This is a genomic window from Natrialba sp. PRR66, assembly GCF_034808065.1.
Lineage (GTDB): Archaea > Halobacteriota > Halobacteria > Halobacteriales > Natrialbaceae > Natrialba > Natrialba aegyptia.
The window spans coordinates 173,014-230,478 of sequence record NZ_JAXHGN010000004.1 but is presented as its reverse complement, the minus strand read 5'-3'; the positions used below and the strand labels follow the sequence as shown (position 1 = coordinate 230,478).

Genomic DNA, 57,465 nt, shown 5'->3' with positions numbered 1-57,465 from the left:
TGCCATACGATAAATGAACTCAGCAAAACACCCGATACAGGCGGTCCAACGCACGCTCGATATTGTCGACGTGCTCAAAGAGAAGCGAGAGGCCCGCGTGACCGACATCGCCGACGAACTAGATTTCTCGAAGGGGACGATCCACTGCCACCTTGCGACGCTCGAGCAGAACGGCTACGTCGTTAAGAACGGTCAGCAGTACTCGCTCGGCCTCCAGTTCATCGACCTCGCTCACCACGCGACGGACCGCGTCGACATCTACGACATCACGCGTGCCGAAGTCGACAAACTCGCGGCCGAGTCCGGTGAGATGGCGCTGTTCACCGTCGAGGAGCACGGAGAGGGCATCTGTCTCTACAAGGCCGAGGGCGAGGACGCCGTGCAGACGGAGCTGTACGTTGGCTACCGGAACAAGCTGTACCATACCGCTGTTGGAAAGGTGCTGCTGGCGTTCATGCCGGAGGAACGCCGGGAGGAGATCATCCGAGAAACCAACTTCGAGCAGATCACGCCGAACACGATCACGGACCCGGGTGAACTCCGAGCGCAACTGACCGAGATTCGCGAGCGCGGCATCGCGTACAATCACGAGGAGACGATCCAAGGGCTCGTCGGGCTCGGGGCGCCGATTCGCGACCAAGATGGAACGCTCTACGGCGCCGTCTCGCTCATCGGTCCGGTGAGCCGGATGGAGGACGAACGGCTCACCGAGGAGTTGCCGAAGCTGATCCGCCGGGCAGTGAACATCGTCGAGGTGAACATCACCTCGCTGTAGTCCGATCGACCGCTCAACGGCCCCTCGATCACTCGAGGTACGAAACCGGCGTCGTGTGGAGCGATGTGAACCCCTCCGCGAACGGGACGCCGGCCCGCTGGCCGAGCGTCCGCGTTCTGGCGCGCACGTTCTCGACGAAATCATCGAACTCGCCGTCTATTCCACCGTGTTCGTCCAGCCACGCGGCCTGGGACTCGTGAGCCTTGACTGCTCGCATCTTCTGTTCGACGTGTTCGGAGACGTCCACGAACGTGTCCGGATCGAACGACGATGTCGGCTTGCCGAAGCAGTAGACGTTCGACGGATCGCATGGCTCCGAGTTGGTTTCGACGAGCGGCAGCGATGCCATGTAGTACGCGTCCGTCACCAGCCGCGACGTGACGCGGTGGTCCGGATGCATGTCGTCCCGGAAGTGCGTCAGGATCAGCTCGGGATCGTGTTCGCGAATCGTCTCGACGATTTCCAGTCGGTTCTCCATCGAGTAGGTCACCCGACCGTCGAGGAACTCGAGGAACTCGACTGACGCGCCGAGTTCGGAGCCCGACTGTCGCGCTTCTTCTTCCCGGACGGCGGCGATTTCTTCCTCGGTGCCGTCCGCCGTTCCGAGCTCTCCGCGTGTCATGTGAACGATCGTCACATCGTCGCCCCGGTCGGCATGTTTTGCGAGCGTTCCACCGCAGAAAATGTCGGCGTCGTCCGGATGTGCAACTATTGCTAAGACGGACATGGCAAAGGCGAGCCATCGCAGTAGGAAAATACTTTCGGCCGATTCTACTCGTGAGAGAACGATTTAATACTGTAAAACGATCGCGGAGTCCGAGTGGCTACCGAATGACTCCTCGAGAACGTTTCTCGGTCGATTACACCCGTACTCATGTAATAGGCCTTCGCCAGCTTGGCCCAGAAAGCCCGAATGAGAGCGTCTATAGCAGTCGTTAGAATTTTCAACTCGAATATTGTTGCTAAACACAGTGGATCATCTCGACGAGATCTCCGTCAAAGAATTGCAAGATACCCTCGACAACGTGGAAGGAAAGAAGCCAACACAACGACTCTTAGCGGCAATAGAGTCCTCGATCGTGCGCTCGCCGCTGGCTCAGACCGTTCAGACACCATTACAACCACAATCGGCCGAATCGAGCGCTCACTGGTCAAGTGACTATGAGGAGGTGCTGAACTAGACAGTGCCGTAAGCGAGTCTTGTACTGAGCCCGTTATCCGATATTCGTTACTTCCGAATTATTGGATGGGGCTATCGAAAGCAGTCGTTTACAACCATACTGTTGTAATCTAAGGCCACAACTTCGCCGTGGTCACCCACATCGGTGGCGCGACTCTCGTTCACTGAAGGTGATCCTCGATGGATACTACGAGATAATTCGCTATTTCGGAATTATCTCACGGATCATCTGTTATACTGTCTGTTCGTGGCTCTGTACCATGGTGATCGATACCCCAGAACACAGCTTGTCGTTATGATTTTTCGCCAGCGATAGCAGAAATTCGGCACAGGCGAAAGTCGTCTTTCTCCGGATGGTGCCGGACTATCACCGCTCCGACCGGAGCGCCTTTCGAAGTCTGTTTGCAGAACTGATGACTAGCCCAGGAATATCCTGCTGGAACCGCTTGCCGGACATCGTATCAGTGGGACTCCTCACGCTGATCGCACCCACCGGGCTGCCGGTCTTGCCTTCCACCGCTGCGGCGATTCCTCGAACATCTTCTCGCCACTCCTCACGATTGAAAGCGATTCCTCGAGACTGGATGTCCTGTAGTTCCTCATCGAGGGCCGCCCGACTTGTTAGGGTATTCTCCGTGTATTCTTGCAGTCCGTGGTCGTCAATGATCGAGTCGACGTCCTCCGGAGCCATCACTGCAAGGAGCGCTTTCCCGGGAGCAGTACAGTGCAATGGAAGTGTCTCGCCCGGGTCGCCAACAGATCGGTCCGACTTCTTTCCCATCGCGGTGTACAGGCAAATTCCACGTTGACGCTCGACCACGACTAAACTCGCCACCAGCCCTGACGCTGTCGCCAACTGCTGAACCTCCGAAACACCCGGCTGATAGAGTGGATATCGGTTTCGCGCGACACTGCCGATTTCAAGGAACCGGAGGCTGACCTGATAGGCCCAGTTGTCGCGAACGACGAAGCCCAACTGTTCGAGCGTCTCCAAGTGACTGTGAATGGTACTTTTCGAGTGCGGCAGGTGATCGTCGAGTTCGGTAATTGTCGCGCTCTCCAGTTCGAGAAGCGCCTCGATTACACGTGCGCTGGTGGCGGTCGCCTTGACCGGTGTATCTTCTCTGTCAGCCATACTGGGGACCTGTATGTGAAGCAGTAAAGAAGTATTCCCTCATTCCGAAAAACCCACAGGAGCGTTCACCACTCGGCGATACTTCCGTCGTCGTGGTACCAGATCGGATTCTGCCAGTCGACCTGCGCATCGGCCTGTTCTCGGACGAATGATTCGTCGATCTCGATACCGAGTCCTGGTTCGTCCGGCGCGTCGACGTAACCGCTCTGGAAGCCGAAGATATCCGGATCTATGAGGTATGCGAGAAGATCGTTCTGCTCCGGATTGTGGATATCGAGGTTCTGGCTCTGGACGAACGCGTTCGAAGTGGTGGCGTCGATGTGAAGACATGAGGCGAAGGCGATCGGGCCGAGCGCGCAGTGGAGTGCAACGGCCACGTCGACGGCTTCGGCGGCGCCGGCAATCTTCTTGACCTCGGTGATACCGCCGGCGTGCGACGGGTCCGGCTGAACGATGTCGACCAGACCGTTCGCGAGCGTCTGCTGGAATTCCCAGCGCGAGTACAGGCGTTCACCGGATGCGAGCGGTGTCTTCGTGTGGGACTCGATCCGCGGAAGCGCGTCGAAGTGTTCCGGGAGGACTGGCTCCTCGTAGAACATCGGATCGTACGGGTCGAGTTTTGATGCCACCCACTTGGCCATCCCGCTCGTTATCCGTCCCCGGAAGTCCACGGCGATATCGATGTCGTCCCCAACTTCGTCGCGGACGGCGGCGAGACGCTCTCTGATCCTTTCGACGACTCCGGGAGAGTCGATGCGCCGAACTTGCGAGTTCGCTGCCATCTTGAGCGCGGTGTATCCGTCGTCGACGGCCGCTGCAGCGGCTTCCCGTATCTCTTCGGGCGTGTCACCGCCGATCCACTGGTAGGTAAGAATCCGGTCTCGTGCTCTGCCGCCCAGGAGGTCGTACACGGGTGCGCCGTAGTGTTTCCCCTTGATATCCCAGAGCGCCTGATCGATGCCGGCCATCGAACTCATCAGGATCGGCCCCCCTCTGAAGTGGCGACCACGGTACATCGCCTGCCAGTGGCGCTCGATTTCGAGCGGATCTTTTCCGATGAGATAGTTATCTAGGATCTCCTCGACCGCCGCGATTGTCGTCTTCGCGTGCCCCTCGACGATTGGTTCTCCCCAGCCGGTCAGCCCCTCGTCAGTCTCGAGTTTGAGAAACACCCATCTCGGGGGCACCTCGAACAGTTCGTAGTTTGTTACTTCCATGAACTACGGTACCCACCCTACGTTAATGGTAGTTGTCCTATGGCGCGAGAGCGATTTATAAAAGGACGATCAGTCTGTAGTCTCAGTCTGATTGCGGAGGTGCCGCGGCGCTCTCAAGTTGGTCCATCGCATCCTCGCGGGTATCCCAGACCTCGAACATCGCCTCGTAGGAGTCGCGGAAGTACTCGTACCACTCGTCGTACTGCGAGGCGCACTCCGGCCGGGGTTCGTACGTCCGGTCGATCGTCGTCGTCTCCTCGGCAGCCGAAGCGATGTCGTCGTACACTCCGGTGGCGACGCCGGCCAGGAACGCCACGCCTTTCGCACCGAACTCATCCCCAGCGGGGACCGAGATCGGCGTGTCGAGGCAGTCGGCAAACATTTGACACCAGAAGTCCGAACGTGCGCCGCCGCCGCTAATCATGATTCGGGAGGATTCACCGGACATGTGTTCGTAGCAGTCTCGCATCGCCAGTGTGACACCTTCGTACACGGCGCGGAGCATATGCTCCTTGGAATGTTCGGGCGACAATCCGAGGAACTGTGCACGAGCGGATGTCTTCAGGAATGGACTCCGCTCACCCGATGTACTGAGATAGGGATGATACAGGGCCCCCTCCGATCCGATCGGCAACTCTTCGAGGTCGGGGACGACCTCTGTGAAGTCTTTGTCGTCGGCGAACTCCTCGAATGCCCAGTCGAGATTTGGCGTCCCGGCCATCGACGCCATCGCCCGGACATAGAAGTCGTCTTCGACGGCGAAGAGGAATCCCGTTCCCTCTGTCTCTTCGGGCGGTTCATCGAGTACCATCTGGTTGAGAGACGTCGTTCCGACGACCGACGAACTGTCGCCCGTTCGCGCAGCGCCGCTGCCGATGCTCGACGCCACGATGTCGATCGCCCCCGAGACGACCGGCGTTCCGATCGGCAGTCCTGTCGCGTCGGAGCCCTCCGTGGTCACGTCGCCGATGATCTCCGACGCTGGCTCGAGACGCGGCAGTAACTCGTCGATGCCGTCGACGTCGACGAGTTCGGGAACGACATCCGAGTACTCGCCCGTCTCGATGTCGATAAACGGGAGCGACGCGTCGCTCAGATCGGTCGTTCGCTCCCCTGTGAGCCGATACTTGAGCCAGTCCTTCGAGCAAAACACGGTGTCGGCGCGCTTGATGGACTCCGGTTCTTCATCGGCGAGCCACTGGAGGATCGGTAGCGACGCCCCCGGGAACAGATCGCTGCCGCAGATGTTCGAGATGAGCGGGGCTACGCCAGTCTCCTCCCACTCGTTGACGTACTTCGCCGCGCGGCTGTCGTTCCAGAGGATCGCATCGCGAACCGGATCGCCCGCTTCATCGATCAGCCAGCAGCCGTCGCCCTGTCCAGTCACACCGACGCCGACGATGTTGTCAGGCTCATCGAGCGAGTCTACGACCTCCCGGATCGTCTCGGCCGTCATCGCCCACGTCTGTTCCATATCCTGTTCGATTTTTCCGGCCTCTGGTTGTTTTAGAGCGTTGTCTCTCGCGGCCCGGTGGAGTTCGTTGCCGTCGAGGTCGAATGCGACCGATTTGATGCGAGTGGTACCTGCGTCTATGCCTATGAGTACGCGACCCATACACATCCCGTTTGGATTATTAATAATAAAGGTTTCCGTACTACGAGAGCTCAGACGCAGTACTATATAATATCTATATACAAACTGACAAAAATACTTATTATCATTGATTGCCGATGTCGTAGTGCTGAGAGAAGTTCGCGGTAGTAGAGCGTCGCTCGGAGATTCCGCGGCGTTCAGCCACGGGCTTCGCAGTCGCAGCAACCGACCATGGGACCAGACTTGACCACGAACGAACGGCCGGCACCGGACCGGTGCGCCAGCGCACAACGACGGGATGATCGACGTGATCATGGAGGGGTAATCCGCCGGTCGGCAGACGACCGTCCAACTGCTGGCGGGTCCCTCTGTGCGCTACCGATTACGAAACATGAAGGCACTCGTCACGGCGAACTTCGACGACGCAAACCTGAACAGACTGCGAGACGAACTCGGTATGGAAGTCGACTACCGGCCGATCGAGGAGCGTTCCAAGCGGTTGTCGTCGTCCGAGCTTGAGGACCTCCTGGAAGGCGTCGACGTGTTCGTCGTCGGTTACGAGGGCGTCTCCGCCGAGTTGATGAACGCGGCCGAGGATCTCCAGCTGATCGCTTGCGCCCGGGGCGGGCCGGACGCCAACGTGGATATCGCCGCCGCGACCGAGCACGGGATTCCAGTCCTGTACGCGCCCGGGCGTAACGCGGTCAGCGTCGCCGACTTCACGTTCGGCCTGATCCTCGCCGTCGTGCGAAACATCGCGCGAAGCCACCACCTGCTCCATACGGGAACGTACACCGGCGAACCGGTCGCGGATGCGGCAGACAGCGGCGAACGCGACGACGTAACGTGGGGCATCGCGAACGGATCGCCGTACGTCGAACTCTCGGGGCCGGAGCTACAGGGAAAGACCCTGGGAATCGTCGGCCTGGGCGCAATCGGTCGGAACGTTGCTCAGCGCGCCGATGGATTCGGGATGGAACTGCTCGCCTTCGACCCCTTCGTCGACGCCGAAGAGATGACCGAGCACGGTATCGAGAAGTCCGACCTGGACGACCTCTGCGAGCGGTCGGACATCGTGACGGTACACTGCCCTATGACAGACGCGACTCGCGGCCTCATCGGCGAGGCAGAGTTCGACCTGCTGTCACACGACGCGTACTTCGTCAACACTGCTCGCGGCGCGATCGTCGATCAGGACGCGCTAATCGAGGCGCTCCGGAGCGACGAACTCGCGGGCGCCGCACTCGACGTGTACGATCAAGAGCCGCTTCCCGATGACCACCCGCTGCTGGAGTTACCCAACGTCGTCACGACGCCGCACCTAGCGGGCGCCGCAGATGAGGTCGTGGACCGTCACTCCGCGATACTCACCCACGATATCGCAGCCGTGCTAGCTGGACGGGAACCCGACCACGTCGCCAACGAGGCGGCGCTCGCTGGGCCGACTGCCGACAACGATGGCTGAATCGCCTACAGACACCGACGTGGACGCGGAGACAGTCCACGAACCCAAGCACACGATGGCACAAGAACTCGAACTCACAGAAGAACGAACCGCAGTCGCAGAGATCGGACAGAAGATGCTCGAACAGGGACTCACCAAAGGAACCGGCGGTAACATCAGCGCCCAGTCGGGCGAGTACGTTGCGATCAGCCCCTCCGGGACGCCGTACGACGAGATCACGGCAGAAGACGTTCCTATCGTCGATCTTCACGGCGAGCGCGTCACCGGCGAACTCGATCCCTCTAGTGAATTCCGGATGCACACCGACGTGTTGCGCAAGCGCGACGACGTCGGTGGTGTGGTCCACACTCACTCGCCGTACGCCAGCACGTTCGCCAGTCTCGGCGAGGCGATTCCCGCGTCGCACTACCTGATCGCGTTCGTCGGCGATCAGGTCCCCATCGCTCCGTACGAAACGTACGGCACGGCCGAACTTGCCGAGGCGGCGCTCGATGCACTGGGCGAGAAGTACAACGCCTGTCTCCTCGAAAATCACGGCGTGCTCGCAGTCGGCGAGTCGGTTGAAGCGGCGTTCGAGGTCGCACTGATGACGGAGTACTGCGCTCGCATCCACTATCAGGCGATCAGCGTCGGCGAACCCAACATCCTCCCCGACGAGGAGATCGATACGCTCCTCGACCGGTTCGCAGACTACGGACAGGGTAACTGACCACAGACACATAGCTACAATTACGACCATGATTCCATCAATCACACTCGAGACGGCAAAGGAAGTAATCGACGCAGCGGAAGAGGCGGCGAAGGCAATCGATAACCCGATGGTGATCACCGTCGTCAATTCCGAGGGAAACCTCGTCGCACAGCGGCGGATGGACGACGCTTGGCTCGCTTCCGTGAACATATCCCGGAACAAGGCGTACACGTCTGCCGCGCTGGACATGCCCACTCACGAACTCGAGGAGGCTACGAAACCCGGTGAGTCGCTCTGGGGACTTCAGACAACTGACGACAATCAACTCGTTGTTTTCGGTGGCGGGTATCCCCTCATCCGCGACGGCAAGGTCATTGGCGCCATCGGCGTCAGCGGCGGCGCCGTCGAACAGGACAGAACGGTCGCCGAAGCCAGCGTCGAGGCCTTCGAAGAGTCACACTGACATCGCGACCGCCAGCGAGAGCTTTTTCTCCGTTAGAGTGTACTGTACATTTAATTACCATCAGTTATATTTATGTTCGATGGGATCTATGATCAGATCGAAGTTAGAGATGATCAATCATCGAAGACACCGTATCGAGCGAGGCGAGTCGACGAGTCAGGTATCCCGTGTTCGTCCCAGTGCGGACGGCCGGAGCATTGGCAAACGAGGTGCGAGCCAGCATGGTTGACGTCGCGGCGATCTGGTCGATCGAGTACTTGCTACTGGCGCTGGCGGGCGGCGCGTTCGGGGCGGCGATTGGTGGGCTCCCCGCATTCATCTTCACCGGTTTCATGGTGATCGCCGGGGAGGCGGCGAATCTGGCCGGCAAAGCAGCAGCCGGCAGCGACGCCGCGGCAATTATGATCACCGACGCAATCGCGTTCGGTCCCGTGTTCGGTCCTCACATCAGCTTCGCGGCCGGCGCGGCCGCGTCGGCGTACGCCGCCAGGCGGGGGTACATGGATACCGACTTCGACTACCATCAGGCGAAAAACATCAACTACGCGTTCGGCACGAAGCCAGATGTCCTCGCGGTCGGCGCACTGTTCGGAGCCGCCGGCTACGTGATGGTCGAGCTGATGGTCGCGTTCGCGATGCCGTTCGATCAGGTCGCAATGGGCGTCGTTCTGTCGGCCGTGCTCCACCGTGTCGCGTTCGGTTACGACGTCGTCGGTACGCCTAGCTCAGGGTGGCTCGACATGAAGCCGTTCGAGCAGGAAGAACTCCAGTCGCCGGACGCCGTCGCTGCCGACGGAGGCGTTATCGGCCAGCGGTACGCCGTCGAACCGTGGCTCCCACAGCAGTACAAGTGGCTCAACGTGGCGGTGCTCGGAGTTGTTGTAGGGATTCTGGGCGCGTATGTCGGCTACGTGAGCGAGAGTCCGTACCTCGCCTTCGGGATCAGTGCTGCCTCACTGATCTTCCTGAGTATTGGTCACGAGAACTTCCCGGTCACGCACCACATTGCGCTCCCATCGAGTACCGCCGTCTTTGCTCTCGCCGGATCGGCTTCCGTCGCGACGGTGTCGTTGTCCGGCGTCGTCGCCGTCGGAGCGATCTTCGGCCTGATCAGTGCGCTCTTCGGCGAAGTGTTCCAGCGGGTCTTCTACGCGCACGGCGACACCCATCTGGACCCGCCCGCCGCAGCCATCGTCTTTGGCACCTTCCTGATCTCGGTGTGTGCTGCTCTCGGTATCCTACCAGGGAGCGGATGGGTCCCCGCGCTATGACTGAGAGACTATAGTCACCGCCGTCCCATCTTCTGGACGGATGTTCGCCAACCTACCAAACACAACCATTATAACGTTTCCACACAAGATATTCTTCGTACTTGTATGCCCCATTCCATCGTCGTCATCGGCGGCGGAGCGACTGGTACGGGAACCGCCCGTGACCTCGCCATGAGAGGGTTCAACGTGACGCTCGTCGAACGTGGGAATCTCACCGAGGGGACCACGGGCCGAACGCACGGCCACCTCCACAGCGGTGCTCGCTATGCCGTCAGTGACCAAGAGAGCGCCGTCGACTGCATGCAGGAAAATCGGATACTGCGCGATATCGCCGGCCACTGTATCGAGGACACCGGCGGGCTCTTCGTCCAGCTCGAGGGCGATCCCGACGAATACTTCGAGAAGAAACTCGAAGGGTGTGAAGAGTGTGGTATCCCGACAGAAGTGATCTCCGGGGAGGAAGCCCGTCGACGCGAACCGTATCTCTCCGCCGATGTGGAACGAGCAATCTGGGTTCCGGACGGTGCAATCGATCCGTTCCGCCTCTGTGTCGCGAACGCTGCCGACGCTGTCGACCACGGCGCAACCGTCGAAACACACGCAGAAGTCGTAGACGTGCTGGTCGACGATGGATCAGTTACCGGCGTCGAGATCGAGCGTCACGGACCGACCTATCTCGGCAAGGGGTCGGAAGGAGACATCGAGACGCTCCAGGCCGACTATGTGGTCAGTGCGACAGGCGCGTGGGCCGGGCAACTGGCGGAGATGGCCGGTATAGAACTGAAAATGTCCATCTCGAAGGGCGCGATGGTCGTCACGAACGTCCGACAACTCGACACGGTGATCAACCGTTGTCTCCCGAAAGGCGAGGGGGATACGATCATCCCTCACGAGACGACTGTCCTGCTCGGCGCCAACGACGACCCGGTAGACGATCCGGACAACTACCCCGAAGAGCAGTGGGAAGTCGACATGATGATCGACATCGCCGCGGAGATGGTCCCGGTCGTCGCCGATGCGCGTATGATTCGCGCGTACTGGGGTGTACGACCGCTGTACGACCCCAACCCCAGATCGACGACCGATCCCAGTGATGTCACCCGTAACTACTTCATCCTCGATCACGCCGAACGCGACAGCGTCGAGGGGTTCGCTTCCGTCGTCGGCGGGAAACTGACGACGTACCGGGAGATGTCCGAGTCCGTCGCTGACCACGTCTGCGAGGCGTTCGGTGTCGACGCTACCTGTCGAACGCACGAGAAGCCTCTCCCGGGGAGCACCGATCCATCCGCGCTCGACGATCGGATGGACGAATTCGACCTTCGATCACCGATCGCTCGCCGAAGCCGTCAGCGACTCGGCGACCGCGCTCCGGAAGTACTGGACATTGACGGGGCGAACCCGACGATCTGTGCGTGTGAGGGGGTCTCTAGAGCCGAAATCCAGGACGCAATCGACCGGGTCGGCGCTAACCTGAACGGCGTCAGGCTCCAGACTCGCGCATCGATGGGGAACTGTCAGGGCGGGTTCTGCACCCATCGGCTGGGAGCTGAGCTGTACCCCAACCACGAGAGGGGTGCTGCTCGAGACGAGATCGACCGGCTGTACCAGGAGCGCTGGAAAGGGCAGCGTCACACCCTTTGGGGCGAACAGCTCTCTCAAGCGATGCTGAACCACATGCTTCACGCGACCACGATGAACCACGACGCCGATCCCGCCGTTTTCGACGACGAGATCGATTACGGCGCGTACGACTCTGGTGTAACTGCGGAGGGAAGCCGTGGCGATTAAGAGCGATGTTCTCGTCGTCGGCGGAGGGCTCGCCGGTGTGACGAGTGCAGTCGCAGCTGCCCGCAACGGCGCTGATGTCCGCCTGATCTCCCACAAGAAAACGACGCTCAGGCAAGCGTCCGGACTCGTCGACGGGCTCGGATACGTTCCCGGACGGTCTCAGTCGACCGATCGGGAAGACTCTCCCTCCCAGAAGCGAAGGGACTTTCGAGCATTTCGGGACAACCGGAGTGAGTACCGTGGGCCGCTAATCACGCCGTTCGACGGAATCGACTCCCTCCCCGATGGCCATCCCTATTCGGTTCTCGGAGCAGACGCTCTCCGATCGGGGCTTTCGTTGTTCGATGATCTCGTCGACGGCGCGTACCTGGGCGGACACACGGAGAAGAACGCACTCGTTCCGACCTTCGGCGGGACGGTGAAGCCAACCGCGCGATATCCGCGCTCGGCGGCGGCAGGAATCGCGAGCGATAATCGGTCGATGCTTGTCGCCGGATTTCGGTCGTTCACCGACTTTGACGCTCGCATGGTCGCTGATAACCTTGACGCCGCTGGCGTCCCCTTCGGGGTAACCGGTGCCGAAATAGCGTTCGCTGATACGTTCCCTGCCGACGCCGAGGTGACTCGCTTCGCGAAGGCGCTTGATCACGACGAACGCATCGACGGGACGCCCGCCCGGCAGGCGCTGGCCGACGCCGTTTCCCCGCACGTCGGTGACGCCAAACGCGTCGGGTTCCCCGCCCTGCTCGGCGATGATAACGCCGACGAGGTCCGTGCCGAACTCGAGGAGCGACTGGGCGCAGCCGTGTTCGAGATTCCGACCGGCCCACCGAGCCTCCCCGGCCTGCGGCTGGAGGATCGGCTCTACGCAGCACTGGATGCCGAAGGGGTGAAGTATGAGACCGGGTGTCCGGTCGTGGGCTACGAAACCGCCGCGGGTACACCGTCCAGAGTCGAGACAGTACTGGTCGATCGGAGCGGTCAAGAGATTCCGTATTCGGCTTCGGCGTTCGTGCTCGCAACCGGCGGATTCGTCGGGAAAGGGCTCGACTCTGACCGCGATCGGGTCTTCGAACCGGTGTTCGACTGTCACGTCCCGCAACCACCGGATCGGTACGACTGGTTCGTCGACGACGCTTTTGGCGATCAGCCGTACGCCCGGTTCGGCGTCAATCCCGACGCAACGATGCGACCGCTCGACGCGGACGGTGACCCGGAGTTCACCAACCTGTATGCGGCCGGATCAGCGGTCGGCGGTGCGGATGTCGCCCGCGAGAAATCGGCCAGTGGCGTCTCGCTGGCCACCGGAGCTGTCGCCGGCCGAGCGGCCGCAGCAGCGATAGACGACTTGAATCTAGAACTAGGAACGACGGAAATTTGACTATGACTAACGAAACTACCGAGAACGACGACCCGACTGCGCAACCTCGCGCTACTGACGGCGGTTCCGCTGTCGAACCTGTCGACGACGCGTCCGCCGGAGAGAATTCTGAGATTGTGGAGGTGTTCCCGGAAGGAGATTTAGACCTTCGTGCCGGCGCGGACGACTGTTACAAGTGCACCACGTGCGATATCTCGTGCCCGGTTGCGGAAGTAGACGAGGAGTTCCCGGGGCCGAAGTTTCAGGGCCCCGAACAGTGGCGACTCAAGCGGAAAGAGGACATCGATATCGGTGACTCGATCACGTCTTGTTCGAACTGCATGAGGTGCGACTCGGCGTGTCCGTCGGATGTGCCGCTTTCGCAGATGCACAATGAGGCTCGGGGAGAGTACGTCGACGAGCAGATGTCCATGCTCTCGCGGGAGTACATCCGGAACCGAATCCTCTCGAACTATCGGACGTCGGCCCGGTTCGCGTCGAAAGTACCCCGCTTCGCTAACTTTATGATGAACTTCGGTCCCGTCCGCTGGGTGATGGAGAAGACGCTCGGCGTCACGAAAGAGCGGGAATTCCCTGAATTCGCGGAGCAGACATTCCGGGAATGGTGGCATGACCGCGGCGGAGCACAGGTTCAAAACGCCGACAAGCGAGTGGCATACTTCCACGGCTGTTACTCGAACTACAACACGCCCGAAGTGGCTAAAGCCATGGTGCGGGTGTTCGAGTACTTTGACTATGAGGTGCTGGTCCCGCCGCAACAGTGTTCGGGAACACCGATGTTCGCTAACGGAATGCTCATCGATGCCAGGAGACACGCCGTGACGAACGTCGCGGAACTTGCCGCGACGATCGACGACGGAGCGGATATCATCGCATCCTGCACGTCGTGTTCGCTGTCACTCCGGCAAGAGTATCCCGAACTATTCGATATCGACAGGATCGAAGATGTCGCCGGAAACACGTTCGAGGCCTTGGAGTACCTGCGGATCCACGAGGACCTCGAGGAAGCGCTCTCGGACGCCGAACTCGACGGGCAATCGTTCGCCTACCATGGACCGTGTCACGCCCGTAACCAGGGACTCCACAGGCAGGCGGTCGAGTTGTTCCGAGATGTCGACGATGTTCACGTCGAAGATGTCGGCGACTCCTGTTCCGGCATTTCGGGAACCTACGGGTGGAAGGCTGAGAAGTACAAGACGTCAATGAAGATCGGCGAGGAAATGTTCGATCACTTGGAACGTGCGGAGGGCGACACCGGGATGACCGAGTGTCCAACCTGCGCGATGCAGATGGAACACGGAACGGGATACGAGATTCGCCACCCCCTTCAGCTGATCGAAGACGCGCTTCTCGCGTAAGCGAACTGGAACCCCTTCTCGATCAGCCTAGCGGGCATTGGGTCGCTTCGATCTACAACTTCCCATCCGACGATCGGCTGCGTTGATAGCTAGTCTGGGCCGCTAGACCGTCGGAATTTGCGCGTGGAGGTTTGCCTTACTCCGAGGGGGACACGGAGCGGTTCGCCTTGTCGATTGTCGCGCCGGTTTCCGTCGCTGACCATCTGACTGCGTTGTCGATAACGTCCTGCACCGTCTGCTCCCGGTACACGGGGTACGTCTCGTGTCCGGGTCGGAAGTAGAAGATTCGCCCGTTACCTCTGTGATAACAGCAACCCGAGCGGAACACCTCGCCCCCCTCAAACCAGGAGACGAAGACCAATCGATCCGGTTCGGGAACCGCGAACGGTTCGCCGTACATCTCCGTCTCTGGGATGACGAACGATCCATCAATACCGTCGGCGATCGGGTGACCAGGGTCGACGGTCCAGACTCGCTCACGCTCGCCCGACTCGCGGTAATCGAGCGAACACGGAGTCCCCATGAGCCGTTTGAAGAGTTTCGAGTAGTGCGTCGAATGGAGCGGAACGAACCCCATCCCGTCATAGATGCGATCACAGACTCGCTTAACGATAGCATCGTCGACGTCCTCGTGAGCCCTGTGCTCCCACCAGACTAACACGTCCGTCTTGTCCAGCACCGACGGCGTTAGCCCGTGTTCCGGATCGTCGAGCGTTGCTACGCGGACCTCGTGTCCGCGTCGCTCGAGAGCTTCCGAGAGGACCGCGTGAATGCCGTCCGGGTATACCGCTTCGACATTGTCCTCCGTTTGCTCCTGTCTGAACTCGTTCCAGATGGTAACAGATACCATACGTTAGCTTTGTTAGACGCCAGTCTAAATGTATCGGTAGCTGATCGATGTGAACCCCCTCGTGGTCAAGCTCCAAGGCACTCGCCTTGTCTATCTGTAGAAGCATGTGTACTTTCACTGGTGTTCTTCGGGTTCTTCATCAGGAGTCTCTTCCTTCTATGGACAGGCCGGTCATACGGGCACTGCTAGATTGGTATTGAAGGGCTGCGTTGAATCACTAGGCGGCGTCGGGGAAGGTCAGTAAATCGAAGGAGTTGAAGCGGAAAATTTGGTTACCCATGACGCAAATCTCCTACTTCATCGAGCATTGTGTCTCGATTGCACAAAGAGTTACAGATTCGCCGACTATGCCCTCATTTTGCTATATTGTCTCCGGATTTACCTCGATACGTTCTATCGGATGACGACCGGTCTGCTGAAGAAAATGCCCAAATAACAGAGGAAATCGGTCTCGAAGCAGTTGACCTCCCTGCACCTTCCCCGCTGTGTAAGGCGTTTGACCGGATCGAATGAACGTCTGTCGCGTGCTGCGCCAGTCGACGTTCGCAAAAGTGGAGCTTTTGTGCAGCCCACAAAATCGCGAAGCGGTCTTGGGACGCAGTTATACAACCTCTCTGAACACGCTACGATCGACGCAACATTCTATGAACGAGATCGTGCGAGCCGCCACTGCTGCCACCGAACGAATTATCGCGTCCAGACGCTCAAAGTCACAACACTCGTCGATACAGCAACGCAAGCTGTGCTTGATCTTTACTGCTCGACAACGTGAGACGGCAGTGACGCGGATCTCTGTGAGCAGATCGCCTGCCGGAACGTGGGTAATCTGTGGTCATTAGCCGCTGGTATGGGCTGCGACAAGCAACAACTCCGCGAACAACTCCGTGAACTCGACATTCGCCCGCTAATCAAACATCGGATCTTCGCACCATACGACCACGCACACAACGCCCGTATTGATGATGATCGGTACGCTCAGCGGTCAATCGAACCCGTCAACTCAGCCGTCAAGCGCTCGCTCGGCTACGCCGTGCGAGCGCGGAGTTGGTATCGAGAGTTCCGTGAAATTGCGCTGATGTGTGTCGTCTACAACATCAAAGTGCTATCAAACAGTGAAATCCAACGCAGTATGGCGATTCAACAGAGCCGACTCAAAGAAATGGTTGCTGAGTACTGCTTGTAGTTGTCTCTAGCACTCCTCAACTGGATTTAGTTTGGTAAGTACGCCGGCAACGTCACGAGGGTCCTCACGCGCCGTTAGGTCTGTGACGGACGGTAACTGAAATATGGCGCTCTATCCAGGATTATAAGTTGATCATCTTCGAACTCTTTCCATAACAAGAAGATGATAAATTCCTCGTGGTGGCAGTAACGTGCTCATCAAATCGAGAGAAAAAGCAATTACCATCCTCGGTGATCGCGCCTAACAGACACGTCCAGTCACGTTGCTCGGATAATTTGACAAACAGCTGCACGCCACGGGGAAATCACCCGGTACGCGGCTCAAATTGGAAAGATTTCTTGGTATGATCGATACAGACTACTGTAGCGTCCATTTCTCGGCGTTTTTGTAAGTGTCTCACGGGATATTTCTTGCTTATTAGGAGTAGACTCGGCATCTATATGGGATATACCTTTAATATCTTAATTATACTTCTTGGAATAACTACTAGATACTCGATATTGAACACTCTAATCGTACGTCTCCTCAAGATACCGTTGGACGAGCGCCAGCGTCCACGCCGGTGCGTTAATCCGAACCTCTTTGGACGATTCCTAGATAGCGTCTTCGACCTTTTGTTACTATTTTTGATGGTTTCCAATACTTAACAGGATAGTTATTATTAGCAACGGCCTGCTCAATCAACTTGACACCGAGAATCGCTTGAGTCAGCTATAGATCGTGCGCCGTTAAACGTTGTACCACTCGGCGGGTTCAGTCCACGGGAGATCACTTTTGTAGATTATTGCTGCTAATAGCCGTTGTGTCGGCTTCTTTCCCTCGACATTGTCGAGAGCATCTTGCAATTCTTCGATAGAGATCTTGCCGAGATTATCTGCTGCAGTCAGCAACTTTTCTAAGTAGGAAGTTCTAACGGATACTATAGACAGTACACCGTTGAGCGTTTCGCCTATAACATTTGATAGTTTGGGAGCGGAAACCGTCTATGGAACGATGTCTTTTCCGAAATCAGATCAATGGCTGTTAGTTTAGTTCTGCAGCCGTAATCTGCGTGTATTTGTCCGTGATTTCTGCTGCGTCTTCGGGGAGTAGTGCGACGATGAGATACGGTGCGTACTCCGAAAAGTAGTCGATGAGGTCGGCGATACGCTCCGAGTCGATTGCCTCAAGGGAATCGAGTAGCATAAACGGTACTCGCTGATACACTTCATGCACTAGATAGCCAGCGAGTGCGACTATCAGGCCGATTACTTCGCGTTCGCTTTCGCTCAGATTCGCTACCGTATCCTCGTATACAGATCCCGTGTCTGACTCTCGGACAAGATGGAGGTCGAACGTCGCGTTCGACTCACGACTCCCGCTTTCCGGTTCTTTTCTCTCGATCCAGACTCGGGAGATGTTTCGGTAGTTAAGGATATCCAATACTTCTGCCATGTGCTCGTTGAACTTCGACACGGACTCGGATTCGAGGTCGGCTACTCGTCTGCGCTCGGAGTTGAGTTCCTGACGGAGTTCGTCGAGTTGCTCTTGCAGTGCCGATTTGTCCTGCAGCGATTCGATTTCCTCGATTTGGTCTTCGACGGACGCCAATTCCTGTTGAGTCTGGCCTTGTTCGTACTGTAATTCGCTCATTCGCTCGTACGTCTCCAACAGATCACTGTCGCGCAACTCCTCAGTATCCGCTACTTTGGTCTCGAGTTCGCGGATCGTTTCGCGTACCTCCTCGAGCTCTTCCTCAAGATTTTCCTTCCGCTTCTCTTTCGTCTCGAGTTTCCGTTCCACGTCGTCAAGTTTCCGATTGAGTTCGTCTCGTTCCTCGATCGCCGCTCGAATCTCTTCCTGTTCGTGCTCCAGTTCGGTGATCCGAGACTTGAGATCGGTTGATTCGTTTCGTTTCTCCGTAATTACGTTTCGGAGGTTCTCCAGTCGATCAGCTATTGCACCGCGTTTGGCCCGATTTCCGCAGGTCCAGCAGGTGACCTCTTGGTCCGCTTCGGGAGCGAGTTCCGCAGTCGGATCGTCGCTAGTTGATTCCTCGGGCAGATTTGAGATGCTGTCGGAAAGAATGTCTTCGTTGAATTCGACGATTGCAGATAGATCAGCGGCCGTATTTTCGAGCTCTCGTTTTCGGTTCCGGACCGATTGGAGTTCTTCTTGAACGGCCTCCAGATCTGTTTGAGAATACTCTGGGAGTTCGTCGCGCTCAGCGCGGAGCTCTTCGGGTTGTTCCCGGAGAGCCTCGATTTCGGCCGTCACGATATCGATCTGGTCTGTGAGTTCGCTTTGCTCTTTCCGCCGCTCGTCAAGCCGATCAACCAGATCCTCGGCTTCTTCCGCCATTTCAGCATCGGCTTCGTACTGAGCCACCTCCGACCGAAGCGTCTCGATCTCCTCCTCGAGCGACTCGAGTTCCGCAGTCAGCGTCTGTCGCTGTTCCTCGAGTGCCGGTAGCTTTTTCGAGCGCTGGTCGATGTGATCTATCGTCTCACTGATCTCGTCGCGCTCGCTTTTCAGTTGCTGGATCCGCTGTTCGATCTCGGTCGTATCCACTGGTCGCATGATGAGTTCGCGGAGGTCGTCACCGCGTTCGACCGCCAGTCGGGCCGGGTTGTTCTCGAGAAGAGAGATGAAGAGATCGATGAGTTCACTGTTATCCTCGTACGGTTCGCCCGTCACCTGGACGCCGGTTCCCGTGCGATTGTATTGGCGCGAGTACTCTCGGTCACCGATGGTGAGCGTCACGTAGCCTTCGTCTGCATCGCTTTTGAGTGTAGCGCTCGTTCCACCGAGAACGCCGCTGACCGCTCGAAGTAGACTCGTTCGATTGGTTGCGTTCCGTCCCGTGAGGAGATTGACCCCGTTCTGGAACTCGATAGCACACGAATCGATTCCGCCCATGTTTTCAGCCTCTAACTCGACTATTTCGTCGACAGATGTATCCTGTACGGGTCTATCCGAATGTGACATTACTTGTCTTATCGGCGCTCTTCCATTTATATCCATCGCATGAGTCGTAGTTACGAAAACACCTTTGGGCAGAAAGTGTATCTCCTTTGAGCAAGCAGTTCCAAAGAAATCGGCATTCAAACTGTGGACTCATCGTATGCATCTCTAGACCCACGGCCAACTGGTGACGCAGTTTCAGTGCATACCGTTAATCGTAGTCGTGTAACAGAAAAGAAACGAGATAGCGCACCGGAGAATACGGGAGACTACGGGGAACCTGATTCGGTTGTCTCATCAGTGGAGCAGGCACACGATTCGTGCTTGAGTAACTCTCCGAATCGGTACGTCGATCCACAATCGGGGCACGTTATCTGGATCGTGACAGAAACTTCATGGTCACGAATCGATATAATTTCTGCGCTGACGAGTCGAGAGATCGTCTGTTCGACGACTCGAGCGCACCGCGTTCGTGCCCATTCGATCGTATTTCGGGCCGTTTCGGCCGTGATCTTCGTTGTGTGAGAGGTATCAATATGGAGACAATCGTTGAGATGCGAACGAACGGTGGGATGCGTGACCCAGTCGGACTCGATCGCTTCGAGATCAATCCCGTTCTGTTCGAAGCGTTTGCGGACCCGCGCTTCGCGATCGGCGGGCGCTGTGTCGCTCGCCAGGGTATTGTATACCGCTGAGAGTGCATCATCGGCGCTGACAGCACCATATGCGACGTCTGTTAGATCGGTCTCTGCTTCAGCAAGCGCCGCCTCAAGGACTCGTTCGTTGATGTAATTTGCGAGTGTTCGAAGGCTCGCATCTTCTGTGTTACGTTGGCGCTGGAGTTCGCTGTTCAGCTCGTCGAGATTGTACCGTTCGATGTTGCGACCGATTTTGCACGAGCATTGGTGTCCGTGCTCGATAGCGTCACTCATCGTGGCCTCACCTCCGGATATCTTCCGTGATTGCTCGATTCCCGGCCAGACATTTTCATGCTAACCGTGGTGTATTACGGGGAAAACTGTTTCCCTTCAGACGGCTCATCTCTCATTCGCTTGCTACCTAGCTTTCCAAAAGTACTGTTGGAAACTCAGCCGCTGATAGCACACTCTGTCACGATTTGTTCCGTGGTACGGAACCACTGATTCCCTCTCTGTGGTGGCAACTCTCAAAGTACGACTTCTCGCCTACCCTGCCGAAGCATAGCGTCAAACGGGCTATCGCCGTAATTCGTCTTCAATGCTCTCTCGGTGAATTCAGATACTATTTCGACGTTTCAATTGAAGGCTCGAAGGACCGATAGCCGACCGGTAGTAACGTGCATATCGGTTCTGGTTCCTCTTCGATAACCGCGTTCGATAATCCCGAACGACCTCTGTTTGGTTGTAGGTAACAATGCTCTTCCATAGCTAGCTAGCAACTGTTCTGACTGTCTTTTGCACGCATATGGTTCCTATTTCGGAAATATCGTGGATAGTCAGTCATTTTACTGCCCCAATCGTTTCGTTCCTATTCACGGAACGGAGCCGGGTGAATCTCTTTGGAAATCACTGGTGGACTGTCTCATTTGATCGGCGGAGCTGTTAAGTAGGAACTCGTGAGAACGGACTGTATGGTCGATCATGGATACATCCTTCCGACTCGGGGGGTCGTACTCGACTCCAGTGGAGCACAGGACCAACTCCTACGCACGCAGTCGTGTTCAACGCTCGCTCAAGCGGCCGAATCGATGGGATTCGAATCGGTCTGGTCTGGCGACAGCGTTCTCGCGAAGCCGCGCCTGGATCCGCTGTCGACGCTCGCGGCCGTAGCGACCGCCACGGATGCGGTCGAACTGGGGACTGCGATCCACCTGCCACATCTCCGGCATCCGGTCATCGTTGCCCAGCAGGCAGCGACGGTCGATTTACTCTCAAGCGGCCGTCTATCGCTTGGAGTTGGCGTCGGAAGCGGTGAGTCAGTCGCAACCGAACACGAACAACTCGGCGTCCCGTTCGATCGACGCGGCCGCGTACTCGATGAAACTCTCGACGTGATTCGTAGGCTGTGGGACGGCGCGATAGACACGTACGACGGTGACTTCGTCACGCTCGAGGGTGCCGATATCGGATTGCGGCCGACAGGAAATCTCCCCGTCTACATTGCATCAGCGACGTTCGATCCGCGCGACGGATTTCCGAAACAGATCCGTCGGCGGATCGCAGACCACGGCGACGGCTGGCTCCCGATTTCGAAGTCACCGGAGATGTATGCCGACGGGATTGCCCGCGCTCGAGAAATCGTCGCGGATGCCGGTCGCAACCCGTCATCGTTCAGCGCGGCGTACTACCAGGACATCGTCATCGCCGAGACACGCGAGGCGGCGCTCGATCAAGCACGTGATTTCATCGCTGCGTACTATCCTGACTGGGGAGAGCTATCCGACGCCCAACTCGAGCGCCGAGGTGCTTTCGGCCCACCGTCAGTCGTCGCCGAGCATCTCGACCGGTACGCCGATGCAGGCGTCGAGACGTTCGTCACACGGTTCGCAACGACCGATCAACACGCACAACTCCGCCGGTTTCGAGAACTATTATAGGCCGAAGTGAGACAGTTTACCTCTACTATTCTCTAGGGAAACTTATCGTCCGTCATCGAGGGATATCCGTATGGGCGACGCTCGTATTTTGATGCGATGGATCGGTTTCGTAGGCAGGGAAAGTTCGTCCGTCGACCGACGCGATTTCCGACAGCGTTGGTAAAGGAACATTTTTGAGTCTTGCCGAAAAACTCGGTGGCGTGTCGATGATACAGTCGCTCTTTGGAGAGAAAGCAGCGGTTTTGCGCGATACGAACTTCCAGTTCCTACTGTTGGCGAACCTGGTTGCACCGCTCGGAACGGCACTGCTCTCTCCGCTTCTGGAGTCCCTCCAGCAACCCTACGGTGCAACGGATGCGACCATCGGCTTACTGATGACCGCGTTTACCGCCCCAGCGATCCTGGTGATACCGGCGGTCGGCGTTCTGGCCGACCGATACGGACGGAAGCCGTTTCTCGTCGTTGGCGTACTCATATTCTCCCTCGCCGGAACCGCACTCGCAGTAACGACGGACCTTCGTATTGCCATGTTCCTTCGGTTCTGTCAAGGTGTCAGTTTCGCCGCGGTGACGCCAGTCATCATCACGAGTATCGGTGATCTGTACACCGGTCGTGCCGAAGCGACGGGACAGGGCTTACGGTTCTCGGTGTCCGGCCTCTCACAGGGATTATTCCCGTTTATCGGCGGCGTACTGGTTGGTATCGCGTGGCAATACCCGCTATTGCTGTACGCAATCGGGATCCCGATCGCGATCGTTCTCGCTTTCGCGTTTACCGAGCCGACGGATCCATCGCGTGAGGCCCCATCCGATGTGGATCGTGTCGATCGGAGGACCTACGTCCGAGAATTGGTCACGACCTTACTTCGGCCGCGTGTCGCGTCGATCCTTGTATTCCGAATGGTTCCGATACTCCTGTACATCACGTTTATGACGTACGTATCGCTGTTGGTCGTGAGATCGATGGGCGGCACGGCTGGCCAGGCCGGTATACTGGTCGCGTTGGCCAGCGTCACCTACGCCGTTGCGGCGACGCAGGCCGGGCGATTCAGCTCATCGTTCGACAGACGGATCCTCCCGCTCGCGGCCGCACAATCGCTCATGGCAGCCGGTCTCGTGATCGTCGCGTTCGTCCCGACGGTCACCCTAGCGACAGTCGGCGCGTTGGCGCTTGGTACTGGGTTCGGGCTTTCGCTGTCCCTCTTGCGAAGCGTCGCAACCGGGTTTGCATCCACGGAACTTAGAGGAGGTCTCGTGAGCGTTTTCGAATCGGTGGGCCGGCTTTCGGCGACTACCGCACCGATCGCGGTCGGGTTCGGGATCGAACTTCTTGACGGATCGGTTCCTCAGACGGAATCCTTGCAGTTGATGGTCGGCGGCATCGGTGTCGTTGGCGGACTCGTCGGCATCACCTGTCTCGTCGTCGCCCGTACGGTGTCGCCCCTTCCACAGCAGCCCGAACTCGCTGGTTCCGATTGATCGCCTGGATCCCCGTCCGTTACAGATGGTCTCCCAGCTTTCTTGCGGCCTTGTTCTGCCACCCGACACCGTCGTACAGGAGCTGACTCGAGAACGTTCCAGCACAGTTCGAGACCGACCGAAGAAGATCAATACGTGACCGACGCGTCGGTTCCGTGCCGAACGTTGGACCGTACCGGGCTGGGTCGAGACTGTGTTCTCGGCAACTGCTGGAACATGAACTCGAGGAAACCGTGTCGAGTCGATACGGGCGTTCGTTAGCGACCGGATAGCCAACTTCGGTCGGGATCCAAATCGAGCAGGAAGACACATCGCAATCCGATCGACGAGACGCCAGTGACTCCGTAAGGTGGTTACGTGAGCGAGGGGAGCCCATCACGCTTGAGGGCCGCCGCAATCTGGTTCTTCTGGATTTCGTCGGTTCCCGCTGCGAGCCGGCGGCCCCGCGCGAGCCGGTGGAGGTACTCCAGCGCGTGTCCCTGCTGATAGCCGTTCGCACCGTGGATCTGCAGCGATTCGCTAACTACTGTTTCGACCATCTCCCCGGAGTATAGCTTCGCCAGCGAGGCATCCATTCGATCGGGGATCCGTCCCTGTTCTTCCGCATTGAGCGCCGCCCGATACGTGAGCGAGCGCGAGGCCTCGAGTTCCTTGACCATGTCGGCGAGCTTCCACTCGATACCCTGGAAATCTGCGATCGGCTGATCGAACTGTTCGCGCTGTTGGCCGTACTCTAGCGCCTTGTCGATCGCACACCGGCCGATGGCGTTCGAGAGCGTCGCGCTGCCGAGGCGTTCCCAGTTCAGTGCTTGGAGTTGTTGTTTAAATCCGTCCTTCCCTCGAGTCAGGACGTGCGTTTCAGGAACCACGATGTCGTGCATGCGAAATTGCGTCTGGGTGTGGTTCGCCATATTCGTATAGTGTTGCTCGATCTCGACGCTGTCCTCGTTATCATCAAGGTCGATGATGACGGAGCCGAGTCCGTCGGGGAATTTCGCCCATACAACACAGGCTGATGCGTGCGGAATGTTGCTTACCCACACTTTTTCCCCGTTCAGGATCAGTTCGCCGTTCTCTTCTTCGACTGTGGTATTCATCGCCCCGACGTCCGATCCGGCTTCGGGTTCGGAAATCGCAATCGCAATCGCGTCTTCACCAGCGGTGACGCCAGGGAGGTACTGGTCTTTTACGGTGTCGCTCCCGAACATCTCGACCCCGCGGGGAGCGACCATTTGCTGGGTGTAGAGGTACTCGGCCGTATCCGGGCAAACCTTCCCGACGGCTTCGATGCTGAGCATCGTCTCAAATTCTCCCATGCCGCCGCCGCCGTACTCCTCGGAGATGTTCAGTCCAAGATACCCGCGGTCAGCAAGTAGTTCAATATTCTCCATCGGGAGATCCCCGTCCCACGAGAACGCGGCATCCGAAAATTCGTTTTGGGCGAACTCTTCCAGCGATGATACGATCATCTCCTGTTCCGCCGATAGGGACAGCATTACAACCAGTATTACGCTTCCCACAGTAAAATCTTCTGTCTAACCAGATGTCATATTCGGAATCCACAGAGAGAGAGAGAGAGAGTTCACCCTCTCATCGATGACTCATCGAACGTATCGGTGTTTGTACGGCACATCTCCTCGAGGCTCACCGCTCGAGTTCGTCTGAAGTGTCGATGGAACGATGCGCTCGACGCCGTTCGTATTGACTCACGGCGGTCATCGGAGAATAGCCCGGAGAGATAAGTAGGTGGAACTAGTAGTGAAACTATGTACAAGGTACTACTAGCGGTTGATATGGACGAAGACCGTGCAGCGTTAGCGGCCAAAGCCGTCGCGGATCTCTCGGGAGACGTCGAAGTCGTCCTTTTGAACGTGTTCGAAGAGTTCAACGTAAGCGATGGCGATGCGCGGATCGCTTCATCCGAATTGTACGATGATGACGACTTCCCGGAGAGCGTGACGACTGCGGCGCAAATCCTTGAAACGGCGGGTATTGAACCGAGAAAACGACGCGAACACGGTGAACCCACCGAAGTGATCCTCGAGGTTGCCGAGGAAATCGACGCGGACAGTATTGCTGTTAGCGGACGAAAGCGAAGCCCTGCCGGCAAGGCTATCTTCGGAAGCGTCACGCAATCCTTGCTCCTCTCGGCCGACCGCCCCATGATCGTCGCCACGAGCGACTGAGCTGCTACCGGTTTTGACGGGTATGAGTTGATTCGACACTACGGTAGGTCTTGCTCGAGGATTCACGGGGAAACGTCGAGATCGATTCGCCGATGCAGTTGTGTTCCGCGATCAGTAGAATGCTAAACGCGATTCGGGAGAAGACGAATGATGAAGAAAACGACTCGTCTATTGCAGTCTTCACAGGTCACAGTCAGGTGTTTCACGAGTTCAGGCTGATCCAACTTGCCGCACTGCTCGGGAACTCACTGGTGTGGCACTTCTCTGTGCCAGTCTCGCCGTGATGTTGCTCGCTCAATCGGATGACTGAGAATGGAGTTCGTACCGTCACATCGATTCCTGGGAAACCGGATTCGGAACGGAATCACCACTGTTCAAGCGATTCTCCCGGGTCAACCGCGAAGGCATTCAGGACGCAGGCCAGCATAGCGTAGTAGCCGAACGTCGCCGTCAGTTCAGTGATTCCTTCGACACCGAACCGGTCTCTTGCCGACTGAAAGAGTGACTCGGGGACTTCGTTTTCGCGGAACAATGCGCGACCGTAGCGGACGACGAGAGCGTCGACCGCCGAAAGGAGATCCGTCGGCTCTCGACCGGCAACGATACCGATCGTGTCGTCAGTGACGCCCTCATCTCGGGCTAGCGGCTCGTGTATCGCCCACTCGTAGGCGCAGTCGAGTTCCCGGGCTGTTGTGATGATCGCGAGTTCTCGAACCGACCCCGGGAGCGTTCCTTCGAAGCGCACATACGTTCCAACGTCCGCGATTCTGGTTGCGACCTCCGGGCTGTTCATGAGGACGCTGAAGGGACCGCTAACGTGGCCCCGACTGGCCGCGATCCGATCGTAGTGCTCGTGCCAGTCATCCGAGAGCTGGTCCTTTGCGGTGATGTACGGCATCCTGGACGATCCGTCGTTCGACATCGTATCGACTAGAGCGGACGGTGGCCTCATTAATGATACGGCGCTTTCTCGGGTGGGAAACAGCTAAGACGGTCTCTTTTCGTTTGTTATAGTATGCCATCGTACGACCTTGCGCTACCGTTACCAGCTACCGGCGACATTACCACAGTAGAGCAGTGTGACCTCGCTCTCGCGGCGGAGGACGCCGGATACGGCCTCGTGATGGCTCCCGAAACGTGGGGACGAGAAGCGTTTACCCGTCTCGGCTATCTCGCGGCCCGGACGGAAACGATTGGTCTCGGAACGGGGATCATTCCCGTCCACTCGCGATCACCTGCGCTGATCGCCCAGGGAGCGGCGACGCTGGACGAACTCACGGACGGACGGGCGGTACTCGGGCTAGGCCTTTCGGGGCCGAAGGTCATCGAGAACTGGCACGGCGTGGACTTCCAACCTGCGTTGCGCCGCCAGCGCGAAACGATCGACATCGTTCGGCGGGCCCTTTCCGGAACCGAGGTGACCTACGACGGCACACTGTTCGACCTCCGTCATTTCCGCCTTCGATTCGAACCGCTTCGCTCAGACGTTCCAATTTACGTTGCTGCACAGGGAGAGACGAACATCGAACTGACGGGCGGGTTCAGCGACGGATGGATGCCGAACCGCATTCCGGTGTCGGCACTCCCGGCGAAGCGCGACCACATCGATCGCGGCGCTCGAAAGCAAGACCGTGACCCAGAAGCGGTCGCGACGATTCCGTGGGTGACGACGTGCGTCCTAGAAGACGGCGAGCGGGCTCGAGACAGGTGTCGGGAGATGATCTCGTTCTACGTCGGCGCGATGGGCGATTTCCATTACGATGCGGTGGCCACTCACGGATTCCGGGAGACCGCCAACCAAATCAGAGCTGAGTGGGAGGCCGGCGAGAAGGATGCGGCTCGAGCGGCCGTCAGCGACGATCTCCTCGACGAGACCGCGATCGCCGGCGATCCGGATACTGTCGGTCACCTCTTCGAACGATACGACGGAATCGCCGACACGCTCGCATTGCTTCCACCGACCACCGCCACCGTCGAAGAGATACACGAGACGATTGACAACGTCGGCGAGACGGTCGCGTAACTCGTCGGCTTAGATCCGGTCGTCTGCGGCGTCGCGCAGCGCTTCGATGTGATCGCGAGCAGTCGGACCGACGTCATCAGCCCACTCGATGAGTTGCAGTTGGAGGCCGAATAGCGATTTGGGGTGCAGAGTGGCTTCCGTCCGGACTCCCGAAACCTCGTCTTCCATGATGACCTCCCCACCGGCCGCTGTCAGCTGCACAACGGCCGCTTCGAGATCCGAAACGGTGACTCCGATGTGATGGAGTCCCTGGCCGTTGCGCTCGAGATAATCGGTGACGAAACTCTCTTCGCTCGTTGGCGAAAGCAGGGTGAACATATCGCTGCCGAATAGGATGTACGCCGTTCGGTACTGCCATTCGTCGCTCTCGAGGGTCCAGACATGTTCAATGCCGTCTACAGTCGTGATGGTCTCGAGCGCGGCCGACAGGTCCCATACTGCGTGTGCGATGTGATCGATTTCCTCCATCGTGGTTTGGTAAAGTGAACTACACATATATTCGTTTAGCCAGACCGGCCGCCGCTCGAATGCTGGGCCGGACGCCACCCACAACTGCCATCGACCTTCACTCACCGCGTGACTCATCTGGAATCTATTAGAAAGCTTAAGAAATATCGGCACGATGGTGGATCTGTATGAACAATATTTCGGATGCGATACTGTCAGATGAACACACGCTGCTGCGCAACGAAACGAAGCGATTCGTCGCGAACGAGGTCCGTCCGGAGGCGAGCGAACGCGATCCGAAGAAAAAAGAGATCTCGACCGAACTCGTCGCTGAACTCGGGGAAATGGGGTTTTTCGGCGTTCTCATCGACGAGGAATACGGTGGACTTGGGATGGATCTGAAGTCATATGCGGTTATCGCCGAGGAACTCTCTCGAGGGTGGCTCAGCGTTGGCAGTATCATCGCTCGCGGACAGAGTCTCGCGGGAGCGACGGACGAACAGAAAGAAGAATATTTGCCGAAGATGGCGTCCGGAGATACGCTCAAGAGTATCGCAATCAGCGAGCCGAACGCAGGCAGTGACGTCGCAAACATGCAGACCCGCGCCGAGCGCAACGGCGACGAATACGTCCTCAACGGACAGAAGACGTGGACGACGTTTGCGAAGGGATCGGATTTCATTCTCACATACGCGGTCACCGATCCAGACGCGGAGCCGGCCCATCGCGGCATTTCCGGGTTTATCGTTGAGAAGCCGGCCGGAACGTTCGGCCGTGACGGCCTCAGCGGCCAGGCAATCGACAAAATCGGCTACCACGGCTGGAAAACGTGGGAAGTGAATTTCGACGACGTGCACATCAGCGCCGACAAGCTCGTCGGAGGCGAGGAAGGGAACGGATTCTACCAGATAATGGATTTCTTCGAAGAAGGGCGCGTCCATACCGCTGCTCGATCGGTGGGATTAGCGCGTGGCGCGATCGAAGACTCGGTCCAGTACGCGAAAGAACGGGTCCAGTTCGACAACCCGATCTCGGAGTTTCAGGCGATCCGATTCAAGTTGGCCGACATGGCGACGCAGGTTGAGGCCGCACGAGCACTGACGCTGCTCGTCGCTGACGCGGTCGACTCCGGCGAACGGGCCGACGCCGAAGCCGCGATGGCAAAGCTGTTCGCAAGCGAGATCGCTGAGGAGGTCACCAGCGAGGGGATTCAAATTCACGGTGGATACGGTTACACGACGGACTTCGACGTCGAGCGCTACTGGCGAGATGCTCGAGTGACGCGCATCTTCGAGGGAACCAACGAGATACAGAAACGCATCATCGCCGACGATCTACTGTCGTAATGACCGCTGTCGAATCCCGTGCAACCGAGTCCGTCTATCCCCCAGGTGAGCCACGAAGACGAGATCCAGGCGACCGTTGAGAAGATAACTCTCGGAGTTCGGCTGTCTGGACGTTTTGGTACCAATCCGAGATCGTGACCGATTCCGAGATATCCATCGAGGAGTTCCCGACAGATCAGTATCGAACCGTCATGAACGTGAACGGAGACGAGATGTTCTATACGGCCCTGGCGGCGACCCCACAGCTCTGCGAGACGAACGAACCAGCGATTTTCATCACAGGCGACGCAGACAAGAACTCGCATCCGAACGCCGCTGTACGCGGCGACGAACTGGAGAATTCGTGGGTTCACGAAGAGCCTCGCAGGACAGGGCGGCACCGCCGATATCGCCGTCAGCATCGTGAACTCGTCGGAAGTCAGGACCGAGTTCGACAAGGGTGTTGCGAACAGCTGCGAGGAACGCTACGAACCGAACGACATCACCGATCTCGAATCATTGCCGATACAATCGCAGTCGTCGCACGTCGGAGACGCCGAACACGGCGAGCGAACTTGATCTGTTACGAGAGGAGATTCCGACGCGTCGGCGCGGTTCCGTTCTCCATCAAGGAATGAGCGATAGTACTGCATCGGTGCATCGAACGGATGCAGATCGATCAGAACGGGCTCAGGGATAATCTGATCTGACTGAACCGGATCCGGAATACGGTATGTTTCTCCGGAAACGAACGGCACAGAACGAGTTCAGGAGTATTTCATATCCAGTTCGAGTTCGTTCGCCGTCCCGAGAAGGATGCTCGGAATTGTTTCCTCAAGCCGGTCACCTTGTACACGGTGTGTGGGTCCGGAGACGCTGAGTGCGCCGAAGACGCCGCTGTCCGGGCACTCAATCGAGACGCCGATCGCACGAAGACCGGGAATCGTCTCCTGGTTGTTGATGCTGTATCCTCGCTCTCGAATCTCCGCAAGTTCTTCGTAGAGTTCGTCCTCGTCCGTAATCGTGTTCTCGGTCATCGCTGGCAACCCGTTCTCACGAATGATTTCCGTCACACGCTCCTCTGGAAGGTGTGCGAGGATCGCCTTTCCCGCAGCCATCGATTGGAGTGGCCGAGACTTGCCGATCGTCGAGTTAGTTTGCACGGCGTGTTCACCGGTTTCTCCGAACACGTAGACGGCCTTTCCGTGTTCTTCGACGACGAACTGGGCTCGCTCGGAGGTTTGCTCGGCGATCTTCTTGACTTTCTGACTCGCCATCTGGTACGTGTCGGTGCACTTTCTCGTCTCTTCACCTAGTTTCAAGAATCGAAAGCCAATCCGATACATATCCCCGTCTTTGACGACGTATTCGAGGTCCTCGAGCGTCGCCAGATGCCGATGGACGGTGCTCTTTGCGAGGCCGAGCTTGTTCGCGATTTCGGTGACCTGACCGCCGTCAGCTTCGGCGAGCGTTTCGATGATCTCGAACGTTGTCCGCGTCGCTTTCACCGTCCCCGGATCGGAATACGTTGCCATGTGGTGAGTCAACACATCTCTGCTGATAAAGGTTCCGTATACTCGAACGCCAATTCGTCCCGGTCGAGACCTGCTTCGCCTAACGAGTTCGATGAATTCGACTGTTTCGTGACTGGCTGTGCACTGGCTACTGACGGACGTGGGCGAACGGACGCGAGAAACGAAAGCCGTCGAGGGGAGATTAATTCGATGAGCGTCGTTCGACCTCACGCTTTCGCTCATCCGCTACATCTTGCTTCGATGGCGGACGGCACTGTTTGTCTTGCAGTCGACAATGACCGGCCCGTCAGGTTGGTGGCCGAGAATATCGCTGATAGCGGTCAGATCGTCCTTCGATCGAACGGTGTAGCTATCTGCGCCGAGCGACCGAGCAACATCTGCGATATCAGGCGCCTCCAAGAGGGCGACGTCGGCGTACTTGTTAGCGGTTTGCAGACTGTGGTACTCTGTTCCGAGAGCGTTGTCGTTCATGACAATAATTATCATGGGGATCTCGTTGCGGACGGCGGTATCCACCTCTTGAATCGCCATCATGAATCCCGCATCGCCACAGAACGTGACAGGGGTACGGTCACCCGAGTTCAACGCCGCACCGATCCCGTGGGGAAGCCCCTGTCCGATGGCCGCGAAGTCGAGCGTCCAGTGGAAATCGGCCGGTTTCGGCGTCGAAATCCCGTCGAGGACCCACCGCGAAAAGTGTCCACCGTCGCTTACAACCACGCGGTTTTCGGGCAAGAGACGATCGAGATTCCGGACCAGTTCTCGCGGATCGATTCGCCCCTCCTGTTCGGGGAACTCGCCCTCGTCCAGCGCCGGGGTGTCTTCGATCTGGTTTCGGAAGCGATCCGTCCAGAACTCGCCACTTCGGTCAATTCCGCGCGCCTCTAGCTGTGCGGTCAACGCGTCGACCGTTAGCCGGGCGTCCCCTTGGATGCCAAGATCGACGGGCACGTATCTCCCGATTGCGCTCGGGTCCGTATCGATGTGGACGACTTTAACCCCGTCATCGATGAGGTGTCCGGAATCCGTCGTATACGGGTTTAGGCTACAGCCGACCGCCAAGACAAAGTCACTTTCATGCAAGTGTTCGTTCGCAATGTTGCTCCCGAAATCGCCAACGAACCCAAGCGAGAATGGATGATCGCCAAAGTACCCCCGGGCCTGCAGGGTAGTGGCGAGCACGGCGTTCGTCCGCTTGGCGAACGACTCGATCGCCTCCTTCGCATCCGCCTTAATTGCGCCGCGACCGGCGATGACCATCGGGATTTTGGTCGCGTCTGAATCGAGGTACAACTCGGCGGCCGCATCGATCACGTCGTCGTCAGGGTGGAGACGGGCGTCCGATACGACGGCGTTCGTCGTCGATCGATTTCGGGCGATTTCGACATCGGAATCGGTGAGTTCGTCGTCCAGTACGTCCCATGGAACCTGTACCGCTATCGGTCCCTCTCCAACTCGAAGACTCCGAAAGGCATCCTTGAGCGTTGGAAGTAGCGTTTCGGGGCTCCGAACGGAGCGGACGGTACCGACCGTCGACTTTAGAAAGGACTCCTGTTCGAAGTCCTTGATATCGTACGTGTCGGAGACGGGCATCTCCGGGACGATGACGAGCAACTTCGCACCCTTCTTTCGAGCTGTGACGAGCGAGGTCCCGGTCTGTGCGACTGCAGGCCCTCGACCGACAATACAGACACCGACATCGTCACTTGCCCGCGAGTAGCCGTCGGCCATCGCGACGGCACCCTGCTCGTGGCGTGTGTGGACGACGCTCATGTCTTCACTCCATTGCTCGTGTAACGTCGACAGCATGCTCATCGTATCCTCGCTCATCAGCGCGAATAGCGTCTCGACTCCCTCCTCGTTGAACAGTCTACTGACTGCTTCGTGGACTTTCATCGCTTCTCCTCGATACTATACCTCCATTGTTATCGTAGTACCGGTGAGCCTGATCCGTCCCGGTTCAAGCGGAAAGAAATCCATCGCGAACGGAAGGTCACGTCACTCGAAATACGTCGAGAAGCTCTTTTCCAAGCCAGAGACACGGTCGTACAAGTATCCATCCTCGGGAAACGAGTGATCGTCAACGTCAACGACATCGCAATGGGGTGGCAGCGTCAACGTCGCGTTGGCCAGTGACTTCGTGTTCGCCGCCGAGCGGACTCGACGGTCAGTGAGGTGTTTAAGAACATTGGACCGTCGGTCGAGTTCGGGGGCTCGTTCCTGTTTCCACAACTCGCCCGCTCTCACAAAGCCAAAGAACTCGTATTCTCAGACAAGCCTATTTCGGGCGTCGAAGCGGCCGAAACCGGCTTCGTTAACGATACAGTTTCGGCAGCGGAACTCAACAGATCAGTCGATGAAGTGGTTTCGGATCTCTCGTCGGCCCGACCGAGGCGCTCGCACTGGCGAACCGAGGCTTCAACACGGCCACTACCGTCGACTTCGCACGGCGCTTTGGAACGAAGCGACGCCACAGGGATCTCCAATCGACTTGAGATCATCGAGAAGGCGTCAACGCGTTCTTCGAGGACCGGACCCGGAGTTCCACGGGGAGTAACTATAAGCCACAGGTCGAGTAGCATCTTTGCATGGGTGATAGACCCTTGCAAACATCGATAGCGATGTCAGACGAGCAATGCATCACCGTCAGAGGGGCGGATCTCACGGAGGAACTGATGGGGACCCTCGACTTCGGCGAGTTCTTTTACTTCCATCTGACGGGCGAGATGCCGACCGACTCGGAATCTCGAGTATTCAACACCCTCCTGGTCACGGTCGTCGAACACGGAATCACTCCGAGCGTGATCGCTGCGCGGCTCACCTATGACTCTGCACCCGAGGCAGTACAGGGTGCGGTCGCGAGCGGTCTGCTCGGCGCGGGGAAGACCTTCCTCGGATCGATGCAGGACGTCGCGGAAATGGTTCAGAACGGCGTCTCGCGGATCGATGCCGGTGAGCCGAGCGACGCGGTCGCACACGACGCCGTCGCTGCGCATGATCGACTACCGGGCTTCGGGCACCCCGAACACGACCCGACCGATCCTCGGACCGAGCGAATCTTTGCCATCCTCGAGGACGAAGAGATGGACGGTCCGTATCTCGAGTTCATCTATGACGTTCAGGATGCGGCAGAAGCGCAGTTCGGGTCTCGCCCGCTGATCAATGCGACGGGTGCCATCGGCGTTGGAGTATCTGAACTTGGTCTCGATCCGCTCGTCGCTCGCGGAATCGCGCTCGTCTCGCGTTCGGCGGGACTCGTTGGACATCTCAATGAAGAGGCCGATGAGCCGATGGCCCGCGATATCTGGGATATCGTCGAGGAGAACGTCGATTACCGGGGTGAGCCGTAATAATCGATGGTACGGTTGTCATCGTCACCGGCGGTGCCAGCGGTCTCGGACGCGAAACGACGATTCAAATGACCGAGATGGGTACAAGTGTCGTCGTCAGCGATTTCGGCTCGAGGCCCACAGCGAGGATGTGAACGAGGAGCCGCTTCGAGATGTTGTCGACGAGATCCCCGAGAACGGCGGCGGTGCCGTCCCCACCGTCACTGATTCCAAATTAGCGTGGTCGTTGACGGCCGAAGGTGGTTGGGGCCCGACCTCGCAGCCGAGTTCGACGGCCTGCTCGAGGGAGCATCGCGGTCGAAGACCGAATCCGGCGGCCCGTTGAACGAACTCGTCGAGTGGCTAGACGAGCAGTGCGAGTGATCGCTGCTATTCGTCCGCTATCTGTGTCGGCTGTTCGTCTTCGTTCAACCAGGGAAGCCCCTCGCGTTCGTTGCCGACGAGTTCGGCGTCGAACTCCTCGTCCAGAAGCTGCTTGTAGGCGTCGTGTTGGACGACGCTTTTCATGACTTCGGTCGCACCGCCCATGAATCTGCCAGCGCGAACGTCGCGCTGAGTTTGTTCGACTGGATACGATGTGGTCGTCCCGACTCCACCCATGATCTGGATGCAGGTGTCGGCGATTTCATGGGCCAGTTCGTTGCCGAGCCACTTTGCCATCGCACTCTCCATTCGACCAGCGGAGACACCACGATTGTCCATGATCCGCGCTGCGCGGGTGTTGAGTAGGTAGGCCCCGTCGAGTTTCGTTACCATCTCGGCGACCTTGTGGTTGACCGCCTGATATCGCGAGACCGGTTGTTCGTTAACCTCTCGGTTGGCGGTATAGTTGGCGGCGATTTCGAGTGCTTGTTGGCTCGCTCCGAGACAGTAGCGGGCAACGGTCAGGTGTTCGAGGTTGAGCTCGTCGGTGATATACGACCACGCCTCGCCCTCGTTCCCGACGAGATTTTCCTCGGGAACACGGACCTCATCGAACCGCATCCATGACGCCCCCGTTCCTCGAAAGCCGTGCCAATCGGACTGGTCCTGGAGAAGTTCTATGCCGTCGGTATCGCGATCGACCACGATGATCGAGACGCCCTCGCGGTCGCCGTCCTCGCCACTCGTGCGTACGGGGGTGAAGTAGAAGTCGGCGTAAGGCGCGAAGTCGATGAACCGCTTCTCGCCGTTGATCACCCATTCGTCTCCGTCCTTCTCGGCATTGGTCTCGAGATGAGCGAGATCGGTCCCGCTTCGGGGTTCCGTATAGGCCTGCGCAACGACAAGGTCGCCCGCGGCCATCGGCTCTAGATAGGCCTCCTTGATGTGTTGATTGCCGTGTTCGTACATTGTACGTCCGACGTGTTGTGTCAGCGATGTCTGACAGGCGTGAACGATGTTGCCACAGTAGCCGATCGCTTGTTCGGCCAGCACTGTCTCGGTGATCGTCCCACCCGGACCGCCGTGCTCCTCAGGAACCGAAATCGCATTGAAGCCGGCGTCTCCCATTCGACTGACGTATTTCTGCCACTCCTCGCGAGAGCCGTTGTTCTCGTCAAGGGCTCGGAAGTGGTCGTGGCCAAGGCCGTCGACAAACACCTCTGTCTCGAGAGTGGTTATCGCGTCGGCTAGGTACGCTTCTTCCTCTTCTGTCAGGACTGTGTCCTCCCCGATCATAGCGGATAGAACAACGAATACGAGCGACCACTATAAGTGTTACAATAGGTAATAAAATACTGGTATTTGGAATAACACTATTGGAAAGAGAACGAAGATATCCATCGTTCGAAGGGTTGGCCGCCCCGCCCGGACTGTCGGTCGAGATTCGACTTGCCAACTGGCAGGAGAAATTATTATATTCAGTACTGTAAAACAGGATTCCGATCAGTCAGGGTTGAGTTTCTCGCGTTTCACTCGGTCGCCGCACCCCGATATTGGATAGCAGGTGGTGCTATTCGACAAGGTGTTCGGTGACCGCTTCGCCCGACTACTTCAATTCCGGTAAAACGTATATGATATATACGATCAAGTATATATGGTTTGGATTGTGTTATCATGACAGTGATGTCGTACAACAGACGGCACTTTATGACGGCTGCTGGTGCAGCAGGATTAGCAGGGGTAGCTGGCTGTATCGGTGGCGAAAACGGCGATAGTAGTGTTGAGAGTGATACTACTGATTGGAGTTTTGGGATCACACGCGAGGGAACGATCGGATATATCAAGGCTAGCGGGTGGGCCCAACTTTTCGAGAACTCTGACACGGATATTTCCCTGACCCTCAATACAACTGGTGGGTCGGAAGAGGCGTACAGGCTCTGTGCCGCAGGTGAGAACCACATTACCAGAGGGACGAGCGCAATGGGAATGGCATCCTACGAGGAGGAGAGTCGACCGGGTGCCCAATTCGGCGGTGACAACACCATTCCGACCGTCCCACAACAGGTCATGGCGATCGCCGATATCCGTCCGTTCTGGGTAACGATGGATGATAGCATCCAATCCATTGACGACTTACAGGGCAAAACAGTACACAACGGCGCTGCCGGCTCCCGCTTCGTCGGTGCGATTCCCTTCGACAGTGTCGGGCTCTACGAAGACATCGAACTCACACAGGGCGACTGGTCGGACATTCCCTTCGCGCTCGAAGAAGGTCGCGTCGATGCCGCGTATACGTACGTGATGGCGAACGGAACGTCGCTTCCTGGATGGGCCGAACAACTAAACAGCATGGACAATCTGCGAATCCTTGAGTTCAGCGACGATCAGCTTTCGACGGTCGAAGAGGACCCGTACCTCAACGTCACCGAGGTACCGGTCAACGAGGTTTTCGGGTTCGAAACGAACATCGACACGGTCCAATCACCAACGGCGCCGTACCAATGGTACGTCCATCCGGAACTCAGCAATGAACTCGTCAAGGAGTTCTGTGAAATCTCGTTTAGCAACGTAGACGAGATACAGAGCGTCCACGACGCACTTGGACTGTTCACTGAAGAGTACGCGGTAGACGGTCTTACTCAGTCACCAGTTCATCCGGGAGCCGCCGAATGGTACCAGGAAAACGATCTATGGAACGAAGACCTGATCGAAGGATAAGTATCGATCTCTTCATTTCCAATTATGTCGAACACATCCACCGATCAGGAACTGAGTCTAGAAGAGAAAGGAGACCAGTTACCGGCACTGAATTTCACCTTCAAGAACGCACAGTGGCTGTTACTCACCGTCAGTGCACTCGTCTTCTCGGTCTATCACATCGCATACGGGTATTCGTATTTCGTAAATAGCGACCAGCATACCATCATCTCGCTGTGTCTATCCGTATTTTTGATGGTCCAACTGGTCGAAGCCGATCTGAGTAGGATTTCCGGAAAGGCGCTGTTCGCCGCAAAGGTGGCCACGTCAGCGTTGCTACTCTACATCACGTACTATTTCGTGACGAGGTACTCCGAGCTGTTGTCACGGATCCTCAACTACACGCAGATGGAGTACGTGTTCGCACTCGTATTAATCGTATTAATACTCCTCTTCACGTACTTCAGATATGGGTTCTTCGTCTCGGGGATCGTCGTTCTGTCGGTCGGATACGCGATGTTCGGTTCGTACATCCCCGGAGCGTTCGGTCATAGCAGTATTTCGCTAGCTCGAGTCCTTGAACGATCCTCCCTCGTGTTCGACATCGGACTCTTCGGCTTCCTCCCCGGCGTTGGCGCCCAGTGGATCGTTATCTTCCTTGTCTACGCGAGTCTCCTGATCGAGTTCGGCGCGCTCCAACTGGCAATCGACTTCGGGAAACGGATGAACGAACACCTGCAGTCCGGGGTGCCGCAACTGGCAGTCGTGACGAGTTTCGTGATGGGATCGATCTCGGGTAGTGCAGCAGCCAACACTGCAACGACGGGTTCCGTAACGATTCCGCTGATGAAGAGTTACGGGATGGACGGCGAGACCGCTGCAGCCATCGAATCGAATGCCTCGTCGGGCGGCCAGGTCCTTCCCCCGATCATGGGGGCGTCGGCGTTCGTCATGGCTTCGTTCCTCAATATTAGCTACCTCGATGTCGTCGTCGGGGCGTTGCTTCCGGCGGTCATTTTCTATCTCACCGTATCAATTACCGTCTACTACGTCAGTAAAGGGTACGACCTCAGCAATTCGGACACAGACGAGGAGCAGATTCTGGAGACGACACAAGCGGCGAACCAACCGTGGTACGTCTACTTACCTTTGCTCGCATCCGTACTGATCCTTATCTACGATCTCGGCATCCGCCAGACGGGACCGCTTACCGCTGGCTTTCACTCAGTTATCTCGCTCATCGGACTGCAGCTTATCTGGAACATGGTCCTTACGGACGACAGACGATCTTCGCTCCGTGACTTCGGTCGTAACCTGCTAGTCGGCCTCCAGAAGGGTGCGATAGCCAGTGCAGAGATCATGGTCGTCCTCGGTGCGATTGCAATCTTCGTCAGTATGCTCGGCAGCGGAAACATCGTCCAAGAATTGTCCTTCCTTATGTTGGGTCTCTCGGGAGAACTCCTCTTCCCGCTGCTGCTCGTTGCGATGATTCTGTCAATCATGTTCGGCCTGGGGATGCCGACTGTCGCCGCGTACGTCGTCGTCGTAGTGTTCGTCGCACCAGCCGTCGGGGACCTCGGAATCTCGGAATTTAACACGCACCTGTTCGTGTTCTACTTCGCGATTCTATCCGCCATTACGCCACCGGTCGCGCTGGCGGCCGTTATCGCCAGCGGTATTGCCGAAGCGAGTTTTACGCAGGTGGCGAAAAAGGCGATGATCATGGGAGCACCGCTGTTCATCCTCCCGTACACGATCATATATCACCCGAGCATCGCTCAGTGGGGCAGTGATACACCGTTGACGTTCATCTACTTGCTCGCGACCTTCGCCGCGATTGTCACCATTATCCACTTCGATCTCGACTACAACGAGTTCGTCTCTGGCGGTATCAAATCCGTCGGAGTGGGTGTACTGGTTGTCATCATGTTTTGGGGAACGTCTACCATCCAGATGGGTGGATTCGTTCTGGCGGTCCTTGTCGTCGTTGCGTTCCATTATCTGGAGCGTCAAGAGTCGATAACGGCCACTCCCGCCTGAGGTGCCTTCTCTTTTCGAGTGGCGGTCACCGGGTACGCTCGCTGGAGCGCAGCGAGACGAACGGGGCGGCCGTCCGTCGATCGATAGCGGTCTCTCCGAGTTGAGCGGTCCGCGGCCACCCTGCCTTAGCGGCCGTGTCTCGACGGAGAATGAACGCTCTCTTGAGGAAGCACAAAGTAATCCCACCACAGGTGGGAGCGGGGCCAGTTCGGACGCGAACCGGGCCGATCTCAGCCGGCAGTCCAGAGATGTGTCCCTAACGACGGTCGGTGGACGGTCAACGCCGTTGGCATCGAGCTACGGTGATTCTCGCAGGACGCCCGCGTCTAGCAGGTCGGTGATCGTCTCCGCGTCGTAGCCGTACTCGTCGAGGACGGCTCGCGTGTGTTCGCCGTTCCGCGGCGGCGACGACATGGGCTCGAGCGAGCGATTGGCGAATCGGAACGGCATTCGCGTCGTCCGACAGTCTGTCTCGAGGTGTTGATTGTATGTCTCGACGAACAGATCCCGATGGTCGGCGTGGGGGTCATCGTTGACCAGTTCGTCAATGGACTGAAGCGGGCCGACGGGAATGCCGGATTCGGCCAATAACTCGACGAGTTCTCGGCGATCGAATTGCTCGAACTCGGACTCGAGTTCCGCCCGAAGCGCGTCGCGGTTCTCCCATCGATCATCGGCGGTCTCGAACCGCTCGGCCTCCAACAGGTCCGGCCGATCGAGGGTGTCACAGAGTCGGCCGTACAGTTTCTCCGAAGCCGTCGCGAGGTAAAACGGCTGCCCGTCTCCGGCCTCGAAAATACCGTAGGGTGCCATTCCGTAAAGCCCCGCTCCGGAGCGGTTGGGGAGTTCGTCGGTCGACGTGTAGTGAGCAACCCAGTACCCCATCCACGTCGTGGCGACGTCGAACAACGAGAGGTCGATATGGGTCCCGCTCTCGTTCTCGGGCCCGTTGCCTATCAACCCGCCCATGACGAGCATCGCACCGGTGAGCCCGGTCGAGTAGTCGATTGCGCTCGTTCCGACACGGACCGGTTCGCCGTCGGTCGGGCCGGTGACACTCATGAGACCGGACATGGCCTGTGCGACCGGGTCGTAGGCTGGATACTCCTCATACGGCCCGTCCTGCCCGAATCCCGTGATCGAGCAGTAGACGATGTCGTCGTTTTCCGCGCTAAGATCCTCGTAGCTGAGGCCGAAGCGATCCATCACCCCCGGTCGGAAGCTTTCGACGATGACGTCCGCGTCGGCCGCGAGATCGCGAGCGATCGCCCGACCTCGTTCGCTTTTCAAGTCGAGACTGATACTCCGCTTCCCACGGTTGCACGACGCAAACATTGAGCCCTCGATAAGGGGTCTGAAAGCGTCTCCTTCGGGCGGTTCCACCTTCACGACGTTTGCTCCCAGGATGGCCAACGACTGGGTGCAGATGGGACCGGCGATCGACTGGGTAAAGTCAAGTACGTCAATTCCTCTCAGTGGTTGCATGCAAACAGTTCGATCCACGTGACGCAATGGGTTATCACTTATTACACGTCAGTGTCAGGTCGACTATACGGATGCACACCCGGTGACGTTCAACGGAATAGCCGTACCAAGGTCTATACCCACACCTCGCTAGAGGTGACGTGTAGATGAGCGGCAAATACTTCGAGGAGTTCGAGATCGGAGAAACGTTCGAATCGAGAACCCGGACGATCACCGAAGCCGACGTGACGACCTTCGCTGGCCTGTCGGGTGACTACAACGAGATACACGTCAGCGAGGAATACGCCGAGGAGACGATCTTCGGCTCTCGAATTGCCCACGGTCCGCTCGTGTTCAGCATTGGGCTCGGCCTGACGACGCAGATCGGTTACACGGAGGGGACCGTCGTCGGCCTCTACGGAATTGACAATATGCGGTTCCCGACTCCCGTCTTTCCGGGCGATACCGTTCGGACGGTCCAAGAAGTGACTGGCCTCACGAAGAAGGAGAAAGGCGGCGTCGTTACGCTCCGAACGACTATTTATAATCAGAACGACGACATCTGTGTCGTCTGGGACCACCGGAAGATGGTCCAGTATGTCACTGAGTAACTGAGCACGGTCGGCCGTATCACGACCACCGGCCAATTCGGAAGCCACTCTGGCCCCGATTTCGCGACCGAGGCGCTCTTTGCAACAAGAATTATGTAGATCTGTGGTGGGGAAGAGGACATGGGTTCGACACAGCGAGCCGCAGTAACCGGTATCGGCGAATCGCCAATCGGGAAGACACCGGAGATGGATTCGATCAATCTCTACGCGAGCGCCTGTCTCGAAGCGGTCGACGACGCCGGGCTCGAAAAAGCGGATATCGACGGTCTCGTGACCGGATACTCGCTCGTCGATCCGAAGTTGATGCACAGCACGGTTGTTGCCGATTACCTGGGATTGAATCTCACGTACAACGAGAGCCTTCGGCTCGGCGGTGCGACGCCGTTCGTCGGCGTCTGCCATGCCGCAAACGCCGTCCGACAGGGCCAGTGTGAAAACGTCGTCGTCGCGTTCGGTGATAATCGTCGAACGGGATTCGCGAAGGGCGACGACGGGGTCAGCAGTCTCGCGACGGAGGTCGGCCACCCCGAGTTCGAGAACCCGTTCGGGCCGTTGGTGCCGTCGATGTACGCGCTGATCGCACAGAAGCATATGGCGACGTACGGAACGACCGCGGCGGAACTCGCGACGGTCGCCGTCGCCTGCCGTGAACATGCGTCGATGCGTGGAGCCGGACAGCACACCGAACGGATCGATGTCGACGACGTCCTCTCCTCGGGACTGATTTCGTCGCCGCTTCACAAACTCGAGTGTGCATTGATCAGCGACTGTGCTGGTGCCGTCGTCGTGTCCTCGGCCGATGCGGCCAAGAAGACACGAGACCCGGTCGAGTTGGCCGGTTACGGGGAGGGACACGGGTCGGAGTACATCCACCGACGGGATGACCTGTTGGAGACGCCCGCGGCAGCGAGCGGGACGACGGCGTTCGAGATGGCCGGTCGAACCCCCGACGATGTCGACGTCGCGCAGTTGTACGACTGCTTTACGATCACGCCACTTCTTCTCCTTGAAGATCTCGGATTCTGCGAGAAGGGCGAAAGCGGATCGTTCGTCCGCGAGCGTGGGATCACGACCGACGGGGAACTGCCGGTGAACACGCATGGTGGGGAGCTCTCTTATGCCGGCGCGGGCGTCTTCCACATTCTCGAGGCTGCACGGCAGATCAGAGGAGACGCCGCGGAGACGCAGGTGGATGCCGACCTTGCGCTCGCTCACGGCGTCGGCGGTGTCCTGTCTACAAACGCGACGCTGCTAATGGAGGCCTGGTGAGATGAGCGACAGACCCGTTCCGACGCCGTCGGAAGACACGGCCGAGTTTTGGGACACCTGTAACGACGGGCAGTTCGTCGTCCAACGATGTACCGACTGTGAACACGAGCGGTTCTATCCGGCAGCCGTCTGCCCGAACTGCTGGAACACGGGGTCCGAAGCAGTCGAACTGGACGGGAGCGGGACCGTCGAATCGTTTACCGTCGTCCACCGCGCTCCGACAGAGGCGTTCGAGGGGGACACACCGTACATCGTCGCGCTCGTGAAGATGGGGAGTACAAACGACGTGACGGTATTAGCCAATGTCCTCGCGGAGCCGGCGGACATCTCCGTTGGCGACTCGGTGGTGCTGGCCTGGGAGGACCGGGGCGACAAACAGCTGTACCAGTTCGAACTCGCGGAGCAATAGCTGCCTCCGTTCAGCGGTGATGGGGTCGAGAGAGGATTTTATCGTTCCATCCATCCGGTGGCACCACACACCGACTCGGCGAGCAGTGAGTAACGTCCCAAACACTTACCCCACATCAAGAGTAGAGCCAGATATGGAGGCAGCGAACCCCCCAGAGACGGATGTATTACCCCTTGATGACGTTACCATCGTCGATCTGACCCAGGTCGCAGCCGGCCCGTTCGCAACAATGGCCCTCGGCGACCTCGGCGCTGACGTAATCAAGATCGAAGCGGTCGGTCGCGGCGATCGGAGTCGGGATATTCAGCCCACGCCCGCCTACTTCGATACCCTGAACCGGAACAAGTACAGCGTCGCCATCGATCTCAAGAGCGATGCAGGGCAGAAAGCGGCCCAGCGTCTCGTCGCCGATGCCGATGTCTTCATCGAGAGCACGAAACCGGGACGTGCAGACTCGTTCGGACTGGGGTATGAGACCCTGGCCGAACTGAACTCGGAGCTCATCTACTGTTCGATCTCCGGATTCGGCCGCGACAGCCCGTACGAAGACCTGCCGGCATGGGACATGTTGATCCAGGGAATGAGCGGTATCATGAGCATTACCGGCGAAGAAGGCGGGGAATCGCTGTGGTCGGGGCTTCCCAGCGGCGATCTCATCGCCGGCTCCTACGCCAGCCAAAGCGTTCTCGCCGCGCTGTACGCTCGAGAGCGGGGGCGCATCGACAGCGAGTGGATCGAGGTGCCCATGTTAGATGCGGCCATCACCTGGCTCACTGCTCGCGCCGGATACACGTTTGGCTACGACGAGCCGTTCCCCCGCCTCGGCACACACCACCCGTCGATCGTCCCCTTCGGAAAGTACGACTGCGACGACGCACCGATCATCATTGCAGCGGGGACACCGGACTTCTGGCGCGGCTTCTGCCGGGCGCTCGAGCGACCTGACCTGCTCGAGGACGATCGGTTCGTGACGATGGAAGACCGGGTCGAAAACCGGGAGGAACTGGACGACGTCATTGAACCGATTCTGGAATCCGAATCGAGTGACTACTGGATTGATCGGCTCCACGCCGAAGACGTTCCCGCCGGGCCGATCTACGACACAAATACTGTCTGGGAGGACGAACACGTCAAACGGCGCGGCCTCCATCAAGTCATGGAACGCGACGGACGGGAGGATGCGGACGTGATCGACCAGCCCGTCCACTTCACCCAACTCGGCACCCAACTGGAGACTGCCCCGCAGCGGCTGGGCCAGAGCACCGATTCGATCCTCGAGCGCCACGGCTACTCCGCCGAGGAACTCGAGCAGCTCCGCGAGGAAGGCGTCATCCAGTAGTTCAGGACACTCAACGCGAGACGGTGACAACGAGGGACCGTCGCCGGTTGCTGCGATTCGAAAGCGTCGACCGTGAATCGCACCTGTCCGAAGAACTAAGACGATCTGCGGGGGCGCTCTTACCTATGGCTCGCATTACGCTACCGCGACAGTCGGAGCTGCCGGAGGAGTACCAGTATCTCCTGAGCGAGGACGCGCTCGGTGAACTCGAACTGTTACAGGCAGTCGGATCGAATCCGCCGGTTCTCCAGACGTACATGCGCCACGGCACCGTGCTGTGGGAACACGCCGGTCTGTCGTCTCGTGCGGTTGAGCTCGTCGTTCTGGCAATCGCTCGTGAACTGGAAAACGAATACGAGTGGCACCAGCACGTCGGACTCGCTCGAGACGCCGGTGTCGAATCGGGGGAGATTAGGGCGATCAGTGCCGGGCGCGTCGACGAGTTCAACCCCGCGGATAGCACGTTGCTCGAGTACGCGCAGCTCGCTGCTCGACGAACGGTTGACGACGAGGCACACGAAAAGATCCGCGCCTACTTCGATGAAGAGACGATCGCAGGAGTCGCATCAGTGGTCGGTCACTACCTCGGTACCGCCGTCGTCATCGACGCGCTCGACGTCCGACCGGAGACCGCGTTCGTCGGCTGGGAACCCGACGACGAGATAATCGAGACGTACGATCGCAGCGACTAGAAACCCATCACATCCGTGTTATCGTTCACTCGTCGCTCCTCTATTCGTCACCGAACGCGCCGTCCGCCTCGAGGACGGTGTATCGATCGCCCAGCCCGAGGGACTCGAAGACGGTCGCCGTGTTTTCTCCGAGGGACGGGGGGTCACAGCGGTGGGAAACGCCGATATCAGTTCCCCCTAACGGCGTGAGCATCGCCTGAACCGTCTCGTCGCCGCTCGACTGCGTCTCCACGAGGAGATCGAGAGCGGTCAGGTGTGGGTCATCGAGCAGTTCCGACGGGTGATTGACGGGAGCAGACGGGACGCCGACGTCCAGTAGCGCGTCGACCACCGCCGACCGATCGCGGCCGCGAAGGGCCTCCTGAATCAGATCGTAGAGGACGTCGGCGTTCGCCTGCCGTCCCTCGTTCGTCTCGAAACGCTCGTCTGCGAGTAACTCCGGCGCGTCGATGGCCTCGCAAAACGCCGGCCAGTGGTGTTTGGTGATGACGCCGGCGAAGAGCCATTCGTTCGGTTCGGTCTCGAACACGTCGTAGAGGCCGAATGCGGGATGAGAGGACCCGAGCGGCGGATGATCGTCGAAGAGTTGCGCGAAGACGGTCCAGTAGTGCGTCCAGTGGGAAGCCGTTTCGAAGAGGCCGGCGTCGATCTTCTGGCCCGTTCCGGTCGTTTCGCGCATCCACAGCGCCAACATCGCTCCGAACGCACCGTAGACGCCGGTTCCGAAGTCGACGACGGACGTTCCCGCCCGAAGCGGCTTTTGCCCCGAAGAACCAGTCATCCGCATCATTCCTGACATGGCCTGGCCGACGACATCCATTCCTGGCCGATCGTCGTACGGACCGCCCTGGCGGAAACCGGCGATAGACACGTAAATCAGGTCGTCACGCTCGTCGCTGAGCGCGTCGTACCCAATACCCAGTCGTTCGGTGACTCCGGGCCGGAGGTTTTCGACGACGATGTCTGCCGCCGCGACGAGTTCACGATAGGCCTCGCACCCGGCGTCGTTCTGGAGATCGATCGTCGCGCTGTGTTTGTTCCGGTTGAGCGCGGTAAAGATCGCGTCGCCGGTGTCGCCGGCCTGGCGAATCACGTCGCCGGTTCCCGGCCGTTCGACTTTGATCACTTCGGCACCGAGATCACCGAGCATAAGTCCCGTAAAGGGTGCTGCGATGAGATTACCGAGTTCGATGACGGTGATTCCGGACAGCGGGAGTTGCGCTGCTGACTCAGTGTCGGTCATGGATTAGTGGTGGACAGAGTGTGTATTACTATCGGAGGACGTTGTTCTCGGTGGTGACACGTGACCATACTGTACCCGTCGGCGTTCGGCCTCCCGGAGCAACGAGGAACGACGACTCATCGGTTCTCGATCACACCGCTCGCGATGATGGAGGGGTGGATCCCGCTCGTGCCGCCGATTGACATATTGGTATTGCTCATCACAGTATATCGGTCTGGGACTGGAACCATATCTGTTACGCTGCGGCCGGGACGCGTGACAGTCAACTACAGTTGGGCGGTGTGACCGTCCCCTGAGTCCGAGACGGCGAACCTCACCTTGAGGTGACTGCGGCCGAGGGAAAACGTTATTCCCCGACGTTCCGTGGACTTTCACATGTCCGATGACGTAGTCACCGCCACCGTTACGGAAGGAGTCGGTCGCATGCGAATCGAGCGGCCGGAGAGCCTAAATGCATTCACCCCGCGCGTCCTCGAGAAATTACACGACGCGGTTCGGTCGTTCGAGGCGGACGACGACGTCCGTGCGATCCTGTTTACGGCTGCCGGCGACAAGGCGTTCTGTGCAGGGGTCGATCTCGGTGACGAAGGTGGACTCTCAGAATCAACGCCGGAGGCGCTGGATACCGTCCACCGAGCGCAGCGCGTGCTCAAGGCGCTCCGACGCACGCCGCTTCCCGTCGTCGGCGGTGTCAACGGCTACGCGATGGGTGCCGGAATGGACCTCGCGCTGGGCTGCGATATTAGAGTAATCAGGGCCGACGCCGAGATGAGCCAGTCGTATGTGAACGTGGGGCTATCGCCAGGCGATGGCGGCGCGTACATGCTTCCCCGTCTCGTCGGCGAAGAGGTTGCAAAGGATCTGATCTTCTCCGGTCGCCGTATCTCTGGGACGGAGGCCAAAGAACTGGGCATCGCCTCGACGGTCGTGGACGGGGATGCCGAGCGAACTCGAGAGGTTGCCTTCGATCGAGCCCGCGAGCTAGCGGAGGGACCAACCGTTGCGCTCGGGAACGCGAAGCAACTTGTCAACGAGGCCCAGGACATCAACATGGAAACGGGGCTCGAGCACGCGATTGAGGCACTCGGCGAGTGTCGCGAAACGGACGATCACGCGGAGGCCATCGCCGCGTTCGACGAGAAGCGCGAACCCGAGTTCCAGGGTGAGTAACCGGCCCAGACATCGTCAGCCTGCCGGAGACGCGCAGCACCTGCTCCGTGACGAACGCCGTGACACCCTCCGCAATTCACCAGATAGCAATACAAAAGTTAACGTATCACTCCCGTGAACTCGTGTCTATGTCTGTAAGCCTCGACCACGACACTGACCGGAACACCGTTTCTCACCTCCGACTGGACTTTGGTGATTTGAACCTACTTTCACCCGACGCAATCGCCACCCTCCGTGACCGGGTCGAGTCCGTCCCCGACGACGTTTCGGTCCTCACTATCGGCCCCGATGCCGACGACGGCGTCGGCGGTCTGACCGCCGGGCTGAAACTCGACGCGGTGAAAGACCTTTCCGTCTCCGAAGCGCGCGAGGTGCTAGTGGACCTGTACGAGCTCAATCAGGGGGTTCGAAACCTCGATGCGGTCACCGTCTGTCGGTGCGGTGACTACGCGCTCGGCGGCGGCCTCGAGCTCGCGATGTCGTGTGACTTTCGCGTCGCAACCGAGGATGCCGCGCTCGGGCTTCCGGAGATCGACGCTGGACTCGTCACCGGCATCCAGGGCGGACTCCTCATCCGCCTAGTCGGCCTTCAGGCGGCGAAAGAAATCGTCTACACCGGCGACCCGGTCTCGGGCCGAGAAGCCGAGGAACTCGGGTTGGTCAACCGGGCGGTTGCACCGGACGCGTACGACGAAACCGTCGATGAACTCGTCGAGACGCTGGCCAGCAAGAGCCCGCGAATCATCCAGTGGCAGACGCAGGTCTTTCGGGCGCTCCGATCGAACGGCGTCGAATCGGGCATCGATCACAGCCTCGAAACAATCGCCGCGTGTTTCGACACGTCCGATCAATTGGAGGCGATGACAGCGTTCCTCGAGAACCGAGAGCCGGAGTTTCACGGCCGGTAGCAGGCCCGGCGATTCGAACAGGACAACGCGGTTTCCGAAACCGACTCAGTAGGAGCGCGGAAGATCAAGGACGTGCTGTGCGATGTAGTTTTTGACCATCTCGTTCGAAATCGGCGCGAGTACGTTGATCATGACTTCGCGCCAGTATCGCTCCACGTCGTACTCCCTTGCATACCCCATTCCGCCGTGAACGCGAACGGCGCGTTCACAGGCTTCGATCGCGTCCTCGCTCGCCCGGAGTTTGACGGCATTAGACTCCGGCCCCGAGTTCTTCCCGTTGTCGTACAGCCACGCGGCCTTCCGGATCATCAGTTCGTCCTGCGCCAGCTTGCTCCACGATTCCGCGAGCGGGTGCTGAATTGCCTGGTAGGTGCCGATGGCATTGTCGAAGACCTCGCGCTCCCTGGCGTAGGATGCGGCCTTTTCGAGCGCGGCCTGTCCGATCCCGACCGCGTTCGCAGCGATGCTGATCCGCTCGGAGTTCGCGAACGAGAGGAGATATTTGAACCCCTCCCCTTCCTCACCGATTCGATCCGCGGCCGGAATGCGGAAGTCGTCGAACCAGACCTCGTTCGAATCCGACGCACCGCGACCAGCCTTCGGAATCTCGCTCACGTCGACGCTATCCATATCCTTGTTGAACCCGGTGAAAAAGAGCGTGAGGCCGCCGAATCGATCGCTCGCCTCGCGCGATTCCGTCCGCGTGAGAAGCATGATGACGTCCGCTTCCTGTGCCTTCGAAGTCCAGATTTTCTGGCCGTTCACGACGTACTCGTCGCCGTCTCGTTCCGCAAACGTTTCGATCTGTGACGTATCGGTTCCCGCGTTCGGTTCCGTGACGCCCGTACAGACCATAACCTCTCCGTCGGCAATTTTTGGTAGGTACCGTTCCTTGTGGTCGTCCGACCCGTATTCCACCAGCGGGGCGGCGCTGAAGACGTGGTGTGACGTGAGCGACGTGCCGGCCATCGCAGCGCCAGAGCGGGCGATTTCCTGCTGGATGATACTTGCTTCCTGGACGCCATACCCCTGTCCGCCGTACTCCTCCGGAATCGTGACGCCACACCAGCCACCATCGGCGAATTCCTCGTAGAACTCCCATCCGAACTCGTGTTGCATATCCTTTTCACGCCAGTACTCGTCGCCGAACTGGTCACAAAGATCCTGAATCTCGTTTCTGATGAGTTGTTGCTCATCGCTGAGCTCGAAATCCATACTGGTAATTTTCTGGAAGAGAACTTATAGGCATCGGTGGTCCCCACGCCGCTCACATCTCGTGGCTGCCAAGCCGTACTGCTCGCAATGCTAACGACTAATTAGCGACCGGTCGTAGAGTCGCTGATAGCAGAGAAGGTCTTGCTCGACGTTTCGAATCGAATAGCTACGCTGACCGTCAACAACCCGGACAAACGGAACGTGATGGATCAGGAGACCCGGACTGCGCTCCGCGAACGTCTCGACGAGACCGATGCGAACGATGATATCAGAGCCGTTATCCTTCGGGGAAAAGGCGACTCGTACATTGCCGGTGGAGACATCGGAGCGTTCACCGACTTCGATCGGGTCGACGCGCTTGAGTACTTGACGAACTACGGTCAAGGGCTGTACAACGACGTCGCAGATCTCACTAAACCGGCGATTGCGGCCATCGATGGCTACGCCTTCGGCGGCGGACTCGAAGTCTCACTCGCTTGTGACCTGCGCGTTGCGACACCGGACGCGATGGTCGGACTCCCGGAGGTCGGACTCGGGATCCTTCCCGGCGGTGGCGGCACCCAGCGCCTCGCTCACGTCGCGGGTGCCGGCGTCGCGAAGGACCTCATCTTCACCGGCCGCGCGGTCGACGCCGAGGAGGCCGCAGATCTCGGTATCGTCAATCGCATCTACGACGAGGGTTCGTTCGACGACTCCGTCCGCGAACTGGCAGAAACCATCGCGGCGAACGCTCCGCTGGCGATTCGACTGGCGAAGGAGTCGATCAACCGCGGGTTGGACGACGAAGTGGGACTCGATTTCGAGCGGATCGCATGTGCATTCCTGTTCGGGACGGCGGACCAACGCGAGGGCGCTGAAGCGTTCCTCGAGAAGCGGGATCCGACCTTCGAGGGCCGTTGAGATCAGAGACACGCCCGTTTTGACAGGCCGTCCCAGTTGCCCGTGAACCGCCAGTATACGAGAGTAGAGATGGCGATCCACCAGTTCGCTCCGAATTGTCGGCAGTGGTTGGGCAAAGACGGCTACTGGCGTTCGATGAACTCGTCCAGCAACTCTGTTACTTCGTCGGGGCGCTCCATCATCGGATAATGGCCGACACCGTTGAGAACGATCGGCTCACAGTCGGGCAGTCGTTCGACCGTCTCGGCAAACACATCATCCTGAATGAAGTAATCGGCATCACCGCGAACCAGCATGACGGGACACTCCGCCCTGTGAAGGTCCTCGAGGATGTCGAAGTCCGCCCACGCCTGTAGATCGTTCGTAGCGACTTCCTGTGCGCTGCGGTGCTGCCAGGCGAGTTCCGTTCGATACTCCGCTGGACAGTCCGGTCCAGTGGAGTCAATCACGGAGTAGTCGAGAACGTCCTGCCACCCTGGAATCGCGTGCGAATGCGAAAGCCGGCCGAGCTGTGCGCCACGGGTCTTCCCTGCACCCTCCATGGCGACGGCCGCCGTGAGGTCGGTGGCGTGGTTGACAGCGATGTCGAGCGTCACGTCGCCGCCGATGGAACAGCCGCCGATGGCCGGCTGATCGAGGTTCAAGTGTTCTCCGAGCGCCCAGACCGCGTCGGCGTGCTGGCCGATACGCACGTGTGGTTCCCACTCGGTCGGATACGACTTCCCGTGGCCCGGTAGGTCCGGGACGACCACGTGATAGCCGCGGTCGGCGAGAGCGGGAGCAACGTACCGCCACTGTCGGCCGTCAGCGCCCGCCGTGTGAACCAGCACGACCGACTGGTCGTTCGAATCACCAACCGCCTCGTAGTAGATGCGCGTTCCGTCGACGTCGGCGTACCGGCCCGCCAATTCGGTCATCGTTCTCCCACCATCCGACTCGGATCATCGGGCGTGGTTGTCTGGAGGTGTCGGACGAACAGTTCGATGGCGTCGCGCAGCCGATTCGCCTCGAGTTTGTTCCCTCTCGTTCGAACGGTCGTCTCGTACAGCGCCTGCGAGAACGACGTTTCCCCGGCGGCCAGCCGCTGCCACGCCCGCTCGCTCCCGACCAGTCGAAACGTCGCACCGAACTGCGGGACATACCGTTCCGTGTCGATGATCTCGCCGCGATACACCTTCAGCCAGACGATATCGTCGCCGATTTCCATCGCGACGGAGCCGTCGAAGTGTTCAGCTGCTCGTTCGAACGCCTCGTCGCCGTTGACGGCCGCGACGGTCTCCGATACCCACGATTCGTTCCCGAACATCAGTGGATACTGAGACGAGTGCCTACGTAAAACTGCCGTTGGTCGAGGTCAGAACGAGTTCTCCCGGCGGCCGTCACAGCGCGGCTCAGAGAAACTCCTCGAGTCAATCGGAAACGTCGCCCTCGTCGTACGCTGCCCTCATCGCCGCCTGCTCGTCGCGTCGCGCCGTCTCAGCGTCCGGAAGCCGCAGCGGTGCCATCTGTGATTTGAGCGCTGCGATGGCGTCCGTGCTGGTCGTCGCCAGCGCTCCGAGGACGTCATCGAGGGCCTCGTCAAGCGCATCAGGCTCCGTGACACGGGTTGCGAACCCCGCTTCCAGCGCCGATCTCGGCACCGGTGAACAGCCACTCGCGAGCGCGATGGTCACCGATCGCCCTGGGGAGCAATGGGGCGGCGAATCCAGCGATTGGGATCCCCAGATCAGCCTCCGGCACTGAGAAGATCGCATCCTCGCTTGCGATGACCAGATCCGCCCCGAGACACGCGAGAAATCCCACACTGACCGCGCAACCGTGGACCCGTGCGACGACCGGAAGCGGGCACTTGCGCAGCGACAGCACCAGATCTTCGACACCCCGGGCCAGGGCCGCGGGATCCTCGAGCGCGTTGGGAGCGAGATCCGCTAGGTCCGCCCCCACCGAGAAGTTCTTACCGTCGGCGGAGACGACGAGGGCGTCTCCATCGGTCCGGCCGATAGAGCCGATCAACTCGGCGAGTGCCGCGATGGTGTCCGTCGGAAGCACATTGTGTTTCTCCGGCCGTGACAGACGGACGTCGTAGATTACTGCGTCGGGAGCGGTCTCGAGGGCTCTGATAGAGCAATCGATGTAGTCAGCTGCTGGTGTTTCAACCATACTCACGGATCGAAACCGGAATAAAAAGGTGTTACGCCGATCAGCCGATCGTCTGCTGGAGGATGCGATCGTATTCGTCCTCGAACTCGCCGCGGCTGCCGAGATACTGCAGGGTGTTCTTTCGCATGAGGTACAGCTCGTCGGCAACTTCCTTCGAGAGCCGGATCTTCTCGTCGACGAGCAACACCGTCACGCCCTCGTTACTGATCTCTACGATCGTGTCTCGGACGTCTTCGATAATCTTCGGTGCGAGGCCGAGTGTCGGCTCGTCTAGCATGATGAGATCCGGGTCGATGACCAACCCCTGCGCGATGGCGAGCATCTGTTGTTGGCCCCCGCTCATCGTCCCGGCCTGCTGGTCGCGTCGCTCGTCGAGGATCGGAAACAGGTCGAACACCTCCTCAAGCGGGTCGGGGACGGAGCTCTCGGCTGGGACTAGCGCTGTCCGAAGATTGTCGAGGACGGTCATCTCCGGGAAGATTGTGTGACGTTCCGGGACGTACGTCAGCCCCCGTTCAATGAGTTCGTGGGGTTTGCGGCCGACCGCATCCGCTCCCTTGAAGCGTATCGACCCGGAGTCCGGTGCTTTCGCGCCGGCGATTGTCTTCAGCAGCGTCGTCTTGCCGGCACCGTTAGCGCCGACGACCGAGACGACGCCGCCTTCACTAACGGCCATGTTCACGTCCCGGAGCACGATCATGTCTCCGTAGGACACCGCTAGATCGGATACCTCGAGGACGTCATCGCTCATAGGGCCATCTCCCCCAGGTACTCCTTCTGAATGTGGTCATCGTTCTTGATCGCTTCGGGCGTTCCCTGACCGAGGACGCTCCCCTGGGAAAGAACGATCACGCGGTCAGCGAGGTCGAATGCCGTTTCAATGTCGTGTTCAATGAGCATGAGCGTTTTCTCCCTGGCGAGCACGTTCAGGTACTCTACCATCGCGGGCTTCTCTGCCGGATTCAGACCCGAAAACACCTCATCGAGCAGCAGTAACTGGCCGTCGGCGGCCAGCGAGAGCGCGACCCGCTTTCGCTCGAACAGCGTCAGCGATTCGCCGCGTTTGTGCCGGATATCCATGAGGTCGAGGAGTTCCATCAGATCCCGTGGCTCGGTCTGGAACGCGCCGAGGCTGATGTTCTCGGCGACGGTGAGCTCGTCGAAGACAGCCACTTCCTGGAACGTCCGGCGAACTCCCATCCGGGCGACCTCGTAGTCGCGCTTCCGAGTGATATCCTCACCGTCGAAGCCGACGGTCCCGCTGTCCGGCATGTGGTAGCCAGTGATGCAGTTGAACAGCGTCGTCTTGCCGGCACCATTCGGTCCGATAATGACGTTGGTCTCACCCCGCTCGACGTCCAGCGTGACGCTGTCGAGCGCAACGATACCGCCGAACGTCCGCCGAAGATCGGTCACTTCCAGAAGGCCCATGCACTGACACCTCCGTTGGAATCGAAGAAATGGAAGCGGTCGTAGATCCCGCCGACGAGTCCGCGCGGCAAGAATAGGATGACCAGGATGAGCGTCGTACCGACGAAATATGGACGGAAGTCACCGAGTCCGGCCGAACGGACGACCTCGGGCAGGCCGACCATCAATACGGCGCCAATGATCGGGCCATAGACGGTCCGAAGTCCGCCAACGACTGCGATGACTAGCAGGAACACGGTCTGGTCAAGCACGAACGAATCCGGCGTGATGACTGTGTTGATGTGCGCGTACAGCGCCCCGCCGACGCCAAGGATGAACGCGCCAAGGACAATAGACACCAGCTTGTACGTCGATGGGTTATACCCAATCGATCTGAGCAGATCCTCGTTCTCGCTGGTCGCGATGGCGAGCGTGCCGAACAGCGACCGGTCGAACGCGGCGACGAGAAATACAACCAGCACCAGAATGACGAGTAGGAACACGTACTGTTCGACCTGACTCGCAAACGTGAGCGGGCCGATCGAGGGCTGGGGGATACCGATGACGCCAGTCGGCCCAACGCGTTCCCAGTTGGTGAACGCGTAGTAGACGATCTGTTCGAAGGCAAGCGTTGCGATGACGATTTCGAACGCCGATCCGATGACGATGACCGACGCGGCGACGGCCGTGCCGACGACCGCGGCGACTGCGCCGGCGATCAGTAGCGTAGCGATGAACGGGAGTCCGTGATGCATCATCAGCAATGCGGAGGTGACACCACCGGTGATCGCCAGCGCGGCCGGACAGAACACGAGCAGGTTCGGCCACCCGAGCATCATGTTGTACCCGGAGGCCATCACGCTGAACAGGAGAATTAACAGCGCGACGTAGCCGATGTAGTTCGACGAGACGACGAGCGGAATCGCCACGAGGCCGACGACGAGAACGATCACCGCCGGGCGAATCACGTCGGTCCACGCGATGCTTTGCATGTCAGTCGAGACTTCGTCTTCCGGGATGGCAGTGGCTTCCGGATTGCTCATCCGCCGACACCTCGCTGAATGAATCCGCGGAAACGGTTGCGGATGCCTGTCATGAGCGACTCCTCACCTTCGCTCAAAATGATTGCCTTCAAGAGGAAAAAGGCGATGAGCACGGCGAACTCCGAGGCGTAAATATAGTACGACGAGAAATACAGGACGGCGAACGCTTCGTAGATTCCCAGCGTGTAACCTGCGATCATAGCGCCCATGACGCGACCGATGCCGCCCAGGATAACGATGATGAACGCCTTGATGAGAAGTGAGAACCCCATCGTCGGCTCCAGGGAGTACATTGCGGCGTTGAGTACGCCAGCGACGGCGGCCATCGCGCTCGCGAGGGCGAACGCGACGAGAAACACGCGATTCACGTCGATACCGCGAACGACGGCCAAATCTCGGTTCTGGACGATCGCTCGTAACCCGAGACCGATCTCGGTATAGTTGATAAGCCAGTAGAGGAACGCGAAGTTCGCGACGGCAAACACGAACACGAGGATCTCCAGGTAGTTGGTCGTCACCGAAAGCGCCGAAACCGATCGGTCCTGAAGGCCCGCAACCGAGATGTACTTCGGCGAGTGTCCCCAGATCTGTGCGTAGAGGCGCTCGAGGATAGAGGCGAGGCCGATCGTGACGAGGATGACGCCGAAGATATACTCGGATTCCTTGCGATCGTACAGCGGTGCGAGCAATACTATCTCGATAATGGCACCGAGTAGTGCGATAACGACGATGGTGCCGAGAATGCCGATCGGCCATGGAACTCCGGTCACGTTGACCAGCTGATAGAATACGTACGCGCCGCCGGCAAACAGTGCGGCGTGTGCCATGTTCGGGATGTCCATCACCCCGAAGATGATGGTAAAACTCGCCGCGAAGACGGCGAAGATACTCCCCTGAACGAGTCCGTTGACGAGGGATTCCAGTAAAGCCATTTGTCTCGGATTAGAGGTCTACTTCCGGGGGAATATTCGTGATCGCCGGGAGCTGGCCGCTCCATTCGACTGTGTCGACAACCGCTTTGTCGCCGTCGGTCCCGAACTTGATGTACGCGGCCGGAATCGCCGGCTGCCCTTTATCGTTGATAGTGGCGTTTCCGAGGATCGTCGTGAACTCGTTGTCGACGAGCGCCTCACGTAGATCCGACCCGTTGGTTGAGCCGGCTTCCTCTATCGCGTATCGGGCTGCCTGTGCATCCGCATAGACGTTATACGCCGTTGGATGGTCCGCCGTGTCCATCTCCTGATACTCCTCGAACTGCGAAAGCGCCTCGTCGGAGATCGTGTTTCGAATTTCCTCGTTGTCGGTGTACGAGAGTCGCGTGTAGACACCGAGTGCGTGGACGTTCTCCATGGCGTTCCCGACTTCCCCGAGGTCATTATAGTCGGCACCACCCAATCCCGTCAGGACGGGCATTTCGTCGTTGAGTCCCTCGCGATTCTGCTGTAGAATGAACCGTTGCATCGCGCTGGCCCATGTCTGGATATACAGCGCATCGATGTCGGCATTCCGCGCACTCGTGATGAACGACGAGAAGTCCTGCTGATCGAACGAAAACCGGCCGAGGTTTTCGTAGTTTCCGGGGTTGCCGTCCGTCTCGAACCACCACTCCATCAGATCTAGCGTATCGTCGCCCCAGTCGCCCTCTTCTGCGATGACGCCGACGGTATCGATATCGTCGCTATCACTGACCAGTTGCAACGCGGGGTATGCGTCCATCACCGTCGACACCGTCAACCGGAACATGTACGTCCCCTCCTCGTTGACCTGCGGCGTGAAGCCGTGAGTGAACGTCGGTATCTGGTTGCTGTTGATGATTGGATTGATGGCGATCGCGCCGTTCGACCGCCACGACGAGAGGATCATCGAGACGTTGTCGACGTTCGTGAGGCGCTGTGCCGCCGACTGGGCCTGATCGTTCGACGACTCGTCGTCGTATTCGACAATCTCCACTTCGCGAGTCGAATCGCCGACTTCCAGTCCGCCGTCCTCGTTAACGCGGTCAACCCACGCATCCTGGGTTTCGGTCGCGAGTTCACCATAGGCCGCGGCCGATCCGGACAACGGGTTGATCGCGCCCAACTGGATGGCGTCACTATCGCTACCGAGACAGCCCGCCAATCCAATGATCCCACCGGCAGTTACACCGCTGTTCACGAGAAATGACCGTCTATTGCCCCGACTCATGTTATACAACCTCACTCATAACTAATATGAGTTAAATCTTTGGTTGGTATCCGGCTCAGTACTGGGATCAGTTGGCGTCGTCAGTCTGGTATCGGGCCGCGACGCGCTCACGGAGTTCGGTCTTTTGAATTT

Annotated in this window: 50 protein-coding genes and 3 pseudogenes (1 of these 53 only partly in view); 26 read left to right on the top strand and 27 right to left on the bottom strand. The window is 58.7% G+C overall.

Annotated elements, in window-relative coordinates:
• Window positions 1-13 precede the first annotated feature (13 nt).
• Window positions 14-775, top strand: a complete 762-nt coding sequence (locus tag SM755_RS15195; RefSeq protein WP_006825808.1) for an IclR family transcriptional regulator — start codon at window positions 14-16, stop codon at window positions 773-775.
• Window positions 776-803: 28 nt separating this feature from the next.
• On the opposite strand, the gene SM755_RS15190 is transcribed toward SM755_RS15195, so the two are convergent.
• The gene (locus tag SM755_RS15190; RefSeq protein ID WP_323173409.1) at window positions 804-1,502 is read right to left on the bottom strand and encodes a PIG-L family deacetylase; all 699 of its coding nucleotides are present in this window, start codon (window positions 1,500-1,502) and stop codon (window positions 804-806) included.
• Between the two features lie 244 nt (window positions 1,503-1,746).
• Here SM755_RS15190 and SM755_RS15185 point away from each other — a divergent pair.
• Window positions 1,747-1,875: pseudogene (locus SM755_RS15185) on the top strand (IS630 family transposase); the annotation flags it as partial.
• A gap of 447 nt (window positions 1,876-2,322) precedes the next feature.
• Here SM755_RS15185 and SM755_RS15180 read toward each other — a convergent pair.
• The 3 genes from SM755_RS15180 to SM755_RS15170 all read right to left on the bottom strand — a co-directional run bounded on the left by SM755_RS15180 (window position 2,323) and on the right by SM755_RS15170 (window position 5,922).
• The gene (locus tag SM755_RS15180) at window positions 2,323-3,090 is read right to left on the bottom strand and encodes an IclR family transcriptional regulator (RefSeq protein WP_323173408.1); all 768 of its coding nucleotides are present in this window, start codon (window positions 3,088-3,090) and stop codon (window positions 2,323-2,325) included.
• Window positions 3,091-3,155: 65 nt separating this feature from the next.
• Window positions 3,156-4,307, bottom strand: coding sequence for a galactonate dehydratase (gene dgoD, locus SM755_RS15175; protein WP_323173407.1), 1,152 nt, complete (start codon window positions 4,305-4,307; stop codon window positions 3,156-3,158).
• Window positions 4,308-4,389: 82 nt separating this feature from the next.
• Window positions 4,390-5,922 carry an FGGY-family carbohydrate kinase gene (locus SM755_RS15170; RefSeq protein ID WP_323173406.1) on the bottom strand — a complete coding sequence of 511 codons (1,533 nt, stop codon included), beginning with the start codon at window positions 5,920-5,922 and terminating at the stop codon, window positions 4,390-4,392.
• Between the two features lie 370 nt (window positions 5,923-6,292).
• On the opposite strand from SM755_RS15170, the gene SM755_RS15165 reads away from it, so the two are divergent.
• From SM755_RS15165 to SM755_RS15135, 7 genes are all read left to right on the top strand, one after another.
• Window positions 6,293-7,366: a 2-hydroxyacid dehydrogenase gene (locus SM755_RS15165; RefSeq protein WP_323173405.1), complete on the top strand. Its 1,074-nt coding sequence runs from the start codon at window positions 6,293-6,295 to the stop codon at window positions 7,364-7,366.
• Window positions 7,359-8,075: a class II aldolase/adducin family protein gene (locus SM755_RS15160; RefSeq protein WP_323173404.1), complete on the top strand. Its 717-nt coding sequence runs from the start codon at window positions 7,359-7,361 to the stop codon at window positions 8,073-8,075. The genes SM755_RS15165 and SM755_RS15160 overlap by 8 nt, the downstream gene beginning before the upstream one ends.
• Before the next feature lie 28 nt (window positions 8,076-8,103).
• A complete protein-coding gene (locus SM755_RS15155; RefSeq protein ID WP_323173403.1) occupies window positions 8,104-8,520 on the top strand; it encodes a heme-binding protein in 417 nt (138 codons plus the stop codon).
• 221 nt (window positions 8,521-8,741) lie between these two features.
• On the top strand, window positions 8,742-9,791 hold the full coding sequence (locus SM755_RS15150; protein WP_006825816.1) for a hypothetical protein: 1,050 nt from the start codon (window positions 8,742-8,744) through the stop codon (window positions 9,789-9,791).
• Between the two features lie 105 nt (window positions 9,792-9,896).
• Window positions 9,897-11,582, top strand: coding sequence for an anaerobic glycerol-3-phosphate dehydrogenase subunit GlpA (glpA, locus tag SM755_RS15145; protein WP_323173402.1), 1,686 nt, complete (start codon window positions 9,897-9,899; stop codon window positions 11,580-11,582).
• Entirely contained in the window at window positions 11,572-12,963 is a 1,392-nt protein-coding gene (gene glpB, locus SM755_RS15140; protein ID WP_323173401.1) for a glycerol-3-phosphate dehydrogenase subunit GlpB, read from the top strand. The genes glpA and glpB overlap by 11 nt, the downstream gene beginning before the upstream one ends.
• A 2-nt stretch (window positions 12,964-12,965) precedes the next feature.
• Entirely contained in the window at window positions 12,966-14,321 is a 1,356-nt protein-coding gene (locus SM755_RS15135; protein ID WP_323173400.1) for an anaerobic glycerol-3-phosphate dehydrogenase subunit C, read from the top strand.
• A 136-nt stretch (window positions 14,322-14,457) separates the two neighbouring features.
• On the opposite strand, the gene SM755_RS15130 is transcribed toward SM755_RS15135, so the two are convergent.
• Window positions 14,458-15,171 carry a ThuA domain-containing protein gene (locus tag SM755_RS15130; protein ID WP_323173399.1) on the bottom strand — a complete coding sequence of 238 codons (714 nt, stop codon included), beginning with the start codon at window positions 15,169-15,171 and terminating at the stop codon, window positions 14,458-14,460.
• Between the two features lie 278 nt (window positions 15,172-15,449).
• On the opposite strand from SM755_RS15130, the pseudogene SM755_RS15125 reads away from it, so the two are divergent.
• Window positions 15,450-16,270: pseudogene (locus SM755_RS15125) on the top strand (IS5 family transposase); the annotation flags it as partial.
• 6 nt (window positions 16,271-16,276) lie between these two features.
• On the opposite strand, the pseudogene SM755_RS15120 reads toward SM755_RS15125, so the two are convergent.
• The 3 genes and pseudogenes from SM755_RS15120 to rdfA form a co-directional block, all read right to left on the bottom strand.
• Window positions 16,277-17,241: pseudogene (locus SM755_RS15120) on the bottom strand (transposase).
• 136 nt (window positions 17,242-17,377) lie between these two features.
• On the bottom strand, window positions 17,378-19,252 hold the full coding sequence (locus SM755_RS15115) for an archaea-specific SMC-related protein (RefSeq protein WP_323173398.1): 1,875 nt from the start codon (window positions 19,250-19,252) through the stop codon (window positions 17,378-17,380).
• Window positions 19,253-19,566: 314 nt separating this feature from the next.
• Window positions 19,567-20,229: a rod-determining factor RdfA gene (gene rdfA, locus SM755_RS24470; RefSeq protein WP_369335250.1), complete on the bottom strand. Its 663-nt coding sequence runs from the start codon at window positions 20,227-20,229 to the stop codon at window positions 19,567-19,569.
• A 677-nt stretch (window positions 20,230-20,906) separates the two neighbouring features.
• On the opposite strand from rdfA, the gene SM755_RS15105 reads away from it, so the two are divergent.
• Together SM755_RS15105 and SM755_RS15100 are read left to right on the top strand one after the other, a co-directional pair.
• Window positions 20,907-21,872 carry an LLM class flavin-dependent oxidoreductase gene (locus tag SM755_RS15105; protein ID WP_323173396.1) on the top strand — a complete coding sequence of 322 codons (966 nt, stop codon included), beginning with the start codon at window positions 20,907-20,909 and terminating at the stop codon, window positions 21,870-21,872.
• A 206-nt stretch (window positions 21,873-22,078) separates the two neighbouring features.
• Window positions 22,079-23,350, top strand: coding sequence for an MFS transporter (locus SM755_RS15100; protein ID WP_323173688.1), 1,272 nt, complete (start codon window positions 22,079-22,081; stop codon window positions 23,348-23,350).
• Between the two features lie 353 nt (window positions 23,351-23,703).
• On the opposite strand, the gene SM755_RS15095 is transcribed toward SM755_RS15100, so the two are convergent.
• Window positions 23,704-24,846, bottom strand: a complete 1,143-nt coding sequence (locus SM755_RS15095) for an acyl-CoA dehydrogenase (RefSeq protein WP_323173395.1) — start codon at window positions 24,844-24,846, stop codon at window positions 23,704-23,706.
• 270 nt (window positions 24,847-25,116) lie between these two features.
• Here SM755_RS15095 and SM755_RS15090 point away from each other — a divergent pair, with 270 nt between their 5' ends.
• A complete protein-coding gene (locus SM755_RS15090) occupies window positions 25,117-25,536 on the top strand; it encodes a universal stress protein (RefSeq protein ID WP_323173394.1) in 420 nt (139 codons plus the stop codon).
• A gap of 364 nt (window positions 25,537-25,900) precedes the next feature.
• Here the strand turns inward: SM755_RS15090 and SM755_RS15085 are convergent, their stop codons facing one another.
• Entirely contained in the window at window positions 25,901-26,458 is a 558-nt protein-coding gene (locus SM755_RS15085) for a carboxymuconolactone decarboxylase family protein (RefSeq protein WP_323173393.1), read from the bottom strand.
• A 93-nt stretch (window positions 26,459-26,551) separates the two neighbouring features.
• On the opposite strand from SM755_RS15085, the gene SM755_RS15080 reads away from it, so the two are divergent.
• A complete protein-coding gene (locus tag SM755_RS15080; RefSeq protein WP_323173392.1) occupies window positions 26,552-27,559 on the top strand; it encodes an LLM class flavin-dependent oxidoreductase in 1,008 nt (335 codons plus the stop codon).
• A gap of 9 nt (window positions 27,560-27,568) precedes the next feature.
• On the opposite strand, the gene SM755_RS15075 is transcribed toward SM755_RS15080, so the two are convergent.
• Window positions 27,569-28,027, bottom strand: coding sequence for a VOC family protein (locus SM755_RS15075; protein ID WP_323173391.1), 459 nt, complete (start codon window positions 28,025-28,027; stop codon window positions 27,569-27,571).
• Window positions 28,028-28,194: 167 nt separating this feature from the next.
• Here SM755_RS15075 and SM755_RS15070 point away from each other — a divergent pair, with 167 nt between their 5' ends.
• Entirely contained in the window at window positions 28,195-29,352 is a 1,158-nt protein-coding gene (locus tag SM755_RS15070; protein WP_323173390.1) for an acyl-CoA dehydrogenase family protein, read from the top strand.
• A 746-nt stretch (window positions 29,353-30,098) separates the two neighbouring features.
• On the opposite strand, the gene SM755_RS15065 is transcribed toward SM755_RS15070, so the two are convergent.
• Entirely contained in the window at window positions 30,099-30,866 is a 768-nt protein-coding gene (locus SM755_RS15065) for an IclR family transcriptional regulator (RefSeq protein ID WP_323173389.1), read from the bottom strand.
• 225 nt (window positions 30,867-31,091) lie between these two features.
• Complete coding sequence (locus tag SM755_RS15060; RefSeq protein ID WP_323173388.1) at window positions 31,092-32,762, bottom strand: thiamine pyrophosphate-binding protein; 1,671 nt, start codon at window positions 32,760-32,762, stop codon at window positions 31,092-31,094.
• A 692-nt stretch (window positions 32,763-33,454) separates the two neighbouring features.
• On the opposite strand from SM755_RS15060, the gene SM755_RS15055 reads away from it, so the two are divergent.
• Window positions 33,455-34,216, top strand: a complete 762-nt coding sequence (locus SM755_RS15055; protein WP_323173387.1) for a citryl-CoA lyase — start codon at window positions 33,455-33,457, stop codon at window positions 34,214-34,216.
• 369 nt (window positions 34,217-34,585) lie between these two features.
• Here the strand turns inward: SM755_RS15055 and SM755_RS15050 are convergent, their stop codons facing one another.
• A complete protein-coding gene (locus SM755_RS15050; protein WP_323173386.1) occupies window positions 34,586-35,875 on the bottom strand; it encodes an acyl-CoA dehydrogenase family protein in 1,290 nt (429 codons plus the stop codon).
• Window positions 35,876-36,253: 378 nt separating this feature from the next.
• On the opposite strand from SM755_RS15050, the gene SM755_RS15045 reads away from it, so the two are divergent.
• On the top strand, window positions 36,254-37,297 hold the full coding sequence (locus tag SM755_RS15045; protein ID WP_323173385.1) for a TAXI family TRAP transporter solute-binding subunit: 1,044 nt from the start codon (window positions 36,254-36,256) through the stop codon (window positions 37,295-37,297).
• 24 nt (window positions 37,298-37,321) lie between these two features.
• Window positions 37,322-39,316 (top strand): TRAP transporter fused permease subunit, encoded by a 1,995-nt coding sequence (locus SM755_RS15040; RefSeq protein ID WP_323173384.1) that lies wholly within the window; start codon window positions 37,322-37,324, stop codon window positions 39,314-39,316.
• Between the two features lie 297 nt (window positions 39,317-39,613).
• Here SM755_RS15040 and SM755_RS15035 read toward each other — a convergent pair whose 3' ends face one another.
• Window positions 39,614-40,801, bottom strand: a complete 1,188-nt coding sequence (locus SM755_RS15035; protein WP_323173383.1) for a CoA transferase — start codon at window positions 40,799-40,801, stop codon at window positions 39,614-39,616.
• A gap of 146 nt (window positions 40,802-40,947) precedes the next feature.
• Here SM755_RS15035 and SM755_RS15030 point away from each other — a divergent pair, with 146 nt between their 5' ends.
• The 5 genes from SM755_RS15030 to SM755_RS15010 all read left to right on the top strand — a co-directional run bounded on the left by SM755_RS15030 (window position 40,948) and on the right by SM755_RS15010 (window position 45,100).
• The gene (locus tag SM755_RS15030; protein WP_323173382.1) at window positions 40,948-41,391 is read left to right on the top strand and encodes a MaoC/PaaZ C-terminal domain-containing protein; all 444 of its coding nucleotides are present in this window, start codon (window positions 40,948-40,950) and stop codon (window positions 41,389-41,391) included.
• A gap of 120 nt (window positions 41,392-41,511) precedes the next feature.
• The gene (locus SM755_RS15025; RefSeq protein WP_323173381.1) at window positions 41,512-42,660 is read left to right on the top strand and encodes a hypothetical protein; all 1,149 of its coding nucleotides are present in this window, start codon (window positions 41,512-41,514) and stop codon (window positions 42,658-42,660) included.
• 1 nt (window position 42,661) lies between these two features.
• Complete coding sequence (locus SM755_RS15020) at window positions 42,662-43,069, top strand: OB-fold domain-containing protein (protein WP_323173380.1); 408 nt, start codon at window positions 42,662-42,664, stop codon at window positions 43,067-43,069.
• Window positions 43,070-43,202: 133 nt separating this feature from the next.
• Window positions 43,203-44,408 carry a CaiB/BaiF CoA-transferase family protein gene (locus tag SM755_RS15015; protein ID WP_323173379.1) on the top strand — a complete coding sequence of 402 codons (1,206 nt, stop codon included), beginning with the start codon at window positions 43,203-43,205 and terminating at the stop codon, window positions 44,406-44,408.
• A gap of 125 nt (window positions 44,409-44,533) precedes the next feature.
• Window positions 44,534-45,100 carry a carboxymuconolactone decarboxylase family protein gene (locus SM755_RS15010; RefSeq protein WP_323173378.1) on the top strand — a complete coding sequence of 189 codons (567 nt, stop codon included), beginning with the start codon at window positions 44,534-44,536 and terminating at the stop codon, window positions 45,098-45,100.
• 40 nt (window positions 45,101-45,140) lie between these two features.
• Here SM755_RS15010 and SM755_RS15005 read toward each other — a convergent pair whose 3' ends face one another.
• Complete coding sequence (locus SM755_RS15005) at window positions 45,141-46,343, bottom strand: CaiB/BaiF CoA-transferase family protein (protein WP_323173377.1); 1,203 nt, start codon at window positions 46,341-46,343, stop codon at window positions 45,141-45,143.
• A 375-nt stretch (window positions 46,344-46,718) separates the two neighbouring features.
• Here SM755_RS15005 and SM755_RS15000 point away from each other — a divergent pair, with 375 nt between their 5' ends.
• Window positions 46,719-47,513: an enoyl-CoA hydratase/isomerase family protein gene (locus SM755_RS15000; RefSeq protein WP_323173376.1), complete on the top strand. Its 795-nt coding sequence runs from the start codon at window positions 46,719-46,721 to the stop codon at window positions 47,511-47,513.
• Between the two features lie 128 nt (window positions 47,514-47,641).
• Window positions 47,642-48,421, top strand: a complete 780-nt coding sequence (locus tag SM755_RS14995) for an enoyl-CoA hydratase-related protein (RefSeq protein WP_323173375.1) — start codon at window positions 47,642-47,644, stop codon at window positions 48,419-48,421.
• Between the two features lie 45 nt (window positions 48,422-48,466).
• On the opposite strand, the gene SM755_RS14990 is transcribed toward SM755_RS14995, so the two are convergent.
• Window positions 48,467-49,636 (bottom strand): acyl-CoA dehydrogenase family protein, encoded by a 1,170-nt coding sequence (locus tag SM755_RS14990; RefSeq protein ID WP_323173374.1) that lies wholly within the window; start codon window positions 49,634-49,636, stop codon window positions 48,467-48,469.
• Between the two features lie 141 nt (window positions 49,637-49,777).
• On the opposite strand from SM755_RS14990, the gene SM755_RS14985 reads away from it, so the two are divergent.
• The gene (locus SM755_RS14985; RefSeq protein ID WP_323173373.1) at window positions 49,778-50,536 is read left to right on the top strand and encodes an enoyl-CoA hydratase/isomerase family protein; all 759 of its coding nucleotides are present in this window, start codon (window positions 49,778-49,780) and stop codon (window positions 50,534-50,536) included.
• Between the two features lie 122 nt (window positions 50,537-50,658).
• Here the strand turns inward: SM755_RS14985 and SM755_RS14980 are convergent, their stop codons facing one another.
• From SM755_RS14980 to SM755_RS14935, 10 genes are all read right to left on the bottom strand, one after another.
• Window positions 50,659-51,453: an alpha/beta hydrolase gene (locus SM755_RS14980; protein ID WP_323173372.1), complete on the bottom strand. Its 795-nt coding sequence runs from the start codon at window positions 51,451-51,453 to the stop codon at window positions 50,659-50,661.
• Complete coding sequence (locus tag SM755_RS14975; protein ID WP_323173371.1) at window positions 51,450-51,842, bottom strand: hypothetical protein; 393 nt, start codon at window positions 51,840-51,842, stop codon at window positions 51,450-51,452. Before SM755_RS14975 ends, SM755_RS14980 begins: the two co-directional genes overlap by 4 nt.
• A 103-nt stretch (window positions 51,843-51,945) precedes the next feature.
• On the bottom strand, window positions 51,946-52,176 hold the full coding sequence (locus SM755_RS14970) for a hypothetical protein (protein WP_323173370.1): 231 nt from the start codon (window positions 52,174-52,176) through the stop codon (window positions 51,946-51,948).
• A complete protein-coding gene (locus SM755_RS14965) occupies window positions 52,124-52,696 on the bottom strand; it encodes an enoyl-CoA hydratase/isomerase family protein (RefSeq protein ID WP_323173369.1) in 573 nt (190 codons plus the stop codon). The genes SM755_RS14970 and SM755_RS14965 overlap by 53 nt, the downstream gene beginning before the upstream one ends.
• Window positions 52,697-52,736: 40 nt before the next feature.
• Window positions 52,737-53,447: an ABC transporter ATP-binding protein gene (locus SM755_RS14960; RefSeq protein WP_323173368.1), complete on the bottom strand. Its 711-nt coding sequence runs from the start codon at window positions 53,445-53,447 to the stop codon at window positions 52,737-52,739.
• Complete coding sequence (locus SM755_RS14955; protein ID WP_323173367.1) at window positions 53,444-54,127, bottom strand: ATP-binding cassette domain-containing protein; 684 nt, start codon at window positions 54,125-54,127, stop codon at window positions 53,444-53,446. Before SM755_RS14955 ends, SM755_RS14960 begins: the two co-directional genes overlap by 4 nt.
• On the bottom strand, window positions 54,109-55,149 hold the full coding sequence (locus SM755_RS14950) for a branched-chain amino acid ABC transporter permease (protein WP_323173366.1): 1,041 nt from the start codon (window positions 55,147-55,149) through the stop codon (window positions 54,109-54,111). The genes SM755_RS14955 and SM755_RS14950 overlap by 19 nt, the downstream gene beginning before the upstream one ends.
• Window positions 55,146-56,081, bottom strand: coding sequence for a branched-chain amino acid ABC transporter permease (locus tag SM755_RS14945; protein ID WP_323173365.1), 936 nt, complete (start codon window positions 56,079-56,081; stop codon window positions 55,146-55,148). The genes SM755_RS14950 and SM755_RS14945 overlap by 4 nt, the downstream gene beginning before the upstream one ends.
• A gap of 10 nt (window positions 56,082-56,091) precedes the next feature.
• Window positions 56,092-57,333: an ABC transporter substrate-binding protein gene (locus SM755_RS14940; RefSeq protein ID WP_323173364.1), complete on the bottom strand. Its 1,242-nt coding sequence runs from the start codon at window positions 57,331-57,333 to the stop codon at window positions 56,092-56,094.
• A gap of 67 nt (window positions 57,334-57,400) precedes the next feature.
• On the bottom strand, window positions 57,401-57,465 hold the end of the coding sequence (locus tag SM755_RS14935; RefSeq protein WP_323173363.1) for a class I adenylate-forming enzyme family protein. 1,576 nt of this gene lie beyond the right edge of the window; only the last 65 of its 1,641 coding nucleotides appear in the window; its start codon lies off the right edge, out of view; the stop codon is at window positions 57,401-57,403.

What these genes read in the sequence shown, in the direction of transcription:
- SM755_RS15195 (WP_006825808.1), top strand. Translation starts at nt 14, where the DNA reads ATGAACTCAGCAAAACACCCGATACAGGCGGTCCAACGCACGCTCGAT.
- SM755_RS15190 (WP_323173409.1), bottom strand. Translation starts at nt 1,502, where the DNA reads ATGTCCGTCTTAGCAATAGTTGCACATCCGGACGACGCCGACATTTTC.
- SM755_RS15180 (WP_323173408.1), bottom strand. Translation starts at nt 3,090, where the DNA reads ATGGCTGACAGAGAAGATACACCGGTCAAGGCGACCGCCACCAGCGCA.
- dgoD (WP_323173407.1), bottom strand. Translation starts at nt 4,307, where the DNA reads ATGGAAGTAACAAACTACGAACTGTTCGAGGTGCCCCCGAGATGGGTG.
- SM755_RS15170 (WP_323173406.1), bottom strand. Translation starts at nt 5,922, where the DNA reads ATGGGTCGCGTACTCATAGGCATAGACGCAGGTACCACTCGCATCAAA.
- SM755_RS15165 (WP_323173405.1), top strand. Translation starts at nt 6,293, where the DNA reads ATGAAGGCACTCGTCACGGCGAACTTCGACGACGCAAACCTGAACAGA.
- SM755_RS15160 (WP_323173404.1), top strand. Translation starts at nt 7,359, where the DNA reads ATGGCTGAATCGCCTACAGACACCGACGTGGACGCGGAGACAGTCCAC.
- SM755_RS15155 (WP_323173403.1), top strand. Translation starts at nt 8,104, where the DNA reads ATGATTCCATCAATCACACTCGAGACGGCAAAGGAAGTAATCGACGCA.
- SM755_RS15150 (WP_006825816.1), top strand. Translation starts at nt 8,742, where the DNA reads ATGGTTGACGTCGCGGCGATCTGGTCGATCGAGTACTTGCTACTGGCG.
- glpA (WP_323173402.1), top strand. Translation starts at nt 9,897, where the DNA reads ATGCCCCATTCCATCGTCGTCATCGGCGGCGGAGCGACTGGTACGGGA.
- SM755_RS15135 (WP_323173400.1), top strand. Translation starts at nt 12,966, where the DNA reads ATGACTAACGAAACTACCGAGAACGACGACCCGACTGCGCAACCTCGC.
- SM755_RS15130 (WP_323173399.1), bottom strand. Translation starts at nt 15,171, where the DNA reads ATGGTATCTGTTACCATCTGGAACGAGTTCAGACAGGAGCAAACGGAG.
- SM755_RS15115 (WP_323173398.1), bottom strand. Translation starts at nt 19,252, where the DNA reads ATGGGCGGAATCGATTCGTGTGCTATCGAGTTCCAGAACGGGGTCAAT.
- rdfA (WP_369335250.1), bottom strand. Translation starts at nt 20,229, where the DNA reads ATGAGTGACGCTATCGAGCACGGACACCAATGCTCGTGCAAAATCGGT.
- SM755_RS15105 (WP_323173396.1), top strand. Translation starts at nt 20,907, where the DNA reads ATGGTCGATCATGGATACATCCTTCCGACTCGGGGGGTCGTACTCGAC.
- SM755_RS15100 (WP_323173688.1), top strand. Translation starts at nt 22,079, where the DNA reads ATGATACAGTCGCTCTTTGGAGAGAAAGCAGCGGTTTTGCGCGATACG.
- SM755_RS15095 (WP_323173395.1), bottom strand. Translation starts at nt 24,846, where the DNA reads ATGCTGTCCCTATCGGCGGAACAGGAGATGATCGTATCATCGCTGGAA.
- SM755_RS15090 (WP_323173394.1), top strand. Translation starts at nt 25,117, where the DNA reads ATGTACAAGGTACTACTAGCGGTTGATATGGACGAAGACCGTGCAGCG.
- SM755_RS15085 (WP_323173393.1), bottom strand. Translation starts at nt 26,458, where the DNA reads ATGTCGAACGACGGATCGTCCAGGATGCCGTACATCACCGCAAAGGAC.
- SM755_RS15080 (WP_323173392.1), top strand. Translation starts at nt 26,552, where the DNA reads ATGCCATCGTACGACCTTGCGCTACCGTTACCAGCTACCGGCGACATT.
- SM755_RS15075 (WP_323173391.1), bottom strand. Translation starts at nt 28,027, where the DNA reads ATGGAGGAAATCGATCACATCGCACACGCAGTATGGGACCTGTCGGCC.
- SM755_RS15070 (WP_323173390.1), top strand. Translation starts at nt 28,195, where the DNA reads ATGAACAATATTTCGGATGCGATACTGTCAGATGAACACACGCTGCTG.
- SM755_RS15065 (WP_323173389.1), bottom strand. Translation starts at nt 30,866, where the DNA reads ATGGCAACGTATTCCGATCCGGGGACGGTGAAAGCGACGCGGACAACG.
- SM755_RS15060 (WP_323173388.1), bottom strand. Translation starts at nt 32,762, where the DNA reads ATGAAAGTCCACGAAGCAGTCAGTAGACTGTTCAACGAGGAGGGAGTC.
- SM755_RS15055 (WP_323173387.1), top strand. Translation starts at nt 33,455, where the DNA reads ATGGGTGATAGACCCTTGCAAACATCGATAGCGATGTCAGACGAGCAA.
- SM755_RS15050 (WP_323173386.1), bottom strand. Translation starts at nt 35,875, where the DNA reads ATGATCGGGGAGGACACAGTCCTGACAGAAGAGGAAGAAGCGTACCTA.
- SM755_RS15045 (WP_323173385.1), top strand. Translation starts at nt 36,254, where the DNA reads ATGACAGTGATGTCGTACAACAGACGGCACTTTATGACGGCTGCTGGT.
- SM755_RS15040 (WP_323173384.1), top strand. Translation starts at nt 37,322, where the DNA reads ATGTCGAACACATCCACCGATCAGGAACTGAGTCTAGAAGAGAAAGGA.
- SM755_RS15035 (WP_323173383.1), bottom strand. Translation starts at nt 40,801, where the DNA reads ATGCAACCACTGAGAGGAATTGACGTACTTGACTTTACCCAGTCGATC.
- SM755_RS15030 (WP_323173382.1), top strand. Translation starts at nt 40,948, where the DNA reads ATGAGCGGCAAATACTTCGAGGAGTTCGAGATCGGAGAAACGTTCGAA.
- SM755_RS15025 (WP_323173381.1), top strand. Translation starts at nt 41,512, where the DNA reads ATGGGTTCGACACAGCGAGCCGCAGTAACCGGTATCGGCGAATCGCCA.
- SM755_RS15020 (WP_323173380.1), top strand. Translation starts at nt 42,662, where the DNA reads ATGAGCGACAGACCCGTTCCGACGCCGTCGGAAGACACGGCCGAGTTT.
- SM755_RS15015 (WP_323173379.1), top strand. Translation starts at nt 43,203, where the DNA reads ATGGAGGCAGCGAACCCCCCAGAGACGGATGTATTACCCCTTGATGAC.
- SM755_RS15010 (WP_323173378.1), top strand. Translation starts at nt 44,534, where the DNA reads ATGGCTCGCATTACGCTACCGCGACAGTCGGAGCTGCCGGAGGAGTAC.
- SM755_RS15005 (WP_323173377.1), bottom strand. Translation starts at nt 46,343, where the DNA reads ATGACCGACACTGAGTCAGCAGCGCAACTCCCGCTGTCCGGAATCACC.
- SM755_RS15000 (WP_323173376.1), top strand. Translation starts at nt 46,719, where the DNA reads ATGTCCGATGACGTAGTCACCGCCACCGTTACGGAAGGAGTCGGTCGC.
- SM755_RS14995 (WP_323173375.1), top strand. Translation starts at nt 47,642, where the DNA reads ATGTCTGTAAGCCTCGACCACGACACTGACCGGAACACCGTTTCTCAC.
- SM755_RS14990 (WP_323173374.1), bottom strand. Translation starts at nt 49,636, where the DNA reads ATGGATTTCGAGCTCAGCGATGAGCAACAACTCATCAGAAACGAGATT.
- SM755_RS14980 (WP_323173372.1), bottom strand. Translation starts at nt 51,453, where the DNA reads ATGACCGAATTGGCGGGCCGGTACGCCGACGTCGACGGAACGCGCATC.
- SM755_RS14975 (WP_323173371.1), bottom strand. Translation starts at nt 51,842, where the DNA reads ATGTTCGGGAACGAATCGTGGGTATCGGAGACCGTCGCGGCCGTCAAC.
- SM755_RS14965 (WP_323173369.1), bottom strand. Translation starts at nt 52,696, where the DNA reads ATGGTTGAAACACCAGCAGCTGACTACATCGATTGCTCTATCAGAGCC.
- SM755_RS14960 (WP_323173368.1), bottom strand. Translation starts at nt 53,447, where the DNA reads ATGAGCGATGACGTCCTCGAGGTATCCGATCTAGCGGTGTCCTACGGA.
- SM755_RS14955 (WP_323173367.1), bottom strand. Translation starts at nt 54,127, where the DNA reads ATGGGCCTTCTGGAAGTGACCGATCTTCGGCGGACGTTCGGCGGTATC.
- SM755_RS14950 (WP_323173366.1), bottom strand. Translation starts at nt 55,149, where the DNA reads ATGAGCAATCCGGAAGCCACTGCCATCCCGGAAGACGAAGTCTCGACT.
- SM755_RS14945 (WP_323173365.1), bottom strand. Translation starts at nt 56,081, where the DNA reads ATGGCTTTACTGGAATCCCTCGTCAACGGACTCGTTCAGGGGAGTATC.
- SM755_RS14940 (WP_323173364.1), bottom strand. Translation starts at nt 57,333, where the DNA reads ATGAGTCGGGGCAATAGACGGTCATTTCTCGTGAACAGCGGTGTAACT.